A 57671-nucleotide genomic window follows, 5' to 3' on the forward strand; every position below is an offset into this window, starting at 1 on the left:
GTCCGGTTTCTTGCTGGCCTCCGCGAACTTCTCCAGGCGTTCTGCAACCCGGCGATTGAAGCTGTTCTCAGGGAACTCGCCATTACTGTCCGGTTCTCCGGGCTCAAGACCGGTTAGCAGCTCAATTGCCTCATTGATGTCTGAAATCGGATAGATCCGGAACCGGTCTTCAGCGATCGCCTGCCTCACATCGGCTCTCAGCATGAGGTGCTCAACATTGCTTGCAGGCAGCAGAACGCCCTGCCCGCGAACGTCGCCGGCTTCCTTGCAGACATCGAAAAAGCCTTCGATCTTTTCATTTACGCCGCCCACGGCCTGCACTTCGCCATGCTGGTTCATGGAGCCTGTCACTGCGAAGGATTGCTTCAATGGCACCCGGGAAATAGCTGAAAGCAGTACACAGGTTTCTGCAACCGAGGCGGAATCACCCTCAACACCACCGTAGGATTGCTCGAAGGCCAGACTTGCGGACAGGGAAAGTTCGCCATCACCGGCGTACCGGCTCGCCAGGAAGCGGGAAAGAATCATCACGGCCTTGCTGTGAATAGGGCCGCCGAGTTTGGCCTCCCGCTCGATATCCACCACCTGCCCCTTGCCGGGACGGGCCGTGGCGGTAATCCGGGTAGGCTGCCCAAACATCGACGCCCCAAGCCTGAGCACCGAAAGGCCATTTACCTGAGCCACTTCCTCGCCAGTGGTGGCTATCATCACCACACCCCGGCTGATTTGCTCACGGCTTCGTTCCCGGACCCGGCTGGCCCGGTATTCCCGTTCATCAATAGCCAGCTGGAGATGGCCGGCTTCAACCGTATCGGCCCCGGCCTGCCCCGCCCAGTGATCGGCCTCGCTCAGGATGTCGCGGAGCACCCGGTCGTGGGCGGTCAGTTTGCGTTGGTCTGCTGCCAACCGGCTCGCATGTTCGATCAGCCGGGCCACGGCGCCCCGCTCCAACGGTCGCATTTTCAGGCCCCGGGCCATGGTGGCGATCATTCGCGCGTAGAGTTCATAGCATTCTTCGTTGCGGTCCAGGTCGTCCTCGAAATCCGCTTCTACTTTGAACAGGTCCAGAAAGTCCGGATCATAGTGGGACAGCAGGTAATAGAGCATCCGGTCCCCGAGCAGAACCACCTTGACCGACACCGGAATGGGCTCCGGCTGCAGGCTGACGGTACTCACCAACCCGTAAAGCCGCTCCAGTGACTCGATTCGAACCTCACCGGAGGACAGGATCCGCTTCAGGCTTTCCCACGCCATCGGCTGTGTCAGTACCCTGCGCGCATCAATGATCAGATAGCCGCCACTGGCCCGGTGCATGGAACCGCCACGAATCAGCGTGAAATCGGTATAAAGATTACCCTGCCGGGCCCGATGTTCAATCTGCCCCGCCAGATGCTGATGGTTGGGCAGGTCCTCGTAGATAACGGGCGCGCCGGCCGTCTCGGCATTATCGACCAGCAAATTGACCTTGTACCTTGCCAACAGGCCCGCCGGAGGCCCGTTGTCAGTATCCTGAAAAGCCTCGGCGTGCTCGACCACATCCTCGCGAACGGCATCCAGGTACTCGACGATATCCTGCAGGTGGGACCATTTTTCCCTCAACTCCCCAATCGGGCCGCCCAGGGTCAGCTGCACCATTTCTTCATTCAGGGCATGGACTCTTTCCCTGACCTCCTTCCGCATCCTGGGTATCTGCTGGATGGTTTGCTGAAGCTTTTTCTGAAGCTCCTCAACCTTGGATTCGACCAGCGCTTTCTCCTCGTCCGAGAAGTTCTTGTATTCCTCCGGGTCGATCACCTCGCCCTTGCGCATCGGGGCAAAGGTAAAGCCGGCCGGCGTGGTGATCATGGCAATGTTGTTCCGGTTCGCCTCTTCCTGGATATCAAACAGGCCCTGATGCTGACGCTTGGCCATTTCTTCCTGGAGTTCCTGCAACCTGGCCTGGTATTCCTCGCTTTCAAAGGCAGCAGGGATTGCTGTTCGGAGCTCCTCCGCCAGTTCATTCATGTGTTTCTTGAATCGCCGCCCTTCACCGGCCGGCAGTCGAATAGCGCGTGGCCGCTCTGAAAACTGGAAGTTGTAGACATGGCACCAATCCGGCGGGACCGGCTGGCTTGCCGCATGCAGGCAAAGAAAGCGTTCGACCAGCTCGTTCTTGCCGGCACCGGAAGGTCCGAGAACAAAGAGGTTGAAACCGTCTGCCTGAATACCGGCACCAAATTCCAGCGCCCGCAGTACCCGGTCCTGACCATACGGACGCTCGAGGTCCTGCAGGTCTTCGGTGGTTTGGAAATCCAGCTTGTCTTCCGGGCAACCGTGATAGACCTGGTTTTCGGTCAATGGCGCGGGTCGTGACATTACATCCTCCTGATTGTGTCGGCATTACCTGGGCACAACTATTCGAGACGCTTCTTGAACCTGAGTGACGCAACGAGCAGGCCGCCAAGGGTGAACAGCGCCAGCCAGTAGACATCCGACGCCATATTCGTTACCTCAACGTCCCTCAGAACCACTCCGCGAACCAGATGCATGAAATGCGTCGCGGGCAGTGCCTCTGCAATATACTGGGCTGCGACAGGCATGCCCTCATAGGGAAATACGAACCCCGACAACAGAATCGAGGGCATCAGAACAAACACCGTCATCTGCATTGACTGTAGCTGGTTCCGGGCAATCGTTGAAATGACCAGCCCAAGCGTCAGGCTTGCGGTGATGAACAGGAAGGTGACGCCTGCGAGCTGGGCCAACCCGCCTTCTACCGGAACATGGAACAACACCCGGCCCAGCCCCAGGATGATGCTGACCTGAATCACGCCAATAAAAATGTACGGAATGATCTTCCCGATCATCAGTTCAATCGGTCGGACCGGCGTCGATATCAACATTTCCATGTTGCCCCTCTCCCGCTCGCGGACGATTGCGGCAGAGGTAAACATGATCATGGTCATGGTCAGAATGATCGCGACCAGACCCGGCACAATATTGACGACTGTGCGTTGCTCGGGGTTATAGAGCAGCGTCACTTCAAAGGTGGGTGTAACGCGATTGACAGGACGGTCCAGCAATTCGGCCAGCGGCATGCCACGCAGACTCTTGATAGCAGAGGCAATGATCGTATCGGAGCCATCCGCAATCCATTGGGCGATGGGTTGGCTGGTTTCTTCATCGGTGGCAGGGGGCGAACCAAAGCCCAATGATTGGTGCCGCGCCAAGCGGTTATCAACATCTTCAGGGATAATGAGGACGGCCCTGACTTCGGCACTGGCAATGGCCGCCTGCGCTTTCTCTACGCTCTCGAAGTAGGATCTGATCTCAACCACTTGCGTGGCTTTCACAATCTGCACGATCTCCCGACTCAGGCCGCTCTGGCTGAAATCGACAATGCCTACCGGGATATGGCGGATGTTCGTATTGATGGCATAGCCGAATAGCAACAGCTGGAGCAGCGGGATCATAACGATCATGCCGAACGTCATCCGGTCCCGCCGGAGCTGAATCAATTCCTTGCCAAAAATGGCTCGGATGCGTCGGAGGCTGTTCATTGTCGGCCTCTTCCCGTACTGGTTACGAAAACATCCTCCAGGCTTGGGCGCACCTCGGTAAGACTGTCCCCTGTTCCGATAAAAGGTTGCCCCGTCAGATACGCAACCGGACTGCTAACCCGGTTCTTCACCAGCACTCGAAGCCGCGCGCCAAGTTGCGCTGCGGATATCACGTCTGGCAACTCAAGAAGCCGATGCTTTAACACGCGGAGATTTTCAGAACTGACCTCAACAACCCTGGCGCCCATGTTCTTCATCAACTCATCCGGTGCACCGTCGGCTCGCTTGATCCCCGTCTCGAGAATGGCCAATTTGTGGCAACGCTCTGCCTCGTCCATGTAATGGGTTGAGACCATGATCGTCGTTCCGGCATCACTGAGATCAAACAACTGCTCCCAGAAGTCCCGGCGACTCTGGGGATCCACCGCCGAGGTGGGTTCATCCAGGAACAGCAGATCTGGCTTGTGCAGTGTTGCCGCAGCAAGGCTGAGGCGTTGTCGCTGCCCGCCGCTCATACTTCCTGCCAACTGATGCCGGCTGTCACGCAGCCCATAGATAACAAGCAGATCCTCAACCCTTGAGCGCAGCTGGTTCGCAGACAGGCTGTAAATGGAGGCGATAAACCGGAGATTTTCCTGAACGGTCAGATCATCGTACAGGGAGAATTTCTGGGTCATGTACCCGATCCGCCGCCTGAGTTTCTCGGCACCGGCTGGCAAGCCATAACCAAGCACCTCCGCCGTTCCGGAGCTTGGCTTCAACAGACCGATCAACATTCGGATGGCCGTGGTCTTGCCACTGCCATTTGGCCCCAGAAAACCATAAATGCGGCCTCGCTCGACCTCCAGATCCAGCGACTGCACAGCCCTGGTATCGCCGAAATTCCGGCTAAGCCCTTCCGCGCGGATGACACATTCACTCATGGCAACTCAACCTGGGCCGGCACTCCGTTCGGTAAAGCAGCCTCTGCCTCTGGAAGCTGGACCTCTGCCCGGTACATCAACCGCGCACGTTCTTCCTGATTAAGCGCAAAGTACGGCGTGAATGCAGGCTCCGTGGCAATCCAACGCAAACGGCCCTTTATGGTTCGGCCAAGACCATCCACACGCACAGTCAGCTCGTCACCAATCGCCAGCTTTACCCGATAGGGCTCTGGCACATAAACCCTCGCAAACGGCGCCTTGCCGGCCAGAACAATCGCCAGAGGGCTGCCTGCGGTCACTCGCTCCCCCAGATTCCAGGGAAGGTTGTCGAGAATACCGTCCCGTGTCGCGACAACGGTCAGATCGGCGAGGTGTTTCTTTTCACGGGCGAGCATCGCTCTTGCCGCATCCACTCTGGACTCGGCCGCTCTCAGATCCTCTTCACGAGCGCCATTGGTTAATTCCAGCAAGGCTTCCTGCGCATTGAGCAGCTTCGCATGATTGGCGTCGCGCAAGGCGACCGCCTTGTCCAGGTCAGCCTGACTGGCCAGATTCTGTTTCCTGAGGTTGAGGATGCGTGAATAATTGGCTTCACTCTCGATGAGTTCCGCCCGGGCGCCGGCCACATTCGCTCTTGCTGCTGCCACTTCCTCCGGCCGGGCTCCGTGTCGGAGTTTTTCAAGATTGGCGACTGCCTCTGACAACTGGGCTGAGGCCCGGTCAACTTCCGCCCGCTGCAGCGTATCGTCGAGCCTTACCAGCACACTCCCTTTTTCAACCGTTGAGCCGGGCGAGACAGGGAGCTCAACAACAACTTCACTGGCGGTTGCGGTATGGGCAATTCGATCCCGCTCAAGCGTCCCCAGAGCCAGATTGACTGAACTCCCATCGCAGGCTGCCAGAGCCAGAAAAGACAGAACCAATGCAAGGCGTATCACGTTACTTACCCTCTTTTGCGATTGGCGAGTCATCGCAGCGGCTCACGGCTTCGATCCGGCATGGCGATGAGCGCCAGCACAGCGAGGCAGCAAACTCTCTGATGCAGAGAATTATAGGCGAGGGATAAAAACCAGAGATGATCTGGGGCAAGTACCCGGCTCATCAATCACCGGGTAGATGCCATCAGGTCTACCAAACGAGGGTCTTCGGCTCCTGTGAGTGTTCGCAGAACAAATGCCCCACATCCGGCACGGCAAAGCAGCGGTCACCCCGCTGGGGTTGGCGGGCGTTGAACTCGGTGTGGCTGATACCAACTTCCCACAGCTCCTCGCTCTCCCAACCATCGGGCTTGAGTTCGATGCGTACTTCCGCACCGATCAGGTTGATGGCCTCGATCCGGAAAGGCAGATGGGCCTCATCGCTTGCGGCGTGGGTCAGTCGCACTTCGTGGGGCCTCAGGTAGAGCTGCGCGTCATCGTTTTCGCAGCCTTCGGGCAGTCGCATCCAGGCGTCACCCTGGCGCATGACACCATCGCGGATCTTGCCAGAAAGCACATTCACCTGCCCCAGAAATTCAAACACAAACCGGCTGTCCGGGCGGCCATAGAGTTCCAGAGGTGTATCAACCTGCTCAATCCGGCCGTTGCTCATCACAACCACCTGATCTGAGAGCTCCAGGGCCTCTTCCTGATCGTGGGTCACGAACACGCTGGTGAAGTGCAGCTCGTCGTGGAGGCTGCGCAGCCAGCGGCGCAGGTCTTTTCGCACCTTGGCATCAAGCGCTCCGAAGGGCTCATCCAGAAGAAGGATCTCCGGACGCATGGCCATGGCCCGTGCCAGGGCGATGCGTTGCTTCTGACCGCCGGAAAGCTGCGCCGGGTAACGGTCCGCAAGGTGTTCCAGCTGAACCATTTCCAGCAGGTCTTTTACCCGCTTGCGGATCTCGGGCTTGCCGGGGCGCTCCTTGCGCGGAAGCACATTGAGGCCAAAGGCCACGTTCTCGGCCACCGTCATGTGGCGGAACAACGCATAGTGCTGGAACACAAACCCCACACGCCGGTCCCGCACATGCAGATCGGTCACATCCTTGCCGCTGAACCGGATTCTGCCCTCTTCCGGGGTTTCCAGGCCGGCGATAATCCGCAGCAGCGTAGTCTTTCCCGAACCGGAAGGGCCCAGCAACGCCGTAAGCTGGCCGTCCGGAATGGTCAGATTGATGTCATGCAGGGCCTGGAACTTGTCGAAAAACTTGTTGATACCCTGTATCTCGATGCTCATTGGAAACCCTTAGTTACGACTCTGACGCCATTCAACGATGGCCTTTACGACAAGCGTGATCAGCGCAATGCCTGCAAGCAGCGAAGAAGCTGCAAACGCGCCCACAGTGTTGTAATCCTGGTAAAGCAGCTCTACCTGCAACGGCAGCGTATTGGTCTCGCCCCGGATGTTGCCGGAGACCACCGAAACGGCACCGAACTCACCCACCGCCCGGGCGTTGGTGAGGATAACGCCGTAAAGAAGCGCCCAGCGGATATTTGGCAGGGTCACGCGTCGGAACAGCTGCCAGCCGGACGCGCCCAGCACCACACCGGCTTCTTCCTCTTCCCGACCCTGCTGCTGCATCAGCGGAATCAGCTCCCTGGCCACGAACGGACAGGTCACAAACACTGTCACCATCACGATGCCAGGCCAGGAGAACATCAACTGGATGTCGTACTCACCGAGCCACTGCCCGACCCAACCATTACTGCCGTAAAGCAGGAGAAACAGCAGGCCAGCCACTACCGGGGAAACCGCGAACGGAATATCAATCAGGGTGGTCAACAGCTTGCGCCCGGGGAACCGGAAACGGGTGACCAGCCAGGCCAGGAATACGCCGAACACCATGTTTAAGGGCACGGTGAGCAGAGCGACAAACAGCGTCAGGCCGATGGCATGAAGCGTATACTCATTGAGAATATTGCTGACGTAACCAGCCCAGCCTTCGGCAAACGCTTGCACGAAGATGAGCACCAGCGGCATGAACAATAACAACAAGGTGAGAGCCACAGCGAAACCGATCAGGGTGCGGCGAACTAACGGGCTGTCGCCAACGCGGCGATGTTTGCGTGCAGCCATGCCCTAACCTCCGTGTAGACGCTTGAGATAGCGCCCCTGCCAGACATTGATCACCAGCAGCAGCAACAGCGACACGGTCATGACCACCGCGGCGATAGCACTGGCCGCCGGGAAGTCGTATTCCTCCAGGCGAACAAAGATCATCAGACTGATCACTTCGCTGATGTACGGCGAGTTGCCGGCAATGAAGATAACCGCACCATACTCCCCAAGGCTTCGGGCGAACGAAAGCGCACCGCCGGTTACGACAGCCGGCCAAAGCGTCGGGAACAGGATCTTCCGAAAGACAGTCATATCCGAAGCACCGAGACTCATGGCCGCTTCTTCGTCCTCCGGCGCCATTTCCTCCAACACCGGCTGTACCGTGCGCACCACAAAAGGCACGCTGGTAAACGCCATCGCCACCACGATACCAAGCGGCGTGAATGCCACTTCGATGCCCAAATTGGCGAGATACTGCCCGTACCAGCCATTCTCGGAAAACAGGGTCGCAAGCGTGATGCCGGCCACTGCGGTTGGCAGAGCAAACGGCAGATCCATGATCGCATCCAGCAGTCGCTTGCCGGGGAACTCGTAACGCACCAGTACCCAGGCCATCAGCAGGCCGAACACACAGTTGAACAGGGATGCCGCAAGGGCAGCCAGAGCGGTGACTTTATAGGACGCAACCACCCGCGGATCGGTGATCACAAACCAGAACTGCTCCCATCCCATGCCGGCGGCCCGGATAAACAGGCCGCTGATGGGCAGAAGCAGCACCAGGCTGATAAAGAAAAGCGAAATGCCGAGGCTCAGTCCGAACCCCGGCAATACGCGTTTGGTGGCGGGAGCGCTCAGCCGCTTTGCCGGGCGCTCCGAAACGTCAGTGGTGGCCATGGATCAGATGCGCGTCCCTTAGCGGCGACGCTGCAACTGGTCAAGTTTGCCGCCACTGGCAAAGTGGGTCTCCATGGCCTTTTCCCAGCTGCCGGCGATGTCCTGAATCGGCATCAGCTTCAGTTCCGGAAACTTGTCAGCCACTTCCGCTTTCACGGTTTCGTTGTGCACCCGATAGTTGAAGCCAGCCAGCATGCGCTGGGCTTCTTCGGAGTAAAGATGCTTCAAGTAGGCCTGGGCCAGTTCTTCGGTGCCCTTCTTCTCGATGTTCTTGTCGATCCAGGTCACCGGGAACTCAGCCAGGAAACTCACTTTCGGAACCACAACCTGGAAATTCTTGTCCGGGTTAAGCACCGGGATGTTGTTCACTTCGGATTCGAAGGTCAGCAGCACATCGCCCAGGCCACGCTCAACAAACGTGGTGGTGGCGCCACGGCCGCCAGAGTCGAATACCTTAACCTGGCCCAGCAGGTCGCTGAGGAAGGCATCAATCTTCTCCTGGTCGTCACCGAACTTGTCCTGGGCAAAACCCAGCGCCGCCAGGTAGGTGTAGCGGCCGTTACCAGAGGTTTTCGGGTTCGGCATGATCAGCTCGACGTCTTCGCGGATCAGGTCATCCCAGTTCTGAATATTCTTGGGGTTACCCTCACGCACCAGGAACGCCATGGTGGAATAGTATGGAGAGCTGTTATTTGGCAGGCGTGATGCCCAGTCCTCGGGAATCAGATTGCCGCGCTCGGCCAGAATGTTTACGTCGGTGACCTGGTTGTAGGTAACCACATCCGCGCCCAGGCCCTGCAGGATGGCGCGCGCTTGCTTGGAAGAGCCAGCGTGTGATTGCTGGATATCGACGGTTTCGCCGGTTTTTTCTTTCCAGTAGTCCTGGAACAGAACGTTGTATTCCGCGAACAATTCACGGGCAATATCGTAGGAGGAGTTCAGCATCTCCCGCTCCTGGGCAGAAGCCGGCCCGCTCAGCGAGAACGCCAGTGCCAGCGCGCTGAACCACAGGCCCCTACGGGCTTTGGAACCAGAAAAAATCGAATTCGGCATAGTCGGCAGAGCTCCCAGTTAACTCGGAATCTTGATATACGCCAGAGGAATAGGACGGCGTTTTCTTAGAACGCAAAGATAAGGTAGAGAACTGGGAACAACAATGCCCTGACTAGATAATTTCCGACTGGTTTAAAAGCGTTTGGTTATAACGCCGGAGAGTGATCCTCCTTGAATTGAAAAATGACGACCGCAGGTAATAGATAGAACACTTTTGAGGATGTATGAACCGGAGCAGACACAGATGACGCAAACAGTAGCTTTTATCGGACTTGGCATCATGGGTTCGCGTATGGCAGCGAACCTTCTGGACAAGGGCGACGTCAACCTGATCGTCTTCAACCGCTCGACTGAAGCCGCAAAGCCGCTGAAAGACAAAGGCGCAAAACTCACCGATTCGGCGGCCGACGCCGTTCGGCAGGCGGATGTGGTCTTCTCAATGCTTGCCTCTCCTCCCGTTGTCGAGGATATGGCCCTCGGCGAGGATGGATTTGTCAGCGCCATGGCAGAGAATGCCCTCTGGGTGGATTGCTCCACTGTGAACCCATCGTTCACCGAGCACGCCGCAGAAGTCGCCAGAGCTCTGGGCATTCGGTTCATGGATGCCCCGGTTGCCGGTACCCGTGAGCCGGCTGCAAGCGGCGAACTGACCTTCCTCGTTGGCGGCAGCGACGAGGACTATCAATCGATTGAGCCGCTCCTTCAGACCATGGGCAAGAAAATCGTGCACGTAGGCCAGGTCGGTCGCGGCACCGCCTTCAAAATGCTGGTGAACGCCATGCTGGCGCAGTCCATGCTCGCCTTTGCCGAGACCACTCTGCTGGGAGAGAAACTGGGGTTCTCAAGAGATTTCCTGATGGACACCCTGCCAAACTTACCTGTGACTCCGCCCTTTATCGGGGGCAAGGCCGAGCTGATCCGCAATGGGGACTTTGACGCCCAGTTCCCTCTGGAGCTGATGCACAAAGACCTGCACCTGTTGGAGCAAACGGCCTACGAAGTCGGCCAGCCGCTGTATCTGGCCAACCTGGCCAAAGAAGTCTATGGCAGTGCCAGCAGCAGTGGCTGGGGGCGAAAGGATTTTGCGTCGGTTTTTGAGTTTCTCAACCGGCACTGACTCGGCAATTAACGTTGGCGCATATCTTCCACTACTATCAAGATAAGTGGGTGCGAGGATGACGTTGACGTGGGACTGTCGATCAAGACAACAGAGTTTGCGCCGGAAGACTTTGAACGTTTTGCTGCCAAGGTCAGGACAGATCTCAAAGCACTCAATCGTCTTCTGAACCGGCCCGGCTTTGGCGAAGGCGCAAGCTCCATCGGAGCCGAGGTGGAGTTCTACATCGTAAACTCGGACCTGCGCGTTCAACCCATCAACACCGAAATCGCCGCCCGCGTTCAGGACCCTCAACTGACGGTTGAACTTAACCGCTTCAATCTCGAATACAACCTCAGCCCCCAGGCTTTCAAAGGCTCTCCCTTCGCCAGAACAGAGCAGGAGTTGCTCTCTGCGATCCAACGGATCAACCAGCACGCCGCGTCACTGGATGGGGAGCTTGTGCCCATCGGCATTTTGCCCACACTTCGCCAGTCCGATATGGGCGCGAAGGCAATGACAGACGAGCCCCGCTATCATGCGTTATCCAAGGCGCTGATCCAGCAACGGGGCGAGCCATTCAGCATTCATATTGGTGGCAACGACGCTATCAATCTGGAAGCGGACGACGTCTACATGGAAGGAGCAAACACCTCCTTCCAGCTTCACTGGCGGGTGCCCGCACACCGTTTTGCCGATTACTTCAATGCGGTCCAACTGGTCACGCCGGTTGTCCTCGCTCTGGCCAGCAATTCACCCAGCCTGTTTGGCCACCACCTGTGGGACGAAACCCGCATTGCCCTGTTCAAGCAATCCATTGACAGCCGATCGCCCAACCATAAAACCTGGCGCCATCCGCCACGGGTTTACTACGGCAACGGCTGGACACGCAGCGCCTGGGAACTCTTTGCCGCCTCGGCATCGCTCTATCCGCCCATTATTCCACTGATGTCAGAGGAAGACCCGATGGCGGTGGTTGATCGCGGTGAAGTGCCAAAACTGGCCGAACTGCGACTGCACCAGGGAACCACCTGGCCCTGGAACCGGGCCATCTACGACCATACCGAAGGCGGCCACCTGCGAATTGAGATTCGCTCAATGCCCGCAGGTCCCACGGCTGTTGATATGTGTGCGAACGGGCTGTTCATAATTGGCGCTGCGCTGGCAGTCCTTGATGATATTCATCATCTGACGTCGATACTTCCCTTCCACTACACGGAACACAACTTCTACCGCGCCGCGAAATATGGCGTTGGCGCAGAAATCATATGGCCACACAAGGATCAGGTTCAGTTGCAGGATACGCCCCTGTTAACCGTGGCCCGGGAGCTGCTACCCCGCGCCCGGGACGCACTGGCACAAACAGCCGTGGACGGGTCAGAAATTCACCGCCTGTTGGGAATCATCGAAGGCCGCATTGAAACCGCCATGTCTGGCGCCCGGTGGCAACGCCACATCACCGAATCTCTGTTCAAATCCCTGAGCCCAGATGAGGCCTTCCAGACCATGCTCTCTCTGTACATGGCCAACCAGAAGAAAAATACGCCGCTCCATGAATGGACATTGTCGCCGTGAGTAACTCGAACGTCCTCGATTATCTGAATGACCCATCGCCCCGGACCCTGGGCCGCTCCCCTCTTGAGTGGCTGGATCAGCTACAAAAGCCCACGATTATTCGTGTTGCCGGTCGTGATCGCTCCCGGACCCGAGCCATGGCAACGCTGCTTCACGGCAATGAGCCTTCGGGCCTGCTTGCGCTTCATCGATGGCTGCTCGAGCAGCACACCCCGGCAGTTAACTTGCTGTTTCTTCTGGGCGGCATCTACCCTGCGAAGATTCCTCCCACACTGTCATGGCGACAGCTTCCAGACGGACGTGACCTAAACCGATGTTTCAAAGAACCGTTCGAGGGAGAAGAAGGGGCAATTGCCAGGGCCATGCTGGCAGAGCTCCATAACGCGAAGCCCGAATGCCTGCTGGATGTTCACAACACCTCAGGTTCAGGCCCTGCGTTTGCCGTATCCATCACCAATGATGCGGCGCATCAGGCACTGACATCGCTCTTTACCGACCGCCTGATCATGACGGATCTACGCCTTGGGGCGCTGATGGAATATTCCGAGCAGGAGGTGCCCACGGTAACCATCGAGTGTGGTGGTTCCCAGGACGACCAGGCGCATGAATTGGCCTATGAGGGACTCGTCCGATATTGCTCAAGGCCAGATGTGTTGTCACTGGAGAAAGCGGACTGGGACGTTACTGTGCTGCGTAATCCGATCCGGGTGGAACTGGCGCCTGAAGCAACCATAGAATACCGCCGCGAACCCACCGGCCACGCCGACTTGACGTTTCCGCCCGACATCGAACATCGTAATTTCGGAATCGTGTCCCCCGATGAGCCTCTGGGATGGGTTGGCAAAAAAGGCCTCGGCATACTTACCGCGATTGGTCACAACCGAAAGGAGAACATGGAGCAGGTGCTGCAGGTCAGGGATGGGCAGATCTACCCCGCCCAGGCCCTCAGACCCTTTATGATTACCACGAACCCGGTTATTGCGAAGAGTGACTGCCTGTTTTATGCGGTCAAGGCGACGGGGGAGCCTATTTTTTAACAACGAAGGCAGCGGCTCGTTATACGCGTCCTCTGGCCTGACGTGTTAATTAACGACACTGATAATACCGGCTACATGCCACCCAATTCTGTTTAAGCACTAGGTAATATTGTCAGTTAAGTATTTGAGATGCTTGCCATCAGTACCACAACAACCACCAAGTATTTTGAGCCCGAGATCCCTGTTTAGTTGGATCATTAGCCTGCCCCATTCCGATACGGATTCCGATTTAAGCTCTTCTGAACCCTCTAGCTCAGCATGACTAAGAGATGATGCGTTTGCCTGTATGCCAATTAGCCTGCCAGATAACTTTTCAGTCAGTGTTTCTGGATTCAAAAATGATGGGTAGGAGCAATTAATAAAGTAGCCGAGGGGATGATCCGTGGTTCTGGCATCCACATAGTCAATTGCCGCATTAATTTCTGTTCCATCGAGGACCTTACCATCTGAACCAATAACGAAACTTATGATGTAAGGCAACCCTGTCTTTTCCATTGCTCGAGCAATTCCAGCTGCTTCTTCTACGGAAGGCAGCGTGACAGCAATGAGAAAATCCACTGCCGCGCTTGCAAGCTCATTGATCTGCCATTCGTGGAAGTTTCTAGCCTCATCAAATGACAATCCTTCCTCAGGAAGATAACAGTCATTCTTACACCCAATCAGACCCCCGATTTTAGCCGTCACTGTCTTGGTTTCGTTGGCAACCAGTTCTTTCATGAACCTAGCAGCCTCAACGTTGATGTCCTGGCGCTGCATTGAGGCCTCCACTCTCTCCTTGTTTGCCCGCCAAGTAGGAGTACATAGAAGTATCGGTAGATCGGCAGCCGCAGCGATGCCCAAATACTCCTGATACAAGTCACGCAACGCTGCTCTACCTTCCTCACAGTGAATCAAGGAGGTGTGAACCAAATTTTCATCTAAATCTATCTTGTCATTACGGCGGAGCCTTTCTATGACTGCGGCTTCAGCGAGAATAAATTTATGCTTTCCCAGGAGGTCTTTCATCTAAAGCTCTCAGACAATTTTGTTAATTAACGCGAAGCTTAGTGGCGACCTTGCAATGGAGGCAAAGCCGCAATGAAAAGGGCGTCCGGGGGCCATCGGCCGCGAACTGCTGCGCCTTGCTATAAGCTCTATACTACTGAATTGAATCAATAATTTTATTTCTCACAAGCTCAACCGAATCCCTGTTGTAGCCAGCAACCGCAACCATGAGTTTGCTTTGGTTAGGTGATATTTCTATACATTTAACTACAACACGGTTCGACTTTACGTTCCCGTATATTCCGTACTCATTCTCAACCTGATTTTCTAACCCCAAGACTTGCAGGGCATATGAACTTTGTATCTCGCAAGCCTCTTTGGATTTGCTCAAGTCTTTAAACCATGACCAAAGCTCAGGCGGTTTTTCCTCAGCGAGAGCTGATCCTGATAATAAAAACAAAAGAATTAAAACTGCCTTGTTGATCATGCGGATTTCCCTAATTCTTACAACGCCAGGCTCACGCGCCGGTTTGGAGCTGCGAAGCAGCGGAAAACAGGTCGCTGTGCAGCCGATTGTTAAAGCCTGCCCAGCCAGTACTGCGGACGCCGCCGGTCATGGGCAACAGCCAGAACCTGAAAGCCATCAGGTCTTTCTCGGTAAACGATAGACAAGGGAAATCTGTGAAGGGGCGCTCTACGAATATCTGGCGGCAACTCGACTTGCCATGCTTTTGGTGACTCGCCAACCAAATTGGCCAAGGCCTCAAATTCCTCTAGGAAAGCACCACCCAATCCCGGAACTTCTGATTCGTAATAACCAACTGACTCCAGGAACTCGGCTTCCGCTGCCGGGTGAAAAGCATAGTTCATTTGATCAGTGCTCTAGCCTTCCTCATGACATCCTCACCAGACACAGCCTGAACTGTGCCATTGTCGAGCTCTTCGCCTCTGCGGCGGGCCTCAAGCAACCAATCGGATCTGAGCTCCTCTTCCGACGGAGACTCCAGACTCAATACCAGTCGCTGGATCAATTGGGCTCGCTCTTCCTTAGGAAGGTGGAGCGCCTCGTCTTCAATTTTCTGGAGATTCATGAAAAAACCTCTCGTTCACGTATCGCTCAATTTTGACACGGATGGGTATCAGGTGCCACGGCTCGGATTTTTCGCTTTAACGCCTGGGCTAAGCTGCCTGATCTTGCACCACTTTGGTGGACACTTTAGGCACTGAGCTTTTCATAATCCTCCGGGGATTGGTAGCCCAGGCTCGAGTGCAATCGCTCGCTGTTATAGAACATCATGTAGCGAATGATTTCCGAGACCGCCTGCACTTTTGTGTCGAACAGACGCTTGTGGACCAGCTCCGCTTTCAGGGTGTGGAAGTAGGACTCCATGACCGCGTTGTCCAATGGATTGCCTTTGCGGCTCATGCTGCGAACCATCCCGGCCTTCTCCAGCAGTTCCCGGTATTCGTGCGCGGCGTATTCGATTCCTTGATCAGAATGGAACAGGCAACCCTGTTCTGGCATTTCGTTCAGCAACGCCATGCGCAACGCACTCTTGGTCAGTTCACTATTGCGGCGACTGCTGAACGACCAGCCCACCACTTTGCGACTGAACAGATCAATGATGGCTGCGTGGTACAGCCAGCCAGTGCGGGTTTTCAGATAAGTGAAATCCCCAGCCCACTGCTGACCGCAGCCGCTCGGTGCTTCACTGCCTTTGAGTTGATTGCCGGCGGAGCTGTAAAACGCGTGCTGCCCGGGCCGCCAAGCATACAGTCCAGTTGTAGAGGCTTTAATCTCTAGCGTCCTCATCAACCGATTTACCCGTCGACGACTGCAAGGGAGGCCCTGCTGGCGCAACGCCTGATGCACTCTTGGTGCGCCATAGGCCCGGCGATATCCCTGGTGCAATTCGATAATGGCGCCCTTGAGGACCTCATCCTGCTGTCGATGAAGGCTGACAGGGCGAGTGAGCCAGGCATAAAAGCCGCTGCGAGACACACCGAAAAACAGGCAGAGGCGCTTGATACTGAACTGATCCCGGTTCTTCTCGATAAACGCAAAAATCAGTGACGGTTTTTCTCGAAGAACCGGCGCGCCTTTTTTAGGAGGTCTATTTCCTCCTGGCGGGCATTCAGCTGTTTTTCCAGATCCTTGATGCGCTTCTTCGCCTTTGCCAGCTCGTCTTCCGCGGCGGCTTCAGAATCCGGTGGAGGGTTCACCCGTTTCGGAGAGGGCTTCTGCTTTTTCATGTGTTTGTTTTCAACCAGCGTCCCGTTGCGATGCTCCATACACCAGCGGTAAAGCATCACCGGGTGTATACCTAGCCCCTCCGCAATATCCTTGGTTTTAACGTTAGGGTGATTAGCCAGTTTAACGGCCCGCAGCTTGAACGCCAGGGTGTAACGGTCGTAGTTTCTTTTGTGGGTCTGCCCCATGATGGGCCCCTCTTAGTGTTCGGTAAAAGACCGTCCACTAAAGAGGTGCAAGATCAGCGCCCTTGTGATGGAGGCGCAGCCGCAATGAAAAGGACGTCCGGCGGCCATCGGCCGCGTACTGATGCGCCTTGTTAAAGCATTCTCGGGCTGGCAAGAAGTAGCCTGCCCTCCGAAGTTCGTGGATGCGATATTTGCCAAGGTAGACCACGCTCGGAATTACGACCAAAGCCCAAGCCACCAGCACCGCAGCCAAGTAAAAGTTTGACGACTGAATCCCGGACCTAAACTGGCCCAGCATGTAAAAAAGCGGAGCAACCATCAAAACCGAATACAGAATATAGACCGGCATTGCGATCAAGAATTTGAAAGCGCCAGAGAAATGCTTCGCTATTCTAAGAAGCGCACCTACGTAGCCCAATGTCGCCAAGAAAGCTCCAGGGACACCAACTACAACGACTAATAAAATTTGCCAGATCATAGAAGCTTTAACGCCTAGCTCTGCCGCTTGTCGGCAGCAGCGCCTTGTTAAGTGCCTGCTTTGCCATAGCTAACTCGCAGTTCATTTGAAATGGCATCTTGATATTTGCCGGTTAAGAACTGCCCCCAAGTTCTACCTTCTCTAAAACTTCGATCTCCTGGGTCGACAAGGAACACGCTCTGGATGATTGCCCATTGATTGTCTACTTTCGCCACGAAATCTACCGGATCTTGTTCTAGAGATTTAATACCGGGACAGACCACCACAACCTGCAAGCCCAACCCCCAAAACAAAGGAAAGAAGCCGACCCGAAATGCCACACTAGTTCTCAACCCTTTAAGATAAGTCCTCATATCTTTGGGGAGCACATTCAGTTCGACCACACATATAGCGCGATTTGTATTCCATGTTTGCTTCTTTAAAAGTGACACACACTCTGGAATTCTCTTGCCATAGCCGGAAACGCTTTTAAAACCATGCTCAGATAATGAATTCAGCACTGATACCCCTAAAGCACTTAACGCTGAGCACAGCGGCGACCTTGGAATGGCGACGAAGGAGCCATGGAAAGGGCGTCCGGCGGCCGTAGGCCGCGTACTGCTGCGACTTGTTAAAAACTCCCGAAGACATCTTGGTACCAGAACTTGTCTTCGTCTTTGAACCAAGACTCATTCTCTGGAGTACAAAGTGCTGCGAGTGGCTTTGCTGACAACCTGTAGCGATCCAAGATAGCCAACAGATCCCTCATAGCTTGCTCGTCTACCTCTGATTCTTGAATATGCAGATAGCCGCGGTCGATGCTTTTTATACATGGGATTTCCTGCGCCCAGGTAAAGAAGTGATCCTCGTCGAGCTGTGAATAATAGACCACTGGCTGCGTATCAATTTTGAGCACGGTTCCCTCCGATTTTTAACAGCTAATTATACGAACGCGTACGTATATCACCCGTTCGCAAAACTCCATTCAAACATGCTCAAGAAAAAACGAGCTTCTTCAGTAAAAACAATATCTTGAGCAACAATCACCACGGCTACCGCCGGAGTTATACGCCCTCTCCTGAGCCACTCCTGCTCCCGCCATAGGCGTATAACTCCGCCATTCCTTTTCTAACTTCTCAACCCTATCAGATAGTTACCGTCATTTCTCATGTGATTTTTGGGGTTTTGCGAACACGTTCGTATAACTCCACCAACATCACTCTCTTGACTTCAACCCAAACCGAAGTACTGTATATAAAAACAGCATTCAAGGATGAATGGATATGGATATCCCCACCCCGTTACCTGCACAACCGACCCGTTTTTTAGACAAAGTTCGAGGCTTTATACGCCTGCGAGGCTTGGCATATAAAACAGAGAAAACCTATCTGTTCTGGATTAAACGTTTCATCCGTTTCCACGGCCTCCAGCACCCTGAAGCCATGGGCTCTGGAGAAGTCGAATCGTTTCTCTCACATCTGGTTTTGCAGGCAAATGCAAGCGCCTCTACCCAGAGAGTCGCGCTGAACGCATTGGTGTTTTTATACCGTGAATTCCTTGGCAAACCTTTGGACGACCTGAAGTTCGAACAGTCCAGAAAGCCGGCAAAGCTCCCAACGGTATTCAGTAAGGAAGAAGCCAGCTCTGTAATTCGCAACCTGAGCGGAGATTACAAGCTTGTTGCCATGCTCCTCTATGGTTCTGGTCTGCGTATCAACGAAGCCCTGCGTCTAAGAGTCAAAGATGTTGATATTGATATGCAACAGTTGATTGTTCGAGGCGGCAAAGGCTCTAAAGATCGAATTACACTGCTACCGGATCGCCTCGTCGAACCGTTAAAGCAACAGATCGATTCCGCGCTGTATTTACATCAGGCGGATCTCTTGAAGGGGTTCGGCTCGGTTTATCTTCCAGCAGGCTTGGACCGCAAATATCCAAGCGCCAGCCAAGAGCCCGCCTGGCAGTATATCTTTCCAGCGCAGGAGCTTTCGCGAGATCCTCGCTCTGGCATTCGCCGGCGGCATCACTTGCTCGACCGAACTGTTCAGAAGCATTTTCGCCGGGCTATTCAGGCGGCAGGTATCCGCAAACTCGCGGGTAGTCATACCTTTCGTCACAGTTTTGCCACACGTTTGCTTGAGGCAGGCTATGACCTCCGCACTATCCAAAAGCTACTCGGCCACTCGGATCTGCGCACCACAGAGATCTACACCCATGTCGTTCGCAAGGGCGGTTTTGGCGTTCGCAGCCCGGTTGACGAAGGCTTCTAACTCTCCCAGTTACTGGCTGGAATTCGCTTAACGTGGATGTGGCTGATAAGCCGGATGGTGGGGCGGATCAGGAACTGGAAGCTGCCAATGATAAACAGCCAGATGGCCGCTTTCTCGTATTCCGGGAACAGAAACAGGATGCTCCCCACCAGAAACCAGATGGCGATGAAAAAGTCGTTGATGATGCTGACCACTTCGTAGCGGCGCCGGATGATGAGCTCTTCCCTGCCGAGCTTCAGGGTCAGGGGGTTATCGGTGCGGTTTTCAACCATTCGCTTGGTGGTCTCCGGTCTGGAAGGCGCGCGACGGAAACCGGGTTCCGCCGCGATTGGGATTATTGCATGTCGTTGAAAGCAGCGTCGGTTCTAGCTGCCAGGATAAAGTCGTTCTTGTGCAGGCCGCCGATTTCGTGGCTCCACCAGCTCACTGCGACTTTGCCGTACTCCAGAACAACCACCGGGTGGTGATCTTCTTCTTCGGCAAGTTCGCCAATCTTGTTGGTGAGCTCCAGGGCCTTCACAAAGTTTTTAAGTTTGTAGACCTTATGAAGCTGTTCTTCCCCGTCAATTTCCAGAACTTCCCAGTCTGGAACCTCTTTATGCAGCTGCTGCTTTTCTTCCTCAGTCGCTTTGGCTGCGTTCGGGCTGCAGGCTTCACAGCTTTGTGTTCTCAGGTCACTCATTTCAACCTCCATGGTTGATGGCTGTACTACAAGCGTGGGTCGTGCCCTTCGCTTTATCAACCCTTCTCTTGAAATCCGGTGACTTTCCGAATACTGTATATTTAAACAGTATTTCGAGAGTTTTCATCATGAGCGAGCTTCTGAACACGCTGATGCAGGATGCCCGTGTCTGGCAGGGGCACCGCCATACCCAGACCACACAGCCTGCGGAATCAACCGGTTACCAAGTGCTGGATAACCAGCTCGGTGGCCTGGGCTGGCCCCGAGGCGCCCTGAGCGAGTGCCTTCTGGATGCCCCGGGTATTGGTGAGCTGCATTTGCTTCTGCCGCTTATGCAACGGGTGTGCGAAGAGGGCAGAAGCGTGTTCTGGCTGAACCCGCCGCACACGCCCTATGCCCCTGCCCTGGCCCGGGAAGGCGTGAATCTGGACCAGGTGGTGCTGATCCATACAGAGGATGAGGGCGACTTTCTGTGGACCCTTGAGAACTGCCTGCGTTCACCGGTCACCGGGCTGGTGATGGCCTGGCCGGGAAAGCTGGCCTCACGGGAAGTCCGCCGCCTGCAACTGGCGGCCGAAGCTGGTAGCAATGTGTGTGTACTGTTCCGGGAACGGCGCTACGCCGAGCAGAATTCTCCCGCTGCCCTGCGGCTGGAACTGGAACCGGGGGAGCAGCAGGATCTCAAGGTGAATGTGCTCAAGCGCCGGGGTAGCTGGCCCGGGCAGCGCTGTTCACTGGCCATGGCCCAGCGGGCCGATCTCTCCTTCCGTGAAACCACCCGGGTTGTCCGGGGCCCATGGTCGGGTTCAACCGGGTAATAACGCTCCATGCTCTGGCTGTATCTGCATTTCCCGCACCTGGTGCTGGACCATATTCGGCGCACCCGTGAAGATGAGGGCGCCCTGGTGGTGGTTGAAGGCTCTGGCCAGAAGGTGATCCAGGCCTGCCCCGAAGCCAGGAGCCAAGGCATTCGCAGCGGCATGCGCCTGAAAACCGCCATCAGCCTGGCGCCGGATCTGGGCATGGTGCGGGCCGATGAAACCCAGGAGGCCAGGATTCTGGAAGATCAGGCTCGCTGGCTATACCGCTATGCTGCCCATATTGTGCTGGTGCCGCCCGATGGTCTACTGGCCGAGATTGGCAGCCTTCAAAAACTGTATGGCGGGCTGCCCGCCGTTTGGCAAACCGTGGAACAAGGGCTGAATGAGCGCCAGCTGAATGCCTGGATCGGTATTGGCTATACCCCTCTGGCCGCCCGGTTGATTGCCCGCGCCGGCAAGGGGGAATGCACGGCAGACAAGGGCCACATTCTTCGAAGCCTGAGCCAGATGCCGCTGTTGGCAGCGGAATTCAACGAGAAGGCCAGCACCCGTCTGCAGCGCCTGGGGCTGAACACGCTGGGGGAGGTGTTTGATTTACCGCCCGGTGAACTGGCGCGGCGCCTGTCTCCGGAGTTGCTGGCTTACATCCAGAGAATCCAGGGTACCCGGCCAGATCCCCGCACGCCCTGGCAGCCACCCCACTCGTTCCGGCAACGGGCGGATTTTGTGCAGGAAATAGAACATACCCAGGGGCTGCTTTTTCCGCTCCAGCGCATGCTTGCCGAACTGGAAGAGGATCTGTGCTGGCGCCAGCAGGATACCGACAGCCTGCGGCTGGTTCTGAAGCACCGGCACGCGGAACCAACCCGGCTGCAGATTCGCACATCCGGGCCGGAGCACCGGGCCGATCATTTCCTGAACCTGGTTCGCCTGCGGCTGGAGCAACATTCCCTGAGCGCCCCGGTTATCTCCATGGTTTTGCTGGTGAAATGTTTCCTGTCACGGGAAGCACCCTCCGGGCAGGATCTGCTGGGTGAAACCCAGGATCTGAATGAAGCCTGGCATACGCTGATCAGCCGGCTGCAGGCGCGTCTGGGCGATCAGGCTCTCAGGCAGCTCTCGCCACAGGCGGATCATCGTCCCGAACGGGCCTGGTCGGCCTCGGAAGTTCTGCGTAAAACCGGAACGCCGCTAGTACCGGCAGCAGAGCTGCCCAGACGGCCGCTCTGGTTGTTGAAAGGCCCGCAACCGCTGACCGAGGCGCCCGTTACCTGGTTTTCCGGGCCTGAGCGCATCAGCGGTGGCTGGTGGGATGGCCAGCGCGTGCACCGGGATTATTACATTGCCCAGTTGAGCAGCGGCCAGTTGGCCTGGGTCTTCCGGGATGCCCGGGAAGGCTGGTTTGTGCATGGGTGGTTTGGCTGATGTCCGGGCAAAAGTATGCAGAGCTGTTTTGCTTCAGCAATTTCACCTTCCTGACCGGGGCCTCTCATCCTCACGAGTTGGCTGAGCGGGCGCACGAGTTGGGTTACACCGCTCTGGCCATCACCGATGCCTGCTCCGTTGCCGGCATCCCCCGGGCCTGGGCGGCGCTGGCAGAAAGCCCGGTAAAACTCATTACCGGCAGCTGGTTTGAGTTGTCGGATTCGCCCGCCGGTGCCACTCAGCCTCGCTTTATCCTTCTGGCCCGCACGCGCAAAGGCTATGGCCAGCTTTGCCAGTTGATCACTACCGGCCGTCGCCGGGCTGAGAAAGGCCATTACCAGCTGTTTTACCGGGACATTGAAACCCACACCCTGGATGATTGCCTGTGCCTGTGGCTGCCCCCATCGCCTACCGAGGCGGATTCCGATCAGGTGCTGGCCTGCGGCGAGTGGCTGGCCCGCCTGTTTGACCCCCGGATCTGGATTGCCGCAGCCCGTACCCTGGAATCCGGCGAGGAGCAACGGCTGGCGCGGATACATTGGCTGGCCGATCAATTGCGCATTCCCGTTGCTGCCGTGGGCGAGGTGCACATGCACAGCCGGGAACGCCAGCCCCTGCAGGATGTGCTCGCCGCCCTGCGCAACCACACCAATCTGGAAAATGCCGGCCACTGCCTGTTCCAGAATGGCGAGCGATACCTGCGCCCCCTGCCCGTTCTGCAACGGCTGTTTCCGGAAGCCTGGCTGCATGAAACCCTGGCCATTGCCAGCCAGTGCACCTTCGAGCCCGGTAGCCTGCGCTATGAATACCCGCCAGATCTGGTGCCGGAGGGAAAGACTCCGGCTGGCTACCTGAAACGGCTGACCCGCGAAGGCGAGCGCCGGCGTTACCCGGATGGCACACCACTGCAGGTTCAGAGCCTGATCCGCAAGGAGCTGGGCCTGATCTCGGAGATGAAGTACGAGCATTACTTCCTCACCATCCACGATATTGTCGACTTTGCCCGCAGCCGTGGGATTCTCTGCCAGGGCCGGGGTTCGGCGGCCAACTCTGCGGTTTGTTATTGCCTGGGCATCACCGAGGTGAACCCGGCCCGGGTGGAACTGCTGTTCGAGCGGTTTATTTCCAAAGACCGGAACGAACCGCCCGATATCGATGTGGATTTCGAGCACGAGCGGCGCGAAGAAGTTATCCAGTATATCTACCGGCGTTACACCCGTGAGCGCGCCGCCCTGGCTGCCACGGTGATCCGTTACCGGCCCAAGAGCGCCATTCGGGATGTCGGCAAGGCCCTGGGGTTTGATCCGGCCCTGGTGGAACAGCTGCTGGAAGGCATCGACTGGCGGGACAAGGCCACCAACTGGCGCCAGCAGATTCTCGACAAGAAAATTACCCGCAACCCACAGGTGGCGGACCAGTTCTTTACCCTGGTTAATACCCTGCTGGGCTTCCCACGGCATCTGTCCCAGCACGTGGGCGGTTTCGTGATCAGCGCCGGGCCACTGGCCGAACTGGTGCCGGTGGAAAATGCCGCCATGGCCGACCGCACCGTGATCCAGTGGGACAAGGACGATCTTGAAAGTCTGGGCTTGATGAAGGTGGATGTGCTGGCCCTGGGCATGCTCTCCGCCATTCGAAAAGCGCTGGAATTGATCAGCGAAGAGAAAGGCCAGCCTTTCCGGATACAGGACATTCCCCAGGAAGACCGTGACACCTACGCCATGCTTCAGACAGGCGACAGCATCGGCGTTTTTCAGGTGGAATCCCGGGCCCAGATCAACATGTTGCCCCGCCTGAAGCCGGAAACCTATTACGACCTGGTGATCGAGGTGGCCATCGTGCGGCCCGGCCCCATCCAGGGTGACATGGTGCACCCGTACCTGCGCCGCAAGCACGGCCTGGAGCCGGTGGACTACCCGAACGATGCTGTGCGCAAGGTGCTGGAGCGCACGCTTGGCGTGCCCATCTTCCAGGAACAGGTGATCAAACTGGCCATGGTGGCGGCCGGCTTCTCCGCCGGCGAAGCCGACCAGTTGCGCCGGGCCATGGCGGCCTGGAAATCCCACGGCGACCTGACCCCGTTCCGGGAAAAGCTGGTCACCGGTATGCTCGAGCGTGGTCACGATGCCGATTTCGCCGAGCGGCTGTACCAGCAGATCTGCGGCTTCGGTGGCTATGGTTTCCCCGAATCCCACGCCGCCAGCTTTGCCCTGCTGGTGTATGTCTCCGCCTGGATCAAGCGGCACTATCCGGCGGCTTTCTACTGCGCCCTGCTCAACAGCCAGCCCATGGGATTTTATTCCCCTTCACAACTGGTGCAGGACGCCCGGCGCCACAATGTCACCGTACTGCCACCGGATGTGAATGCCAGCCAGTGGGACCACACCCTGCAAGGCGAAGACCGCCATCTGCGCCTGGGCCTGAGAATCATCCAGGGCCTGTCCGTGAGTGGCGCCGAGCGCATCCACCAGAACCGACCAGCAGGCGGCTACCGCTCTGCCAGCGAACTTCGCCGCCTGGCCACCCTGAACCAACGGGATATGGAACTGCTCGCCGGCGCCAACGCCATGCCAGCATTCACCGCAAATCGCCACCAGGCCTATTGGCAGCTGCTCGACCACGAACAGCCCACCGAACTGTTCGCCGAAGAGGCCGCTGTCGACTATCAGCCGGAATATTGCCAGCAACTGCCGGAACCCTCCGAAGGCCAGAACGTGCTGGCAGACTACGCCAGCCAAGGCCTCACCCTGCAACGTCACCCCCTGGCGTTACTGCGGGAACAGGGCCATCTGAAGTTTTGCCTCAGTGCCGAACAACTGAAAGCCACCAAAGCCGGCATCCCTGTCCAGGTCGCCGGCCTTGTCACCGGCCGCCAACGCCCTGGCTCCGCCTCCGGCGTTACCTTCGTCACCCTGGAAGACGAAACCGGGAACGTAAATGTGGTGGTATGGCTGGAAACGGCACGGCGGCAGCGGAAGCCGTTACTGACTGCCCGATTACTGCATGTAAAGGGAGTGCTGGAGCGGCAGGGGGACATTGTCCATGTGATGGCGGGACGACTTTCGGACCTCAGCCACCTGATTAAGTCGTTGCCCGTTCATTCCAGGAATTTCCATTAGCCACAAAAAAACCCCGCCCAAAGGCGGGGTTTTCGGTACTGCGGCAAGAGGATCAGCTCAGGAGCTTGATCATCACACCAGCAGCAACCGCAGAGCCGATAACGCCGGCCACGTTCGGGCCCATGGCGTGCATCAGCAGGAAGTTCTGCGGATTGGCTTCCAGGCCCACCTTGTTGGAGACCCGCGCTGCCATCGGCACCGCAGATACACCGGCAGAACCGATCAGCGGGTTGATCTGTTCTTTGCTCAGCTTGTTCATCAGCTTCGCCATCAGAACACCCGAGGCGGTACCCACACCGAAGGCCACGATACCCAGGCCCAGGATGCCCAGGGTCTGGGCGTCCAGGAACTTGTCTGCCATCAGTTTTGAACCAACGGACAGGCCAAGGAAAATGGTCACGATGTTGATCAGAGCGTTCTGGGCAGTGTCGCTCAGGCGCTCCACCACGCCACACTCGCGCATCAGGTTACCGAAACAGAACATACCAAGCAGCGGTGCCGCATCCGGCAGGAACAGAACGACCGCAATCAGAACCACCAGCGGGAAGACGATCTTCTCTTTCTTGCTGACCGGACGCAGCTGCGTCATCTTGATCTTGCGCTCTTCAGGAGAGGTCAGCGCCTTCATGATCGGCGGCTGAATCATCGGCACCATCGCCATATAGGCATAGGCAGAGACAGCAATCGCACCCAGCAGATGCGGCGCCAGAACGCTGGCAACATAGATGGAGGTTGGGCCGTCAGCACCACCGATGATACCGATAGCGGCCGCTTCCAGAATGTTGAAATCCAGAACACCGGTCCAGTCCAGCAGCGCAGCACCGATAACGGTACCAAAGATACCGAACTGGGCTGCAGCACCCAGAAGCATCGTCTTGGGGTTAGCCAGCAACGGACCGAAATCGGTCATCGCACCCACACCCATGAAGATCAACAGCGGGCCAACGGTACTGCCGATAACTACGGAGTAGAAGTTATACAGCATGCCATTGCCGTAACCGAAATCCTGGGCCAGGGAGTTGGCCATCGCCATTTCGGAGTAGCTGGCTTCTTTTACAGCCACCTTGAAGGCTTCTTTCAGCTCGGGTGTTACTGCCTGGCCGGCCTGGTAGGCCACATCCAGAGGTGCTGCAAGGGCAGCCAGTATCTGGCCCGCCTCATTCTTCAGGGCAAAGTGGATGGCATTTTCCGCCGCAGTCAGGGCGAGGCCTGCCTCCGGAATATTCGCCAGAATGCCGCCGAACCCGATGGGTACCAGAAGCAATGGCTCAAATCCCTTGCGAATGGCAAGGAACAGAAGAAGAAGGCCGATGGCGATCATGATCACCTGGCCGATCTCAATGTTGAACAGGCCACTGCCTGTCCAGAGCGTCATTAATTTATCCATGGAATGCTGGCCCTTATGCGATTGTCAGCATTTCATCATCAGGGGAGACGGCATCACCGACCTTGATGAAGACTTCGCCGATAGTGCCGGCTTTCGGCGCGCGAACCTCGGTTTCCATTTTCATGGCTTCGAGGATAATCATCACATCGCCCTCTTCCACGGTGTCACCCGGAGAAACCAGGACCTTGAAGATGTTGCCGCCCAACGGTGCAACCACAGGCTCGCCTTCACCCGCTGCGGGTGCCGGAGCAGAGGAAGCAGCCGGCGTTGAAGCCGCACCGCCCTCACCCTGGATCTGGCTGATCTCGCCACCTTCGGAAACGGCAACCACAAACTTCTTGCCATTCACTTCAACGGTGTAGGTCTCGGGGCCTTCAGACTTCGCGGCCGGAGCAGCGCTTTCAGCGGTCGGAACCGGCTCGAACGCATCCGGATTGTTACGGTTTTCCAGGAACTTCAGGCCGATCTGCGGGAACAGCGCGTAGGTGAGCACGTCGTCTTCGACGTTGTCGGCCAGCTTGATGCCCTTCTCGTCGGCCAGCTTCTTGAGTTCGTCAGTCAGCTTGTCCATTTCCGGCTCAAGCAGATCCGCCGGACGACAGGTCACAGGCTCTTTGCCATCCAGAACACGCTCCTGCAGTTCCTTGTTCATCGGCGCCGGTGCAGCACCGTACTCGCCTTTCAGGATCGCGGAGGTTTCTTTGGAGATGGACTTGTAGCGCTCGCCGGTCAGAACGTTCAGTACCGCCTGGGTACCGACGATCTGGGAAGTCGGGGTTACCAGCGGTATGAAGCCCAGGTCTTCGCGAACCTTGGGAATCTCGTCCAGAACCTGGTCGAACTTATCGCTGGCGTTCTGCTCACGCAGCTGGTTTTCCATGTTGGTGAGCATGCCACCCGGTACCTGGGCAATCAGGATGCGGGAATCGGTGCCACGCAGGCTGCCTTCGAATTTCGCGTACTTCTTGCGCACCTGGCGGAAATAGCTGGCGATTTCTTCGAGAAGGTTCAGGTCCAGGCCGGTATCACGGTCAGTCCCTTCCAGAATGGCAACCACGGCTTCAGTGGGCGAGTGACCGTAGGTCATGCTCATGGAGGAGATCGCGGTGTCCACGTTATCGATACCGGCTTCCGCTGCCTTGATGGCGGTAGCGGTCGACATGCCAGTGGTGGCGTGGCACTGCATGTGGATCGGAATATCCAGCTCTTTCTTCAGACGGCTGACCAGATCATAGGCCACGTACGGCTTGAGAATACCGGCCATGTCCTTGATCGCAATGGAGTCTGCACCCATGTCGGCAACTTCTTTCGCCAGCTCTACCCACATCTCGATGGTGTGCACCGGGCTGGTGGTGTAGGCAATGGTGCCCTGGGCATGCTTGCCGGTCTTGCGAACGGCTTTAATGGCACGATCCAGGTTACGGGGATCGTTCATCGCATCGAAAATACGGAATACGTCAACGCCATTTTCAGCGGCACGTTCACAGAAACGGTCCACCACATCATCCGCATAATGACGATAGCCCAGCAGGTTCTGGCCACGCAGCAGCATTTGCTGCTGGGTGTTGGGCATGGCTTTTTTCAGCTCGCGGATGCGCTCCCAGGGATCTTCGCCCAGGTAGCGGATGCAGGAATCAAAGGTAGCGCCGCCCCAGGATTCCAGGGACCAGAAACCGACCTTGTCGAGTTTCTCGGCAATCGGCAGCATGTCATCCAGCCGCATACGGGTGGCAAGCAGGGACTGGTGGGCGTCACGCAGGATAACGTCCGTAATCCCCAGCGGTTTCTTTGTGTCAGTCATCGTGTCAGCCTTCTGTTTAAAGGTTCTAGTCTTTTACCGGTTCACTTCTTGTGGCGGGACCGGAATTGTGCAATCGCCTTCTTGATGGCCTCGGCGGTGTCAGGGTCAACCGACGCGGGCGCCTTCGGCTTGGCACGTGGCGTTTTGGCCGGGGTTGCCGGCTCTGGCGGCGCAAACCGTCCTATGAGCTTGGACATGAGGAGTGTCGCGAACACCAGAATAATGAGGAACACGAACACAAACCCCATTCCGGCAATCATCAGATCGACGGCTTGTGACATCAGGTCATTCATATCGAACAGCTACCTGTATTGATTTATATTTCTCCCGATCTGTGCCCGGACTGACCAGTTAGACTAAGGTCTAACACGCTTCCGCGACAATTCGGGGGGCAAAATCCTGCGTAATTTACCGTTTTCAGGGTGCCCGAGCAACCTGAATGCAAAAATCTATACGGGGTTTCCGAGCGTCACGGCCCGAAAAGACACGCATTTATACAGACGAAGCAATTCTCATTCAGGCATATCGAACGCGAATTTTCCGACCCTTGACCTTGCCACTTTCGAGCCTGGCCAATGCCTTACCTGCAAGCGACTTCTCAACCGCCACAAAACACTGATGGTCAAACAGATCGATCTTGCCAACAGCCTTGCCGGGCAGGCCTGCTTCGCCGGTCAGGGCACCCAGGACATCGCCTGGACGGACCTTGTCTTTGCGACCACCGGCAATGCACAAGGTCTTCATGGCGGGCACGACCGGTTTCAGCGGCGTCGCCAAGAGTTTCTCCGTGTCTCCCCATGTCACGCTGCGGCCTCTTTCGGACTCAATGCGGGTAATCTTGTGCCCCTGGGCCGGCGTGCAGAAGGTAACGGCATGACCCTGCTCCCCTGCCCGGCCGGTGCGCCCGATCCGATGGGTATGAACTTCGGGATCCCGCGCAGGCTCGGCGTTGATCACCAGAGGCAGAGACTTTATGTCGAGGCCACGGGCAGCCACGTCGGTGGCAACCAGGATGGAGCAGCTCTGATTGCCAAAGCGCACGAGCACGCTATCTCGATCCCGTTGCTCCAGATCGCCATGCAAAGGCAGCGCAGAGAAACCCCGCTCACCGAGTTCCGCCGCCATGTCGTCGCACTGCTGCTTAGTGGTGCAGAAAACGATGCAGGACTCGGGCTGACGCTCGGAAAGCAGCGCCACGATGGCATCCGATTTGGACTGTGGCGACACTTCGTAGAACAGCTCTTCAATGTCCGGGTTGTCACCGGTGTCCTCGGCCCGAACGTCCACCGGGCTTTTCTGGTACTGCTTGCTCAATTCACGGATGGGCGCCGGCCAGGTCGCCGAAAACATCATGGTCTGGCGTGATGGCGGAGTCTGGGACAGGATGTCTTCCATCGCTTCCTGAAAACCCATATCCAGCATTCGGTCCGCCTCATCAAGCACCACGGTTTTAAGCCGCGCCAGCGAGAGGGTCTGCTTGCGCAGGTGATCCTGAATCCTGCCCGGGGTACCCACCACAATATGGGCGCCGTGGCTCAAGGACCCGATCTGGGGACCGATGGCAACACCGCCGCATAAAGTCAGCACCTTGATATTGTCCCGGGCCCGCGCCAGCTCACGGATAGCTTTGGCGACCTGGTCTGCCAGCTCACGGGTCGGGCACAGCACGAGCGCCTGAACCGCAAACAGCCGGGGATTGAGCCGTTCAACCAGGCTGATGCCAAACGCCGCCGTTTTTCCGCTTCCGGTTTTGGCCATGGCAATGATGTCTTTTCCCGCCAGCCCCGGGGCAAGGGCCTTCGCCTGAATCTCTGTGGGTTGGGCAAACCCCAGCTGGTTGAGGTTCGAGCACATGGCGGTAGACAGGCCAAAGTCGTTAAAAGAAGACATAGAAGAAAATCCCGGATTCAGCGGAAGCTGGTTATGAAGGCGATAATGAGGGCGTATACTAGGCCGAAATGATACCAGAATATGCAACGAAAGAACGGAGTTACTGATGGCATCCCTGCAGGATCAATTGCTGAAGGCCGGCCTTGCCGACGAGAAAAAAGCCAAGGCCATTCGCAGCGAAAAACGGAAGAAAAGAAAGCAGCAACCCAAGGGCGCTGTCGAGGTTAACGAGGCCGAGATCCGGGCGCGCGAGGCTCGGGAAGAAAAAGCCGAACGGGATCGGCAGCTGAATCTGGAGCGCCAGCGCGCTGCCGAGAAAAAAGCCATCCACGCCCAGATCCGTCAGTTGGTGGAGACCAATCGACTGGATCGCAGCCGGGGTGAAACCTCCTACCAATTTGTCCATGACAAGAAGATCAAGAAGCTTTTTGTGGACGACACCATGGTCGATCAGCTATCCCGCGGCCGCCTGGCGATTGTTTTCGTGAACGACAATTACGAGATTGTGGCTGAAGGCGTTGCCCGAAAAATCATGGAGCGAGATGAGAGCGCCGTGGTGGTACTTCATGATCGCAAACAGGACGATGCGGGTGAGGATGATCCTTACGCAGGCTACGAAATCCCTGATGATCTGATGTGGTAACGCACTTCTCAACCGCAGACTCACCCTTTTGACACTACATGCAGCCGGGAAATGCATAGGTACTACTCATAACCCCAAAACTTCTGACTTGGCCTATAATTTAGTTATATCCATAGAACAAAGGGGATTAACCATGAGAGTGAAAAATTCATTGAGCTTGATTGCTGGCGCCACGTTACTGGCGTCTTTGGCCAGTATGCCGGTTGCCGCCCAATCGGAAGACCAGGTTTTCGGACGGGAACTGATGACCCAGCAAGAGCTGCAGGAACACCGCACAACCATGCGCAACCTCAATACCGACGCCGAACGTGCGCAGTACCGCCAGCTTCACCATGAGCGGATGATGGAACGAGCCAGAGAGCGTGGCGTGGAACTCAGGAACGGGATGGGACAGGGTTCCGGGCAAGGCATGGGGAAAGGCCAGGGCATGGGTCAGAAGAACGGCCAAGGTATGGGCCAGCAAAATGGACAGGGCGCCGGGGGTGACGGTAAAGGCAATAATCAGCAGTATAAGATGAAAGGCTCGAACAGCCAGTAGTCGGAAGTTTCTGTTCCGGAACACAAAAAAGCGGGGCTGATTTTCAGCCCCGCTTTTTATTTGCGCCTTTTAACGGCAGGATATTCAGGCATTGCTTAGACGCTTGCGCGCCCACAAGCCGCCCAACGCCATCAGAACCAAGCCTGGCAGAACTGGATCGAACGGAGCACCCGGTTTGCCTGCGGTGCAACCGAAGATGGTACCGCCGCCACTACTGGGCGCTGCAGCGGGCTCTTCCGGTTCGGGTACAACCGGCGTTACCGGTATGGTCGGCTCATCCACTGCATCGTTCAAGCCAGTTACACGCAGTGTGAAGGTACAGTTGGTTACGTTACCGTCACCGGAACAGGTTGGCCAAGATGAAGCATCGGCCACACTGATGGTGGTGTTGATGTTAACGTTGGCCAGATCCTCTATCGGACCCTGTACGTAACCCGCTACACGCTCATAGTCAGCAGGTGCCGAGATAATCAGCGCGTTTACCTCTTCCAGGGTAACGAGTGTCCCGTCTGCTAACTCGTACATCCCCTCTTCACCCTCATCTGCAATCCACGTAGCGTAAAGAGAATCGTCGCCAGCGTTCAGTACTTTAGGAGGATTGCTCGCCCAGTCTGCAAACTGTGCAACCTCTACTGCCTCACCATCGACAAGAATCTTGAAGCCCGCCCCCGTACCGTTGAAATCAGCCACATAGAGCGCAGAAGCATCCAACTGTGTAAGAGTGATGGCATCATCAGTCGCGCCCGCCGGATCGCCCTCATCCAGGGTGTCGACAAGCGGCTTCACATCACTCACATCAATGATTTGAAGTTCGCTGGCCTCATTAGTCACGGTGGCGAAAAAGTCACCATTTGGATCGTAATTCTGGGCGTTAATCTCGATCTCAGCCGTCAGCGGATCACCATCAAGATCCCGAGTGTCTACAATGACATTTTGAAAATCCTTACGAAATGTCTTCCAATCCTCCGCATCTGTCGCAGGATCATCGTAGGCCAGAAGGATGGAGTCATTCGCAGGATTACCATCGTGATCAATAAACCACCCTGTCGGAACGTTGGCCAAAGCCAGCCAGTTTCCTCCGGACAGCCCAGCATATTGAGTAGGTATGTCGCCACTGGTTTCCAATACATCTTCATTAGCGACAGTTGCGCCTTCAGTAAACGCTGCGACGCTGGTACTGAAGAACGGCAGTCCTTCCACTCTGCTGCCGCCGAAGAGACCGCCAGGATATTTGCCAATAGGCCCGATAGAAAGCTTGCCAGAGTCGTCTGCCAGGAATCCGAATGCCAAACCATCGTCCGCTACGGAGCTGGTGAAATCATTACCAACACCAAAACCGGTTTCAAAGCGGAAAGCTTTGAGGCCACCATCAACCGAATTGGTTATATCAGTCAGGTTTGAAAACTTCCCGATCACCCGATAGAGCTTCGTTTCCTCATCAGGGGTCACATCAAACACGAGGTCAATGGGCCCGTTGGTTTCAACTGTCTTCAGTTTGAAACGCTTTCCGGAGTCACCAGGTGCTTGGCAGTTAACTGCAAGGTCAGGCTGCGCCATGATACAGCCGGCAAAGGCATACACATCCGGGCCGACGGTTCCGTTGAAGGTCTCATTATATACAGCCAGACCCAACCCGATCTCACCACTATCATTAACCGGATCAAACCAGCCAAACGTTGCGGTACCCTCTGTATCGGTATAAACCAGCGTCTTTCCCTCAATCGGCGAAACCGAGAGGTTATCGGTATTTACGTTCTCCACAGTTGCTGAAAGCGCTGCTTGCGACAACCCTACGATTGAACACATCACCGCCATGGCAAGCGGTTTCCTCGCAAATTGTTTTTTTGTAGCTATCATGAATTTTCCCTGTATGTACCCTGAAACCAATCCAAAACCTCCAAAGCTTTGGACTATCCATCTTCGAATCTAAAGCACTCTTAGGAATATAGAAATATGGTTTCGACATAAGAACACACACCTTTAATTACTTTTGACCTCCCCACTGATGGATGGCTGTATAAAGGGAACTACCGGCACCCATTCACCGCATCTAATTCAATGAGTTAGAACCACTTCTCACCTCATTGATCTGGCATTCATGTTAGCCATCAGACCTCACTGACCGCGCTTGACCCACAAAACTGCGACAATCTGTCACACCCGCCCTGACCGCCAAAGACTCAGATACCTCTCTCATGGAAGACATGGGGGCGTCAGAACATTGCGAGTAAAGGTTTGTGATAGCTTTTTTCTCACGATCTATTAGCTTTTCGTGTCATAAAGTAAGCAAATGGCAAACATCTGTTACCGTAATCCCCTGGAATATTGAAGTAAAAACAGACCTAATAGGCCGAGAATAAAAATACCGAATATTCCAATGGCGTATCAGAAATTTTTCTTCCAAAGAACGGCCCAGACTGAAAGCCACTGATATCGTTCACGCGATCTTTCAAGGACACCCATGGCATTTTCAAGCTTTCTCACTAACATGACCATTCGAACCAGGTTGGCAGGAGGATTTGCCATCCTACTGCTTCTGACCATTCTGGTAGGCCTGGTCGGCGACCGCGCACTGGACAGTTACGGCCAACGTTCGAACATCGTTGCCATGCTCGGACAGGTAAACACCAACCTGACCGAAGCCCGGGTTGAAGAGAAAAACTTCTTGCTGACTGGTGAGGCGCAGGCTGTCGCTCAGACTCAGGCCCAGGGCGATCGGGTTCTGGAGCTGACCAATGACATCAAGCCGCTGCTCGCAGTACCCAAGGATATTGAAACCTTGGGCCTGATTCAGGCGGACGTAAAAAAATACCAGCGGCTCATGGGCGAGGTTGAAACAAACATTGGTGAACGGGAGGCAGCGCTCGAGCGCCTTGAAACCAGTGCCCGCATTTTCGGATCTTCCCTGAAAGCTCACAGTTCCCTGTTTTTTGCCTCCGCCATTTTTGAAGATATGCGCCGCTCGGAACGCAAATTCCTCATCGAACAGGACGATGCGAGTTTGAAGGCGTATCTCGAGGACGCGAAAAGAGTCCAGGGCCCTCTGAAATCCGCGGCCATTACTGACGACGAGAAAAAGCAGATCAATACAGCGCTCGACACTTACGTCAGCGAATTTCGAGCGGTTGTTGATCTGACCAACACGGGGGAGCAGCTCTCTGATGATATGGTCAGCACTGCGAGGAACGCCATCGAGCGGGCTAATGACCTCCGGGCGCTTCAGGCCCAGAAAATGGAGGCTGATCGTGAGCAGGCTTCCTGGTTTATCTTCGGCGCGACCGGTATCGCACTTATTCTCGGCATCCTGATGGCCTTCCTCATTACCCGCGCCATCGTCTCCCCTGTCAATCAGGCGGTGAATATTGCGTCCGAAGTTGCCTCTGGCAATCTGACCGTAGACATCAAGGCAAGCGGTACCAACGAAATTGGCCGTCTGATGGCCGCTCTGGCGACCATGGTAACCAGCCTCCGGGAATTGGTAAGAAGTATTGAGTCGGGGGCGTCCAATATTGCCGCCTCGGCAGAAGAACTCTCGACCGTTACCAGCCAGACCAGCGATGGCATCAATCGCCAGAAACAGGAAACCGATCAGGTTGCCACGGCCATGAATGAAATGACCGCAACCGTTGGCGAGATCGCTCGCAGCGCCGAGCAGGCCTTTTCGGTGGCAACCGATGCAGCGAGTCAGGCAGTTGATGGTGAGCGGGAAGTTCGCGAAACCGTGGATCAGGTCAACAACCTGGCGCGGGAAGTCAGCCAAAGCATGGAAACCATCCAGGGACTCCAGAGAGAAACCGCCAACATCGGCACCGTGCTGGACGTCATCAAATCCGTCGCCGAACAGACCAATCTCCTGGCACTGAACGCTGCCATTGAAGCAGCACGGGCTGGCGAGCAGGGTCGCGGTTTTGCCGTGGTGGCTGACGAAGTACGCTCCCTCGCGCAGCGGACCCAATCATCCGCCCAGGAAATCGAGTCGCTGGTAACGTCTCTTCAGAGCAGTGCCGGCAACTCGGTATCTGCCATGGAGTCGAGCACTACCATGGCCTCGAACACCCTTGAGCGTGCCACGGCAACCGGAGCGACCATCGAGCGCATTGCCCGGGCCGTCGAGGACATCAAACAATACAACAGCCAGATTGCCACAGCCTCCGAGCAACAGACTTCGGTGGCCGAGGAAATCAATCAGAACATCACAAGCATCCGGGATGTTACCGATCAGTCCGCCGCCTCATCGAACCAGACCGCCAGCTCCAGTAGCGAACTGGCCAGACTCGGCAGCGATTTGCAGAATCTGGTCGCGCGATTCCGACTATAAGCTTTTCAAAACATTCACGTTTACGAGCATCGTCGAGGTTGGTCGCAAAATACTGATCTACCTCGACTCGGCCCATTGCCAATTCCGTATCTCGAGCAAGTCCTGCCCTTCTCTCTCAATGAATTGCTTGTGCTCCGACAACCGATCCTGCATGTGTTGCTTCAGATACGCCCCTCTCTGCATGAGACTCGGCACACGATCAACTACGTCCATGACAAGATGAAATCGATCAAGGTCGTTCAGGACAGCCATATCGAAAGGCGTTGTAGTAGTGCCCTCCTCTTTATACCCACGGACATGAAGATTTTTGTGATTGGTTCTCCGATACGCCAGCCGGTGAATCAGCCATGGGTATCCGTGGAAAGCAAAGATGATTGGCTTGTCGTTGGTGAATAAGGTGTCGAAGTCACGTGACGAGAGGCCAACGGGGTGCTCCTCTTTTGGTTGCAGGGTCATGAGATCAACGACATTTACCACCCGCACCTTTAGATCCGGTACATGCTCACGCAGGAGTTTGACGGCTGCCAGGGTTTCAAGGGTGGGCACATCACCGGCACATGCCATAACCACATCCGGTTCCCCATCGTGACCGTTACTCGCCCACTCCCAGATCCCGATGCCCGAATGACAATGTTTGATTGCCGACTCCATGCCCAGCCACTGGGGACTCGGCTGTTTACCCGCCACAATGACATTCACCTTATCCCGACTTCCCAGGCATTTGTCGGCAACGCACAGAAGCGTATTGGCATCCGGTGGCAGGTATACCCTCACGATGCTGGCTTTCTTGTTTACGACATGATCGATAAATCCCGGATCCTGATGGGAGAAACCGTTGTGATCCTGACGCCAAACGTGAGATGTCAGCAGTATGTTGAGCGAGGCCACTGGTCTGCGCCAGGGAATACCCTGACTTACCTTGAGCCATTTCGCATGCTGATTGAACATCGAATCAATAATGTGGATGAACGCTTCGTAGCAGGAGAAGAATCCGTGACGGCCCGTTAACAAATAACCCTCAAGCCACCCCTGACAGGTGTGTTCGGAGAGGATCTCCATTACCCGGCCATCCGCTGACAAATGATCATCGTAATCCATGCGCGCTGCCTGCCAGGTTCGATCCGTTACCTCCAGCAGAGCGCCAAGTCGATTGGACACCGTCTCATCCGGGCCCATCACCCTAAAATTCCGGTTTTCTCTATTCAGCGCCATGACATCGCGGAGGTATTCGCCCAGACGTCGCGTCGCTTCCCCCAGCACTGCGCCCGGTTCCGGGACATCAACTGCGTAGTGGCCAAAATCGGGAAGTCGCAGATCCCTGAGCAACAGACCTCCGTTGGCGTGGGGATTGGCTCCCATCCTGTATAAACCCTGCGGGGCCAACGCTGCGAGTTCAGACCTGAGCGATCCTTTGTCGTCGAACAACTCCTCGGGCCGGTAGCTTTTCATCCAGTTTTCCAGCACACGCAGGTGCTCTGGTTTACTGGCCAACTCGGCAAAAGGTACCTGATGGGCACGCCAGTAGCCCTCAACCCTTAAACCTTCAACTTCTTTGGGGCAGGTCCAGCCCTTTGGTGTTCGCAGAATGACCATTGGCCAACGGGGACAGCCTGCGCCCCTGCCATTTCTGGCCAGAGACTGGATCGAGCGGATCTCGTCCAGAACCTCATCCATAACCGACGCCATCCTCTGATGCACCGCCAGAGGATCATTGCCTTCAACAAGGTAGGGTTTGTAACCGTAACCGGAAAACAGGTCCTCAAGTTCTTCCGGGTTTATTCTTGCCAATATGGTGGGGTTGGCGATCTTGTAGCCGTTTAAATGAAGGACCGGCAACACTGCACCATCGGTAACGGGATTCAGAAACTTGTTGGAATGCCAGGCGGTTGCGGCCGGGCCGGTCTCTGCCTCGCCATCGCCAACCACGCAGGTCACAATCAGATCGGGATTGTCGAAAGCGGCACCAAAGGCATGGCTGAGCGAGTACCCAAGCTCGCCGCCTTCATGAATCGAGCCAGGCGTTTCCGGTGCGGTGTGGCTCGGGATTCCGCCTGGAAAGGAGAACTGGCGAAACAACGTTTTCATCCCCTCCTCGTCACGACTCACACTGGGGTAGACTTCGGAATAGGTGCCCTCCAGATAGGTGTTGGCGACAATGCCCGGCGCGCCGTGACCTGGCCCCGTGACGTACATGATGTTCAGATCCCGCTCGCGAATCACCCGATTAAGGTGCGCATAAACCAGGTTGAGCCCGGGCACCGTACCCCAATGTCCCAGCAGCCTCGGTTTTATATGCTCAAGTTTCAGGGGCTGCCGCAACAGTGGGTTATCCTGAAGATAGATCTGACCAACGGAAAGGTAATTGGCCGCTCTCCAATAGGCGTGAATGCCTTGCAGCTCATCGGGAGTAAGCGGGCCTTCATAGTGACTGGCAGTCTCGTTACTATCCATGAACTTAGCCTCCCTGCCCTATGGCAATGGCTAGCAAACTAAAGAGAATACTCCTCGTGTAGGCCTGGCATGATGACCTCCGTGTTACTCAACTGCGAAGCAAACGATTCCATCGTATCTTGCTCACCATGGACGAGGAATGTTCGACCCGGACTCCCGGTCCGACGGTGCCAGGCCAACAGCTCATCCCGATCTGCATGGGCAGAAAATCCACCTATGGTATGAATGTTGGCTCGCACCGGAATCTCCTCGCCAAACAATCGAACCTCTTTGGCGCCATCCACGATCAGCCTCGCCAACGTGCCTCCGGCGGCAAAGCCCACGAACACGATACTGGAGTCCTTGCGCCACAAGTGATGTTTGAGGTGGTGACGAACCCTGCCGCCAGTGCACATCCCGGAACCTGCCATTATGACGGCCCCGCCTCCCAGCCGATTCAGAGCCATCGACTCGGACGTCTGACGCACGAAATGGAGGCCAGGGAAATTAAAAGGATCCTGTCCTTCACTGAAAAGTTCACAGGCGTCTTTGTCATAGCACTCCGGGTGACGTCGAAAGATCTCTGTCGCAGAGATTGCCATCGGGGAATCCAGGAACACCTGAATTGATCCAGAGAGGCTTCCAGCCTTGATACCCTCCCGAAGGTAATAAAGAATTTCCTGGGCTCGCTCCAGGGCAAAGGTAGGGATGATGACATTTCCGCCAGCTGCGAACGTGCTGTTGATTGCCTCATAGAGCTCTTCAACGGATGGCTTCAGCGACTTGTGCAGACGATCGCCGTAGGTTGTTTCCATCACGACCACATCCACATCTGAAGGCGGATTCGGATCCCGCAGTATAGCGCGCCCCTGGTAGCCAAGATCCCCGGAAAACAACACCCGCTTCTTTCTTCCTTCGTCTTCAAGTTCCAGTAAAACAGATGCGGAACCCAGAATATGCCCGGCATCAGAAAAAGTCGCCTGAACGCCCTTTCCCAGGGCTATAACCTCCCCATACTTCGCTGTGCGGCCAAAATGATCGAGACTGTTGAGCGCATCAAGCGTTGTGTATAGCGGGCCGATCAGCTCTTCTTTGTTGTGCCCGTGTCGAGCATGTCTTCGGGCCTGTCTCTCAGCCTCTTCTTCCTGAAGTCCCGCCGCATCCAGCATAACCAGCTTGGCCAACTCTCTGCTCGCTGCGGTTGTGATGATTTCGCCACGAAAGCCTCGATTCACCAGAAGCGGTATTCTTCCGCAGTGATCGAGGTGGGCGTGAGTGAGCAAAAGGTAATCTATATCAGCCGGATCAAAACCAAGCGGCGCCCGATTTTCTTCGTTCAGTTCGTGCCCTCCCTGGTAAAGGCCGCAATCGATCAATATCTTCTGGCCGCCGCATTGGACCAGATGACATGATCCGGTTACGCCCAGATCGGCTCCGTGAAATGAAATTTCCATCAGCCTGTTTCCCTTAATTGTTGTCAGGCAGCGGGCTGCCAATGGCCCGATGCCAGTGTCGGATTCCGTCCCATATTTCCTCAGCGGTTTCCGCATACCAGAACAGTTCACGATCCTCTTCGTCGATCACACCCTCAGCAACAAGGAAATCGACATTTACTGCCTTGCGCCAAAACGATTCACCGACCAGAACGATCGGTAACGGCGCAATGGTTCGGGTCTGCACGAGCGTCAGAGTTTCGAACAGCTCATCCAGCGTGCCATAGCCCCCTGGAAAGGCAACGAGTGCTTTCGCCCGCTTCAAAAAGTGGAGTTTACGCATGGCAAAATAGTGAAACCGGAAACACAGGTCCGGGGTTATGTAGGGATTTGGAAACTGCTCGTGGGGCAACGTAATATTTAGACCAACAGATTTGGCTCCCACGTCAAAGGCGCCTCGGTTTGCCGCCTCCATGATACCCGGCCCACCGCCCGTAACCATTGTCACGCGAGAGTCCTCGGGGCCCGCCCCGCATTCCGCGACCAGCCTTCCCAATCTCCTCGCTTCCTCGTAGTAACGGCTTTTCGATTCAATCGATTTTGCCACTTGCAGACGACGCCGGAGATCCTTGTTTTCAGGGCTGCCGGCCAATGCCTCCTCGAGAGCTGCGACTTTACGGCGTGCTGCTTCGGGTTGATGCAGGCGAGTGCTACCAAACACCACGATGGTGTGCTCGATTCCATGCTTCTTCAGCAACAGTTCGGGCTTCAGGTAGTCAATCTGCAGGCGTACACCACGGGTGTCTTCCTCGTTGAGAAACTCAACATCGCGGTCCGCCTGACGATAACCCGGGCTCGCAATCAATGCCTGAACCCGCTCGAGTGCTTCCGGGTCGTCCTCCGCCGCTTTTGGCGTTTGCCAGGGCAAAGGTTCCTTTCGTTCAACTCGATGAACGGGGGGCGGTACGGACTTGTGGGGATCCCAATCTTTGGACATAAACCCAGTCAGCCAATCAAGGACGCATTGAGTCAGAACCCGCTCAAATGGCCTCTCAAGATGCAAACGCCGAGAGGTTGATGGGCAAGGAGGCTTTACTAAATAAAAGTAGTCAGGCGGGGTTATGCTGTCCATGGGTCAGCAGAAGATGCAAATAAAAAACCCCGCACATGGCGGGGTTCTTTATTTGATATGGCGCGGCTGGGAGGATTCGAACCTCCGACCGCCTGGTTCGTAGCCAGGTACTCTATCCAGCTGAGCTACAGCCGCTTAAAACTTGTGGCAGGTTGATCGATGGCGCGGCTGGGAGGATTCGAACCTCCGACCGCCTGGTTCGTAGCCAGGTACTCTATCCAGCTGAGCTACAGCCGCACATTGATCACTTGCCGTGGTTGAATGCTACTTCAACCTGTCTCTCTTTCCCCGAAAGGGAAATGGCGGAGAGGGAGGGATTCGAACCCTCGGTACGATTGCTCGTACGGTTCCTTAGCAGGGAACTGGTTTCAGCCACTCACCCACCTCTCCTTGAGAACGGGGCGTATACTACCATAATTTTTCTGTTTTCATAGGGTTGACACGAGATTTTTCGGGCCCGTTTCCCCACACCATCAAAAAAGCCGTTCAGGTTTCCCTTGAACGGCTTTCTGTCTCTCAGCTGTTGCCGGGCTCGGGCTCTTCAGAGCCTTTTTCCGACTGAATCCGCTGGTAGATTTCTTCACGGTGTACCGCGACTTCTTTCGGGGCATTGACGCCAATGCGCACCTGATTGCCTTTTACTCCCAGGACGGTGACGGTGATATCGTCGCCGACCATCAGAGTTTCGCCCACGCGGCGAGTCAAAATCAACATATCCCTTACTCCCTATCCAGAGCTACCTGTTCCGATAAATGGTTTTTTTGATCTATTTATTGCTTTTATAGTGGGATCACTTACTGATCAATAGACGCACATTCCCTTATACGGTGCACGTTTGTCATAGGCTCAGTATATGATGCCCTTTTTTCGGAGGCCCCGCAGACCGACCTTTTATCTGCGGTTTTCAGGCCTCTTCCGATACCGCGGGCTTGTCGAGTTCAAATGCACTGTGAAGCGCGCGAACCGCAAGCTCAAGGTATTTCTCGTCGATCACCACGGAAATCTTGATTTCTGATGTGGAGATCATCTGGATATTGATTCCCTCGTTGGACAGCGCCTCGAACATCTGAGTTGCCACACCAGCGTGAGAACGCATACCGACACCCACGATGCTGACTTTGGCAATCTTGCTGTCGCCGGCTACTTCACGAGCGCCCAGTTCGTCAGCAACACGCTGAAGCACCTCTTTCGCTCGCTTGAAATCATTGCGATGGACGGTAAACGTGAAGGCAGTGCGGTTATCCTCACCCACGTTCTGCACGATCATATCCACTTCGATATTGGCGTCACTCACCGGCTTCAGAATGCGCAGCGCGCTGCCCGGGGTGTCCGGTACGCCGGCAATGGTCAGTTTGGCTTCATCACGGTTAAAAGCGATGCCGGAAACAACCGGTTGTTCCATGGCGTTTTCATCCTCAAGAGTAATCAGGGTGCCTTCGCCTTCCTGGAAGCTGGAAAGAACCCTTAATGGAACGTTGTATTTACCTGCAAATTCTACCGAGCGGATCTGGAGCACTTTCGAACCCAGACTCGCCATTTCAAGCATTTCCTCGAACGTAATCCGTTCAAGCCTGCGCGCAGTGTCGACAACCCTCGGGTCGGTTGTGTAGACACCGTCAACGTCAGTGTAGATCTGGCATTCGTCTGCCCTGAGCGCTGCCGCCAGAGCCACCGCCGTGGTATCCGATCCGCCCCGCCCAAGCGTGGTGATGTTTCCACTTTCGTCGATTCCCTGGAATCCGGCAACCACCACCACTCGGCCCGAATCCAGATCTTCGCGCATGCGCTGCTCATCGATCTGTTTGATCCGCGCCTTGGTGTGGCTGCTGTCCGTGAGAATTCGGACCTGGGAGCCAGTGTAAGAACGCGCTTCACAGCCACGCTTCTGCAACGCCATGGACAGGAGCGCGATGGTTACCTGCTCACCGGTGGAGACCAGCACATCCATCTCACGCGGTGTCGGCTCCTCCATGATGTTGTTGGCCAGGGCGATCAGTCGGTTGGTTTCACCGCTCATGGCGGAAACCACGACAACAACATCATGACCTTCCTTCCGAAAACGGCTCACCTTCTCGGCTACCGCTTCAATACGCTCGGTTGTTCCAACCGATGTGCCACCAAATTTCTGAACCAACAGAGCCATTATTTTCCCAATATCCGAAACGGGGACTCACAGCGGAGTGATGCTCCGCCACTTAGAAGAAACGGGCGGGATTATAAACCTCAGCCCGCCCACAAAAACAGTTGCTTAAGCGATATTTTTCTCGACCCAGCCGGCAACACCCGCCAGGGCATCCTCCAGTTTGGATGGATCGTTGCCACCGCCCTGAGCCATATCGGGTCGCCCCCCGCCTTTGCCGTCGACCTGGGCGGCCAGATGCTTCATGAGGTCCCCGGCCTTGATCCGGCCCGTGGCCGATTTTGTAACACCGGCAACCAGAGTCACCTTGCCATCTTCCACGCTGGCAAGAACCACGACGCCCTCGCCCAGCTTGTTCTTCAGCTGATCGGCCGTCTCCATCAGGGCCTTGCGGTCAGCACCTTCCAACTCGGAAGCCACCACCTTGAGCCCGCCGACGTCGACAGCGGTGCTGGCCAGATCGGTACCGGCCGAGGAAGCAAGTTTTGCCTTCAGGGCATCCACTTCCTTCTCAAGCAGACGGTTGCGGTCAATCGTCTGCTGGACCTTTTCAATGACCGACTCGCGGGAGCCTTTCACCAGGCGGGCCGCCTCGCGAAGGGTACGCTCGGTGCCGTCGATCCAGTCCAGTGCGCCCATGCCGGTAACGGCTTCGATACGACGGACGCCGGATGAGATGCCACTTTCAGAGGTAATACGGAAAAGACCAATGTCACCGGTACGCGAAACGTGCGTACCACCGCAAAGTTCAACGGAGTAATTGTCGGTACCCATGCTGAGCACCCGAACTACATCCCCGTATTTTTCCCCGAACAGCGCCATGGCACCCTTTTCCTGAGCCTTTTCCATGTCGGTAATTTCAGTCTGGACCGGGCTGTTCTCCAGGATCTGCTCGTTCACCTGGCGCTCAATTTCGCGAAGCTGCTCCGGAGTAACGGCCTCAAAATGGGAGAAATCGAAACGCAGTTTATCCGGGTCCACCAGTGAACCTTTCTGGCTAACGTGCTCACCCAGCACCTTGCGCAGGGCCGCGTGCAGCAAGTGGGTAGCGGAGTGGTTACGCTTGGTCCGCTCGCGACGGGCGTGATCGATCCGCGCGTCAACTTCCAGACCCGGGAACAGCTCGCCCTCGATCAGGGTGCCGAGGTGCAGGTGATTATCACCTTCCTTGCGCGTATCCGTTACCTTGAAGCGACCGCCGCTCCAGGTCAGCAGGCCGGTATCGCCGACCTGGCCACCAGACTCGGCGTAGAACGGCGTGCGCTCAAGCACTATAACGGCCTCATCACCGGCTTCAGCGGTCTTTTCCTCGCCGTTGACGATGACCGCACGGATTTTCTCATGACCGTCAATGTGCTCGTAACCGGTAAACTCGGTTTTGCCCTCAAGCTGCAGTCCGGCTGCGTTGTAGTCGATACCGAATTTGCTGGCTGCCCGGGCGCGCTCTCGCTGACCCTCCATGGCTTTTTCATAGCCTTCGTAATCCAGCGTCAGGCCTCGCTCGCGGGCGATGTCGTTGGTCAGGTCAACCGGGAAGCCAAAGGTGTCGTAAAGGGTGAAGATGGTCTCGCCCGGAATCTCGGTACCCTTGAGCTCGGCAATGTCCTGCTCAAGCAGGCGCAGGCCCTTGTCCAGAGTCTTGGCAAACTGCTCCTCTTCCTGCAGCAGAACCTTTTCAATCTGTTTGCGGCTGCTGACCAGTTGCGGGAATGCTTCGCCCATCAGCTCACACAGGGCGCCCGTGAGCTTGTAAAAGAACGGCCCGGTTGCACCCAGCTTGTTACCGTGACGCGCGGCACGGCGGATGATCCGGCGCAGCACAAATCCCCGACCTTCGTTTGAAGGCATCACGCCGTCCGCGATCAGGAAAGCACAGGAGCGGATGTGGTCGGCAACAACACGCAGCGATGCCTCGGTGGTGGCAGCGCCCCCAAGAATGGTAGAAGCGGCCGCCAGCAAATCCTGGAACAGATCAATTTCATAGTTGCTGTGAACACCCTGCAGAACCGCCGTGATGCGCTCCAGCCCCATGCCCGTGTCGACAGACGGCTTGGGCAGCTTCAGCATCTCACCGTCAGCCGTGCGGTTGTACTGCATGAACACCACGTTCCAGATTTCGATGTAACGGTCGCCGTCCTCTTCCGGTGATCCGGGGGGGCCACCGGCGACATCCGGGCCGTGATCGTAGAAGATTTCGGTGCAGGGACCGCAGGGACCCGTGTCCCCCATCTGCCAGAAGTTGTCAGATGCGTAACGGCCGCCTTTGTTATCGCCGATACGGACGATACGGTCTGCCGGCACGCCGATTTCCTTGTTCCAGATGTCGAAGGCTTCGTCATCTTCCGCGTAAACGGTAACCCAGAGTTTTTCCTGGGGCAGCTTCAGCCAGTTCTCGCCCGTCAGGAATGTCCAGGCGTAGTTGATGGCTTCCCGCTTGAAGTAATCACCGAAACTGAAGTTGCCCAGCATCTCGAAGAAGGTGTGATGACGGGCGGTGTAACCGACGTTTTCGAGGTCGTTGTGCTTGCCGCCAGCGCGGACACATTTCTGGGACGAGGTTGCCCGGGTGTAGTCGCGCTCTTCACGCCCCAGGAACAGGTCCTTGAACTGGTTCATTCCCGCATTCGTAAACAACAATGTGGGGTCGTCCGCAGGTACCAGCGAACTACTTGGAACAATGGTGTGGCCTTGCTGCTTGAAATAATCGAGGAATGCCTGTCGCAACTCTGCGGTTTTCATAGCCCTTTGATACCTTTCCAGAAACCCGGCGGAAACGCCGCCCGGTCCGCGATTGAATACGGATACTTACATGCTTGTGCAAATCCGCTACTCTAGCACACGCCGAGAACAGGAAAAACGTGAAACATCACAGGAGATTCCATGCCCCGACGCTTCCATGACGCCGAGGAACTATTCCCACCAGCCACCGCCCTCAAACGTGCCCTTGCCATTATTTACGACGGTTTGATCAGCATTGCCGTGCTGCTTGTCGCTACCTGGGGATACACCATGGTGGCCGGCTGGATCACCGGCTGGGACAGGTACGAACAGATGGCCGAGGCAGGCCAGCTCTCCGGGGACCCGGGGCTGACGTTCGCGCTGTTCCTGATTCTTTACCTGTTCTTTGCCTATTTCTGGACGCGCATTGGCCAGACCCTGGGGATGCAGGTTTGGAGGATTCGCATTGAAAACATTGATGGCACTTCTGTGAGCTGGAGCAAGGCGCTCAGGCGTTACGTGACGGCGGCTGCTGTGATCTTCCTGACGCTTCTGGGCAGTTACTATCTCGGTGCAGCCACTCTGTTTTTGAGCATTCCTGCTATTGTTGCGCTGTTCTATCCGATCAATGGCCTATCCATTACCGACCGCCTCTCTGACAGCGTGGTTGTATCCATACCCAAAGAAGCGACCAAAAAGTAATGGTTTAGCCGGCGGGATAGCAGGGCTGGTCAACCAGCCCGCCGCATCAGGATGCCACCAGCCACGGCGCTTACCGCGATGGGCACCAGCACCGCAAGCATTGGGTTGAACCCGTATACAAGGCTCATTGGCCCAAGAAAATCCTGCATATATTTGAACAGAAGCCCCACCAACAGCCCGGTAAAAACCCGGAACCCCATGGTGACCGAGCGCAGTGGCCCGAAGATGAAGGATATTGCGACCAGCACCATGACCGCCGTTCCCAGAGGCATCAGCGCCTTCTTCCAGAAGGCCAGCCAATAGCGGGAAGCGCTCAGGCTTTGCTCGCCAAGATAGGTGGCGTATGTGTAAAGTCCGGTCATCGAGAGATTCTCGGGCTTGACGATCAACACGCTGAGAACGCCGGGCGAGAGGCCGGTTTCCCAGCGCAGGGTCCTGTCGTCAACCCGGGCCGTTCGATCATCCTCGAAACGAGTGGTGCGAACATTTTCCAGCAACCAGTGGTCGCCCTGATAAATCGCTCGCTCCGCAAAACTTGCGGCCAGCAGCTGCCGATCATCATCAAACTGGAAACGCGACACCCCATGCAGGACGCCATTCGGTTGCACGGCATTCAGATGGATGTATGAATCCCCTTCCTTGTGCCAGACCCCCGATGCCGACGCCACGTTGCTACCAGCGCCCAACGCCACAGCCTTGTAACTCTGGGCCACCCGTTCAGCAGGCGGGGCCAGATACTCGCCAATCAATACACCCAGAACCACGATAACCAGCGCCGGCTTCATCGCTGACCAGACAATACGCTTGAGCGATACACCCGCAGCCCGTACAACCGTCAACTCCGAGGAACTGGCCATAGAACCCAGGCCCACCAAGCAACCCATGAAGGCGCCCAGCGGCAAATAGTCGTAGATTCGTCTTGGCAGGGTCAGGAATACATACCAGAGTGCGTCCAGGATCTGGTAATTGTTGCGGATGTCATCCAGTTCGGCGATGAACGCAAAAATGAGGTCAAGGGACAAAACCACCATCATCACGAGGAACATCGCGCCGCCAACCGAGCGCATTACATACCCGTCAATCTTGCGCACGAGCACCCCCATCCCGAATCAGGCGGCGCCGGTATAACCAGGCCGGGCCGAACTGAAGCCATAGCCCAAAGCCGAGGAACAACGCGTGGACCCAGAGCATACCCAGCCATTCCGGGACCTTGCCGGCGGCCAGCCAATCCCGGGCTACAATAAGCAGGCCAAGATAAGTAATGTAGACAAGCATTGCCGGCAACAGATGAAAGAACCGGCCCTGGCGTGGATTCACGCGGCTCAGCCTCACTGCCAGCAACGTTACGATTGGCACGATGAGCGGCAGCGAAAACCGCCAGTGCAGCAACGCACGATCTTCCAGGCGGTCTGATTGCATCAGGCTCCAGGTGCTGGCGCCCTCTTCCCGCTGCTTGGTGCCAGCCTCGCCGCCCTCAATCTTCAAACCGTAGGCCTCGAAATCGATCACATTGTAATTCAGCTGGCCCGCAGCGCCCTCAAAGCGACCGCCGTTTTCCAGTATGAGAAAACGGCTGCCGGTTTCCGGATCTATCAACTGGGAGCCGGAATCTGCGGTTATGATCGTCAACCCCCGCCCGTCCGGTGCGTACTCGGCGATAAAAACGCCCTGCAACTGGCGCTTGTCTTCACTCAAAGCCTCGGTATAGGTCACCCGCCCACCGGAGGAAAAGTCCTGGAATCGTCCGGGTGCAAGCATTTCAAATTCTGTTGCCTTACGCTGTTCGTTCAGGATGTCCTGAACCTGGTTCATACCCCAGGGCGACACGTAAAGACTCATAGCACCAACAATGATCATCACTGGCAGACTGCCCAGAAGCGTTTTTCCCAACAAGGCCTTATCACTAACCCCACAGGCGGACAAGACCGTCATTTCGCTTTCGAGATACATGCGCCCATAGGCGAGCAGGATGCCTATGAACAGCCCGAGGGGCAGTATCAGCTCTAGAAAACCCGGAAACCGGAAGGCCATGATCTCCAGCAGCACACCGGCCGAAATGCTGCCCTGGGCTGCACTGTCGAGATATTTCAGGAAACGGCCGCTCATGAACACCAGCAGCAGGATGCCCGAAACGGCAACCATGCTGATCATGATCTGGCGTATGAGGTAACGGAAAATAATGCTCAAATCGGTCTCTCTGGCCGTATCCGCTGAAACGTGGAGGTCGCTGGGAACTGCGCGTATTCTATTTAACCTTGGTGCCGAATGACAGAGTAGCGGTATTACACCGGCATGAAGGCACGGACAGGCATGGAAGCCGCGCCAATCGCTTGATAATTGCGCGGCAAGCCCCAATGCTAGACTAGATCACAATCAAGAACGATTCCCGCCGCCGGCGGGAGCCTCGTGAACAATCAACAGGAGTTGCCATGAATTTCAGCCTGAGCAGTAAAGCCATCGCCAGCACCAAAGCAGACTGTCTCGTAGTTGGCTTGCCTGAGAAAGGCACCTGGCCCGATTCGACGAATCAGGCCGATGAGGCTCTGGGCGGGATGATCAAGACACTCCAGAAGGCCGGTGACCTGTCCGGCAAAAATGCCACGACGCTGACCATTCCCCTGACCGATCAGCCCTGGACTCGCCTGCTTGTGGTTGGCACTGGCAAGGATGAAGATCGCAGCCCTGCCAACTACCGTAAAGCGTTGATCGCGATGATGACCGCGCTCAAGGACGGTCCGTCCAAAAGCGTCGCGATCGCCCTCGCAGATACCCCTGTAACCGGCGAAGAAGCTGTGAGTTCTGAAGCAGCCCGTCTCAGCCTGATTGGCCGGACCCTTGAAGATCAGCTTTACACCTTCAGCGACTTCAAGAGCGAAAAACCCGCCGCCCGGAAGCTCAACAAAGCTATTGTGCATGCCTCCAGTGCCGGCAAGGCCCTCAAGGATGCCTTCAACCTCGGTCTGGCCACCGGCCGTGGTATGAATCTCACCCGGGATCTGGGCAACACGCCGCCCAACATCTGCCACCCGGAATGGCTGGCTCAGCAAGCCAAGAAGCTGGCCAAGGATTACGACTGCATCAAGACCGAAGTGCTTGACGAAAAGCAGATGGAAAAGATGGGCATGAACACCATCCTGGCCGTGGGCAAAGGCAGCACCCAACCGCCGCGACTGATCGTGATGGAATACCGTGGTGGCAAGGCCAAGGACAAACCCCATGTACTTGTGGGCAAAGGTATCACCTTCGACACCGGCGGTATCAGCCTCAAGCCCGGCGAGGGCATGGATGAAATGAAGTACGACATGGGCGGCTCCGCCAGTGTCTTCGGCGCCATGAAAGTGCTCGCCGAAACCCAACCCAAGATCAACGTGGTGGCGGTGATTGCCGCAGCAGAGAACATGCCGGATGGCGGCGCTTCCCGCCCTGGCGACATCGTGACCACGCTCTCCGGCATGACTGTTGAAATCCTCAACACCGACGCCGAGGGGCGCCTGGTATTGTGCGATGCCCTCACCTACGTGAAGAAGTTTGACCCGGCCGCCGTCATCGATCTGGCAACCCTGACCGGCGCCTGCATCATTGCCCTTGGCAATCACGCCACCGGACTGCTGGCCAACAACGATGAGCTGGCCAATGAGCTCCTTGCCGCCGGCGAGCGTGCCGGTGACCGGGCATGGCGCCTGCCGCTCTGGGACGACTACCAGAGCCAGCTCGACAGCAACTTTGCCGACATGGCCAACATCGGTGGCCGCCCTGCAGGGACCATAACAGCGGCCTGTTTCCTTTCCCGCTTTGCCAAGGACTATCGCTGGGCGCACCTGGACATCGCCGGCACCGCCTGGCACTCCGGCAAAGCCAAGGGTTCCTCCGGTCGCCCGGTGCCCATGCTGGTCGACTACCTGATGTCCCATGCAGGAAAATAACCCGGCGCCTTCTCCGGAACCCGGCAGCGTTGCTGCCGGAGCTTCCGGCCAAGAGGACCGGAACCAACGCTACTGGTTCCATATCCTCGCCCAGAACACCCCCGCCGCCCGCAATCTCCACGCTGCCAAACTCGTGGACAAAGCCTGGCAGCAGGGTGACCGCGTGTGCGTCGTGTGCGATACCATGCAACACGCAGAAGAGCTGGACGACCTGCTCTGGAACTTCAGCCCCGACGCGTTCATCCCTCACAGCGTTGTCCCCGATTCTGCGACGACCTGCTCCGATCCCGTCGGCATCCTGCTCCACCCGCCCGCTCCCGAGGATTGGGATACGGTGATCATTCTCTCGGCAACGTTGCCGGCGGATGCGAACCGTTTTAAGCGGCTTGCGCTGGTTGCCCATAACGATCCGAATGTGCTGAATCAGGCCCGGTCGCATTTCAAGCAATTGCGGGCTCTCGGGATTGAACCCAGGGTTCATGATCAGCGGAAGCGGGGGTAGATTTTGTCGGGTTACGCTGCGCTAACCCGACCTACGCGCTGAATCAAGAAGCCACCCCAAGGGTTCGCCGCATCACCGGCGACCATGTATAATCGGGCGTCTCAATTTTCCCTTGTGAATCAACCAACGGTCACTGCAGAACCCCATGGAAAAAACCTACCAGCCAGAAAACATCGAGCGCCAGTGGTACGAAAACTGGGAATCCAAAGGGTACTTCCGCCCCAGCGGTGAAGGCCAGTCCTACAGCATCGCGATCCCGCCGCCCAACGTAACCGGCAGCCTGCACATGGGCCATGCTTTTCAGCATACCATCATGGACACCCTCACCCGCTTCAAGCGCATGCAGGGCCGTAACGCACTGTGGACTGTCGGTACCGACCACGCCGGCATCGCCACCCAGATGGTGGTTGAACGCAAAGTCGCTGCGGAAGAGGACAAGACCCGCCACGACCTGGGCCGGGAAGAGTTCATCAAGCGTATCTGGGACTGGAAAGAACACTCCGGTGGCACAATCACCCGCCAGATTCGCCGCCTCGGAAACTCCGTGGACTGGGACAACGAGCGCTTCACCATGGACGACGGCTTCTACAAAGCCGTGCAGGAAGTGTTCATCCGGCTATACGACGAAGGCCTGGTGTACCGTGGTAAGCGACTGGTCAACTGGGACCCGAAACTGCACACCGCCATCTCCGATCTGGAAGTGGAAAACAAGGAAGAAAAGGGCTTTTTCTGGCACCTGCGTTACCCGCTGGCTGACGGCGCGAAAACCCAGGATGGCAAGGATTACCTGGTGGTGGCCACAACCCGGCCGGAAACCATGCTCGGTGACACGGCCGTGGCCGTGCATCCGGAAGACGAGCGTTATCAGCACCTGATTGGCAAGCACGTGGTGCTGCCGCTGGTGAACCGCCGTATCCCCATCGTTGCCGACCATCACGCCGATCCGGAGAAAGGCTCCGGTTGCGTGAAAATCACGCCGGCCCACGACTTCAACGACTATGCCGTGGGCAAGCGCAACAACCTGCCGATGATTAACGTCATGACCCAGGACGCCAACATCCGGGACGTGGCCGAGGTGTTCAATGCCGACGGCACCGAAAACACCGAACTCGACGGCACCATGCCGGGCGCCTACGCTGGCCTGACCCGCGAAGCGGCGCGCAAGCAGATTGTTGCCGATATGGAAGCCGAGGGGCTGGTTGAGAACATTGAGGATCACGTACTCAGCGTCCCACGCGGTGACCGGTCGGGCCTGATTATCGAGCCCATGCTCACCGACCAGTGGTTTGCCGATGCCAAGACCCTGGCCAAGCCGGCCATTGAAGCGGTGGAAGACGGTCGTATCCAGTTCGTACCCAAGCAGTACGAGAACATGTACTTCGCCTGGATGCGCGATATCCAGGATTGGTGTATCTCGCGCCAGCTCTGGTGGGGCCACCGTATTCCGGCCTGGTACGACGCCGACGGCAATATCTACGTGGGCCGCAGCGAAGACGAAGTGCGCCAGAAGCACGACCTGGATGCCGATGTCGCCCTCGAGCAGGATGAAGACGTTCTTGATACCTGGTTCAGCTCTGCCCTGTGGACCTTCGGCACCCTGGGCTGGCCAGAGATCACCGAGCGCCTGAAAACCTTCCATCCAACCGATGTGCTGGTCACCGGCTTCGACATCATTTTCTTCTGGGTTGCCCGGATGATCATGATGACCATGCACTTCATGAAGAACGAAGACGGCACACCCCAGGTGCCCTTCCATACCGTGTATGTCACCGGGCTGATCCGGGACGAACACGGCGACAAGATGTCCAAGTCCAAGGGCAACGTAATCGACCCGCTGGACATGATCGACGGCATAAGCCTGGATGACCTGCTGGAGAAGCGCACGGGCAACCTGATGCAGCCCAAGCTGGCCGAGAAAATCGGCAAGCGCACCCAGAAGGAATTCCCGGAGGGCATCACCGCTCACGGCACCGATGCCCTGCGCTTCACCCTCGCAGCCATGGCCACGACCGGCCGTGACATCAACTGGGATATGAAACGCCTGGAAGGCTACCGCAACTTCTGTAACAAGCTCTGGAACGCCGCCCGCTACGTGTTGATGAACACCGAGGGCGAAGACTGTGGTGTGAATGACGAGCCCGTGGAACTGTCTCTGGCAGACCGCTGGATCGTCAGCGAGCTGCAGAGCTGCGAGCAGGATGTGATCCGCCACCTTGACCAGTACCGCTTCGATCTGGCGGCCTACGCGCTGTATGAGTTCATCTGGAACGAATACTGCGACTGGTATCTGGAGCTGTCCAAGCCAGTGCTCAGTGATGAATACGCCAGTGCCGAAGCCAAACGTGGCACCCGTCGCACCCTGGTGCGCGTACTGGAAGCCGTTCTGCGCCTGGCGCACCCGATGATGCCGTTTATCACCGAGGAAATCTGGCAGCGGATCGCCCCCCTGGCCGGCAAGACCGGCGACAGCATCATGCTGCAGGCTTACCCGCAGCCGGATGCCACCAAGCAGGATTCAGCGGTTGCGGCTGATATTGAATGGCTCAAGGGCGTGATCGTTGCCGTGCGGAACATCCGGGGCGAAATGAACATCTCGCCGGCGAAGAAGATTCCCGTATTGCTGCGCGGCAAAGACGCAGAGGATCAGCGTCGCATGAATGACAATCGCCAGTTCCTGAGTTCCCTGGCCAAGCTGGAGAGCCTGGACTGGTTTGAGGGTGACAAAGCCCCCATGTCTGCCACCCAACTGGTGGGAGACATGGAAGTACTGGTTCCCATGGCCGGCCTGATTGACAAGGATGCCGAACTCAAGCGTCTGGATAAAGAGCTGGAGCGCCTGCAGAAAGAGATCGGTCGCCTGGAGGGTAAACTGGGTAACGAGAAGTTCACGGCCAAGGCTCCGGCCGAAGTGGTCGAGAAGGAACAGGAAAAACTCCGGGACGCCCAAAGCAGCCAGGCCCGCCTGAGCCAGCAAAGGGCCGATATCGAGGCCATGTAACCGGCATGATCGGTATTCTCGGTGCAGGCTCTCTGGGCAGGCTCTGGGGCGCAATGCTACCCAGCGGTTGCGTTGCCTTCATGGCCAGACCGGGCGAGCCCGGCGACTCCAGCGTCGACTACCGTTTCCGGCCCTTTGAGGGGCCGGAATCCTCCATACAGATTCCCTTCCTCAGGACCGGTGACACGCCGGACCTGATGCTGGTGACAACCAAGGCCGGTGATACCCTGAGCGCCGTGGCAGGCGTGATCGACCAATTACCCGTTGAAACCCCCATCCTGCTTTTCCAGAACGGACTGGGCAGCCAGCAAGCTGTCGCCGAGCGGTGGCCGGAGCGCCCGATCCTGGCCGCAAGCACCACCGAGGGCGCAAATCGACCTGAGCCGGGGCTGCTCGCCCATGCCGGTACCGGCGATACCTGGGTAGGTCCGCTGACGGAGCAGGCCAGGTTCTCGGTGGACCGCGCGGTCGCCATGCTGGAAGACTCCGGCCTGGCCATTCATCCCGAGCCGGCCATCCTCCAGCGACTCTGGCAGAAACTGATCATCAATGCGGGCATCAATCCCTACACCGCGATCCTGAACTGCCCCAATGGCGACATCCTGTCTGCAGGGCTATATCAGGACACCATCGACGAGCTTTGCGCGGAACTGTCAGAGCTGATGAGCGCCGCCGTCCAGATTACGGAAACACCGGATTCCCTGCGCCAACGCATTGAAAAGGTCGCTCAAAACACCGCCGGCAACACATCGTCGATGCGTGCCGATGTTCTCCGGAAACGCCAAACCGAGATAGACTTTATCAACGGGTATCTGGCAAAACTCGGAAAAGAACTCGGTATCGACACGCCGGTGAACCAAATGCTGACTGAACGGGTACAACAACTGTCGTCACATTAACAGGAGCAGACTGATGGGCAACCGCCTTTCCAAGATTTACACCCGCACCGGAGACGATGGCTCCACGGGTCTGGCCGATGGCAACCGGATTGCCAAGAATGCCCAGCGAGTTGAAGCCATGGGCACCGCCGATGAACTCAATTGCCATATCGGGTTGCTAATCGAAACCCTGGACAGCGACGACGAACTGGTGGAGAGCCTGCGCCGCATTCAGCACCATCTGTTTGACCTGGGAGGCGAATTTGCCATCCCCGGCAGCCGTGTGATCGGTGACGAACACATCGAATGGCTGGAAGGCACCCTGGACCGACACAACGAAGGCCTGCCACCGCTTAAGAATTTTGTCCTGCCCGGCGGCAGCCCCGGCGCCGCCCAATGTCACCTTGCCCGGGCGGTCTGCCGTCGTACAGAGCGGGTTGTCGTGGCCCTCGGCCATGAAGACTCCATCAACACTGCTTCCCGGCACTATCTGAACCGTCTCTCAGATCTGTTGTTTGTCATCGCCCGCGTACTGGCCCGGCGCGAGGGTGGCGAAGAAATTCTCTGGGAACAAAAAAAATCTGGCCTCTGAGGGCCGGATTTTTTTATGCGCCTGATCGCGCGCAAAGGTCGCGCCGGTCAGACCTTGAAGGCTTCCACCAGACGCTGAAGCGACGCTGTCAGTTGCGACATTTCTCGGGAAGAACCCAGGGTTTCTTCAGCATTGGCGGCAGTTTTATGGCCCAGCTCGCCAATCTGCTCAACGTTCGAGTTCACGTTTTTCGCGACGGCAGACTGCTCTTCGGCTGCCTGGGCGATCTGGTGACTCATATCCACGATCACGGAGATGCCCTTGGCGATTCTGTCCAGGGCCTCTGTCACCTCTCCAGACTTCTGCACCGTTGCCTCAGTCACGTCCCGGCTGTTGGTCATGGCCGACACCGCGTCTTTGACGCCGCTCTGGAGACGGGAAATCATGCCTTCGATTTCTTCCGTCGATTTGTGTGTGCGCTGTGACAGCGAGCGAACCTCATCGGCAACCACCGCGAATCCACGCCCTTGCTCCCCGGCTCGGGCCGCCTCGATCGCGGCGTTCAGTGCCAGCAGGTTGGTCTGCTCGGCGATGGCCTTGATCTCGACCAGCACCTGACTGATGTTGTCACTGTCCTTGCTGACCCGGTTGATCACTTCCACCGCACCAGAGATTTCACCCGCCAGCTTGTTGATGGTTTCAACCGTGTCGGCCACCACGCCCCGGCCGGTTTCTGTGTCCTGTTCGGCGTTGCTCGCGCTGTCCGCAACGCGGTGCGCGCTTTCGGTGACTTCATGAACCGCCTCAACCATCTGGTTCATGGCTTCATTGATCTGGCCGCTTTCTTCCATCTGACGCGCCACAGCTTCGCTGTTGGCCGCTGCGGTGTCATTGACCCGGGTTGCCTGCTGGTCGACGTCCGCCGTGGTCCGGCTGACAGAGCGGATCAGCTCGGCGATCCGGTCGGTCATGTTATTGAATTCCGTCGTCAACTCGCCCAGCTCATCGCGGTTGCGCAAACTGATGTGCGTGGTCATGTCGCCGGCGGCAACGTTCCGCGCGGCTTCGCTGAAGCGGTTGATGGCGGTACGTACGGACATGAAGAAGCCGATGTAGAGATAGACAACCACAAGCAATACGGCGATCAGGGCAACCACGATCAGGCGACGCTGGTTGATCTCACTCTCGAGCCTTGAGCGCAGGTTCGAATCGACCACGCTGAAGGCAGCCGTCTTGACGTCGTCGTAGTGGGCCAACTGCCCGGACATCAGATCGTCGTATTCGATCCAGGGCATTTCCAGACGCATGGGCGTTATCACGTTCAGATCCAGATGATCCCGAACCACCATCAAACTCTCGTCAACCCGTTGAATGGCGTTGCCTGCCTGATTGGCAAGGGCCGGCGATGCTTCAGAAGCAAGAGCCAAGGCCGGTGAAAGCAAGGAGGTGCGATTGGTCAACTGGTCATAGATTTCGTTCAGGGTTTCGCTCAGGGCGTAACCGACCTGCCCCTCGACCAGTGCAAAGATTCCGTAGGATTTTGCCCGACCAATCACGGTGCGTGCAGCCGGGAGAGAGTCCTGGACCAGGCCCAGAATCAACTGGTTTTCTCTTGAGGCCCCCTGCCCCAAACCAGAGATTTCAATGGTGGCCGAAAGCAGCGCCTGTGCCTTCTGGACGAACTCCTGATAATACTTGAACTGAGGATCGAAGCTGCCCTGATAATTGTCATCGGCCCGCAATGCTTCCCACTCCTGGCGAAGGCCTTCAACCTGATCGGCCCAGGAGCCAGTCGTATCGAACGAGCGCTTTTCTGCGGTCAGAGCTGCCAGCAGGCTATCAATCTCACTGGCGGCTTCTTCGGAAACTGCGGTAATGGCACTCTCATCCTTGATGATCGCCGGTGAGCGATAGTCTCGATAATCCATCGCAGCATCCACCAGCCGATCCACTTGCTGGAGTTGCTCCAGCCCCTCGACGCCCCGGGTCATGGTCTGAACCGAGCGATTCAGCTCGGAAATAGCAAGCCAGGACAGTCCACCAATCGGTAAAAGGAACAGAATGCTGATGAGACTGAACTTGTAAACCATCGGCAGCCGGTTCATCAAGGCAATGGCAGGATTAATGAGTTGCTTCACAGGGACCCTCGTGCTGGCGAATAACCACTGAACGTTAATTCTTTTCTTCTATTGTCGCCTAAAGTCTTAAAAACTTAAGCTTTATTTGTTGTTGAACTGTAATGTTTTATAAAATCCGGGCTAAACGACGCCGGAAATAACCAGCAGGGCGAGTATGCATATCCATACCAACATGCTTCTGTTCAGCAGATCCCTTACCGCTCGCAGACTCCTTC

At 56.6% G+C, this 57671-nt stretch carries 50 protein-coding genes and 3 tRNA genes (2 of these 53 cut by a window edge); 16 read left to right on the forward strand and 37 right to left on the reverse strand.

Translation table 11 applies throughout. The annotated features are described in order from the left end of the window. The 8 genes from J3362_RS08550 to cysP all read right to left on the reverse strand — a co-directional run. Nucleotides 1-2355, reverse strand: the 5' portion of a protein-coding gene (locus J3362_RS08550; RefSeq protein ID WP_349519128.1) for a Lon protease family protein. Its footprint begins 45 nt before the window's first position; the window shows 2355 of its 2400 coding nt (coding positions 1-2355); its start codon is at nucleotides 2353-2355; its stop codon lies beyond the left edge, outside the window. A gap of 38 nt (nucleotides 2356-2393) precedes the next feature. Further along, on the reverse strand, nucleotides 2394-3539 hold the full coding sequence (locus J3362_RS08555; protein ID WP_014576780.1) for an ABC transporter permease: 1146 nt from the start codon (nucleotides 3537-3539) through the stop codon (nucleotides 2394-2396). After that, nucleotides 3536-4462: an ABC transporter ATP-binding protein gene (locus J3362_RS08560; protein ID WP_349519130.1), complete on the reverse strand. Its 927-nt coding sequence runs from the start codon at nucleotides 4460-4462 to the stop codon at nucleotides 3536-3538. Before J3362_RS08560 ends, J3362_RS08555 begins: the two co-directional genes overlap by 4 nt. Continuing rightward, nucleotides 4459-5400 (reverse strand): HlyD family secretion protein, encoded by a 942-nt coding sequence (locus J3362_RS08565; RefSeq protein WP_349519131.1) that lies wholly within the window; start codon nucleotides 5398-5400, stop codon nucleotides 4459-4461. Before J3362_RS08565 ends, J3362_RS08560 begins: the two co-directional genes overlap by 4 nt. Before the next feature lie 190 nt (nucleotides 5401-5590). Next, nucleotides 5591-6679 (reverse strand): sulfate/molybdate ABC transporter ATP-binding protein, encoded by a 1089-nt coding sequence (locus J3362_RS08570; RefSeq protein ID WP_349519132.1) that lies wholly within the window; start codon nucleotides 6677-6679, stop codon nucleotides 5591-5593. 9 nt (nucleotides 6680-6688) lie between these two features. After that, entirely contained in the window at nucleotides 6689-7519 is an 831-nt protein-coding gene (gene cysW, locus J3362_RS08575; protein ID WP_349519133.1) for a sulfate ABC transporter permease subunit CysW, read from the reverse strand. Nucleotides 7520-7522: 3 nt separating this feature from the next. Continuing rightward, nucleotides 7523-8395 carry a sulfate/thiosulfate ABC transporter permease CysT gene (gene cysT, locus J3362_RS08580; protein ID WP_349519134.1) on the reverse strand — a complete coding sequence of 291 codons (873 nt, stop codon included), beginning with the start codon at nucleotides 8393-8395 and terminating at the stop codon, nucleotides 7523-7525. Between the two features lie 18 nt (nucleotides 8396-8413). Next, nucleotides 8414-9448: a thiosulfate ABC transporter substrate-binding protein CysP gene (gene cysP, locus J3362_RS08585; RefSeq protein WP_349519136.1), complete on the reverse strand. Its 1035-nt coding sequence runs from the start codon at nucleotides 9446-9448 to the stop codon at nucleotides 8414-8416. Nucleotides 9449-9692: 244 nt separating this feature from the next. Between cysP and J3362_RS08590 the strand changes: the two genes are divergently transcribed. From J3362_RS08590 to J3362_RS08600, 3 genes are all read left to right on the forward strand, one after another. Further along, complete coding sequence (locus tag J3362_RS08590) at nucleotides 9693-10565, forward strand: NAD(P)-dependent oxidoreductase (RefSeq protein WP_349519137.1); 873 nt, start codon at nucleotides 9693-9695, stop codon at nucleotides 10563-10565. 69 nt (nucleotides 10566-10634) lie between these two features. Beyond that, nucleotides 10635-12119: a glutamate-cysteine ligase family protein gene (locus J3362_RS08595; RefSeq protein WP_349519138.1), complete on the forward strand. Its 1485-nt coding sequence runs from the start codon at nucleotides 10635-10637 to the stop codon at nucleotides 12117-12119. Continuing rightward, nucleotides 12116-13156 carry a M14 family metallopeptidase gene (locus J3362_RS08600; protein WP_349519140.1) on the forward strand — a complete coding sequence of 347 codons (1041 nt, stop codon included), beginning with the start codon at nucleotides 12116-12118 and terminating at the stop codon, nucleotides 13154-13156. Before J3362_RS08595 ends, J3362_RS08600 begins: the two co-directional genes overlap by 4 nt. Nucleotides 13157-13255: 99 nt before the next feature. On the opposite strand, the gene J3362_RS08605 is transcribed toward J3362_RS08600, so the two are convergent. The 9 genes from J3362_RS08605 to J3362_RS08645 form a co-directional block, all read right to left on the reverse strand. After that, entirely contained in the window at nucleotides 13256-14161 is a 906-nt protein-coding gene (locus J3362_RS08605) for a homocysteine S-methyltransferase family protein (protein WP_349519141.1), read from the reverse strand. Between the two features lie 133 nt (nucleotides 14162-14294). Beyond that, complete coding sequence (locus J3362_RS08610) at nucleotides 14295-14627, reverse strand: hypothetical protein (RefSeq protein ID WP_219122646.1); 333 nt, start codon at nucleotides 14625-14627, stop codon at nucleotides 14295-14297. Between the two features lie 31 nt (nucleotides 14628-14658). Continuing rightward, nucleotides 14659-14784, reverse strand: coding sequence for a hypothetical protein (locus tag J3362_RS08615; protein ID WP_349519142.1), 126 nt, complete (start codon nucleotides 14782-14784; stop codon nucleotides 14659-14661). 222 nt (nucleotides 14785-15006) lie between these two features. Next, nucleotides 15007-15231, reverse strand: coding sequence for an addiction module protein (locus J3362_RS08620; RefSeq protein WP_091853959.1), 225 nt, complete (start codon nucleotides 15229-15231; stop codon nucleotides 15007-15009). 125 nt (nucleotides 15232-15356) lie between these two features. Further along, a complete protein-coding gene (locus J3362_RS08625) occupies nucleotides 15357-16211 on the reverse strand; it encodes an IS3 family transposase (RefSeq protein ID WP_349519269.1) in 855 nt (284 codons plus the stop codon). Beyond that, nucleotides 16208-16579: a transposase gene (locus J3362_RS08630; protein ID WP_141067886.1), complete on the reverse strand. Its 372-nt coding sequence runs from the start codon at nucleotides 16577-16579 to the stop codon at nucleotides 16208-16210. The genes J3362_RS08625 and J3362_RS08630 overlap by 4 nt, the downstream gene beginning before the upstream one ends. Before the next feature lie 37 nt (nucleotides 16580-16616). After that, a complete protein-coding gene (locus tag J3362_RS08635) occupies nucleotides 16617-17057 on the reverse strand; it encodes a hypothetical protein (protein ID WP_349519143.1) in 441 nt (146 codons plus the stop codon). 47 nt (nucleotides 17058-17104) lie between these two features. Next, nucleotides 17105-17557: a hypothetical protein gene (locus J3362_RS08640; RefSeq protein WP_349519144.1), complete on the reverse strand. Its 453-nt coding sequence runs from the start codon at nucleotides 17555-17557 to the stop codon at nucleotides 17105-17107. A 110-nt stretch (nucleotides 17558-17667) separates the two neighbouring features. Further along, nucleotides 17668-17952 carry a hypothetical protein gene (locus J3362_RS08645; protein ID WP_349519145.1) on the reverse strand — a complete coding sequence of 95 codons (285 nt, stop codon included), beginning with the start codon at nucleotides 17950-17952 and terminating at the stop codon, nucleotides 17668-17670. A 367-nt stretch (nucleotides 17953-18319) separates the two neighbouring features. Here J3362_RS08645 and J3362_RS08650 point away from each other — a divergent pair, with 367 nt between their 5' ends. Further along, entirely contained in the window at nucleotides 18320-19306 is a 987-nt protein-coding gene (locus tag J3362_RS08650) for an integron integrase (RefSeq protein ID WP_349519146.1), read from the forward strand. Here J3362_RS08650 and J3362_RS08655 read toward each other — a convergent pair. Continuing rightward, the gene (locus J3362_RS08655) at nucleotides 19303-19578 is read right to left on the reverse strand and encodes a YrhK family protein (protein WP_014576767.1); all 276 of its coding nucleotides are present in this window, start codon (nucleotides 19576-19578) and stop codon (nucleotides 19303-19305) included. The two genes, J3362_RS08650 and J3362_RS08655, sit on opposite strands and share 4 nt — an antisense overlap. 62 nt (nucleotides 19579-19640) lie before the next feature. Then, nucleotides 19641-19988, reverse strand: a complete 348-nt coding sequence (locus tag J3362_RS08660; protein ID WP_349519147.1) for a 4a-hydroxytetrahydrobiopterin dehydratase — start codon at nucleotides 19986-19988, stop codon at nucleotides 19641-19643. Between the two features lie 128 nt (nucleotides 19989-20116). Between J3362_RS08660 and imuA the strand changes: the two genes are divergently transcribed. From imuA to J3362_RS08675, 3 genes are read left to right on the forward strand one after another with little or no spacing between them, the layout of a single operon-like run. Next, entirely contained in the window at nucleotides 20117-20806 is a 690-nt protein-coding gene (gene imuA / locus J3362_RS08665; protein ID WP_349519148.1) for a translesion DNA synthesis-associated protein ImuA, read from the forward strand. A 9-nt stretch (nucleotides 20807-20815) separates the two neighbouring features. Beyond that, nucleotides 20816-22234, forward strand: a complete 1419-nt coding sequence (locus J3362_RS08670; protein ID WP_349519149.1) for a Y-family DNA polymerase — start codon at nucleotides 20816-20818, stop codon at nucleotides 22232-22234. After that, nucleotides 22234-25353 carry an error-prone DNA polymerase gene (locus tag J3362_RS08675; protein ID WP_349519150.1) on the forward strand — a complete coding sequence of 1040 codons (3120 nt, stop codon included), beginning with the start codon at nucleotides 22234-22236 and terminating at the stop codon, nucleotides 25351-25353. The genes J3362_RS08670 and J3362_RS08675 overlap by 1 nt, the downstream gene beginning before the upstream one ends. Nucleotides 25354-25405: 52 nt before the next feature. On the opposite strand, the gene J3362_RS08680 is transcribed toward J3362_RS08675, so the two are convergent. The 4 genes from J3362_RS08680 to dbpA all read right to left on the reverse strand — a co-directional run bounded on the left by J3362_RS08680 (nucleotide 25406) and on the right by dbpA (nucleotide 30431). Continuing rightward, nucleotides 25406-26740, reverse strand: coding sequence for a sodium ion-translocating decarboxylase subunit beta (locus tag J3362_RS08680; RefSeq protein WP_081449825.1), 1335 nt, complete (start codon nucleotides 26738-26740; stop codon nucleotides 25406-25408). Between the two features lie 13 nt (nucleotides 26741-26753). Then, nucleotides 26754-28541 (reverse strand): sodium-extruding oxaloacetate decarboxylase subunit alpha, encoded by a 1788-nt coding sequence (gene oadA / locus J3362_RS08685; RefSeq protein ID WP_349519151.1) that lies wholly within the window; start codon nucleotides 28539-28541, stop codon nucleotides 26754-26756. A 41-nt stretch (nucleotides 28542-28582) separates the two neighbouring features. Beyond that, on the reverse strand, nucleotides 28583-28834 hold the full coding sequence (locus J3362_RS08690) for an OadG family protein (protein WP_008172126.1): 252 nt from the start codon (nucleotides 28832-28834) through the stop codon (nucleotides 28583-28585). Between the two features lie 223 nt (nucleotides 28835-29057). After that, nucleotides 29058-30431, reverse strand: a complete 1374-nt coding sequence (dbpA, locus tag J3362_RS08695) for an ATP-dependent RNA helicase DbpA (protein ID WP_349519152.1) — start codon at nucleotides 30429-30431, stop codon at nucleotides 29058-29060. A 106-nt stretch (nucleotides 30432-30537) separates the two neighbouring features. Between dbpA and J3362_RS08700 the strand changes: the two genes are divergently transcribed. Both J3362_RS08700 and J3362_RS08705 read left to right on the forward strand, forming a co-directional pair. Beyond that, nucleotides 30538-31074, forward strand: coding sequence for a DUF2058 domain-containing protein (locus tag J3362_RS08700; RefSeq protein ID WP_349519153.1), 537 nt, complete (start codon nucleotides 30538-30540; stop codon nucleotides 31072-31074). 133 nt (nucleotides 31075-31207) lie between these two features. Next, entirely contained in the window at nucleotides 31208-31612 is a 405-nt protein-coding gene (locus tag J3362_RS08705; protein WP_349519154.1) for a hypothetical protein, read from the forward strand. A gap of 84 nt (nucleotides 31613-31696) precedes the next feature. On the opposite strand, the gene J3362_RS08710 is transcribed toward J3362_RS08705, so the two are convergent. Next, the gene (locus tag J3362_RS08710) at nucleotides 31697-33469 is read right to left on the reverse strand and encodes a choice-of-anchor F family protein (RefSeq protein ID WP_349519155.1); all 1773 of its coding nucleotides are present in this window, start codon (nucleotides 33467-33469) and stop codon (nucleotides 31697-31699) included. 604 nt (nucleotides 33470-34073) lie between these two features. Here J3362_RS08710 and J3362_RS08715 point away from each other — a divergent pair. Next, the gene (locus tag J3362_RS08715) at nucleotides 34074-35930 is read left to right on the forward strand and encodes a methyl-accepting chemotaxis protein (RefSeq protein ID WP_349519156.1); all 1857 of its coding nucleotides are present in this window, start codon (nucleotides 34074-34076) and stop codon (nucleotides 35928-35930) included. Nucleotides 35931-35987: 57 nt separating this feature from the next. Here the strand turns inward: J3362_RS08715 and J3362_RS08720 are convergent, their stop codons facing one another. From J3362_RS08720 to alaS, 9 genes are all read right to left on the reverse strand, one after another. Further along, nucleotides 35988-38381 (reverse strand): phosphoketolase family protein, encoded by a 2394-nt coding sequence (locus tag J3362_RS08720; RefSeq protein WP_349519157.1) that lies wholly within the window; start codon nucleotides 38379-38381, stop codon nucleotides 35988-35990. 38 nt (nucleotides 38382-38419) lie between these two features. Continuing rightward, complete coding sequence (locus tag J3362_RS08725) at nucleotides 38420-39814, reverse strand: MBL fold metallo-hydrolase RNA specificity domain-containing protein (protein ID WP_349519158.1); 1395 nt, start codon at nucleotides 39812-39814, stop codon at nucleotides 38420-38422. 13 nt (nucleotides 39815-39827) lie between these two features. Next, on the reverse strand, nucleotides 39828-40790 hold the full coding sequence (locus J3362_RS08730; protein ID WP_349519159.1) for an LOG family protein: 963 nt from the start codon (nucleotides 40788-40790) through the stop codon (nucleotides 39828-39830). A 193-nt stretch (nucleotides 40791-40983) separates the two neighbouring features. Further along, nucleotides 40984-41060: transfer RNA gene (locus J3362_RS08735), tRNA-Arg, on the reverse strand. A gap of 25 nt (nucleotides 41061-41085) precedes the next feature. Then, nucleotides 41086-41162 (reverse strand) — tRNA-Arg (locus tag J3362_RS08740). 63 nt (nucleotides 41163-41225) lie between these two features. Further along, a tRNA-Ser gene (locus J3362_RS08745) sits at nucleotides 41226-41315 on the reverse strand. A 126-nt stretch (nucleotides 41316-41441) separates the two neighbouring features. Next, nucleotides 41442-41639: a carbon storage regulator CsrA gene (gene csrA, locus J3362_RS08750; protein ID WP_008172808.1), complete on the reverse strand. Its 198-nt coding sequence runs from the start codon at nucleotides 41637-41639 to the stop codon at nucleotides 41442-41444. A gap of 190 nt (nucleotides 41640-41829) precedes the next feature. After that, nucleotides 41830-43068 carry an aspartate kinase gene (locus J3362_RS08755; protein ID WP_349519160.1) on the reverse strand — a complete coding sequence of 413 codons (1239 nt, stop codon included), beginning with the start codon at nucleotides 43066-43068 and terminating at the stop codon, nucleotides 41830-41832. A 105-nt stretch (nucleotides 43069-43173) separates the two neighbouring features. Next, nucleotides 43174-45804: an alanine--tRNA ligase gene (gene alaS / locus J3362_RS08760; RefSeq protein WP_349519161.1), complete on the reverse strand. Its 2631-nt coding sequence runs from the start codon at nucleotides 45802-45804 to the stop codon at nucleotides 43174-43176. 141 nt (nucleotides 45805-45945) lie between these two features. Here alaS and J3362_RS08765 point away from each other — a divergent pair, with 141 nt between their 5' ends. Further along, complete coding sequence (locus tag J3362_RS08765) at nucleotides 45946-46485, forward strand: RDD family protein (protein ID WP_349519162.1); 540 nt, start codon at nucleotides 45946-45948, stop codon at nucleotides 46483-46485. Nucleotides 46486-46514: 29 nt separating this feature from the next. Here the strand turns inward: J3362_RS08765 and lptG are convergent, their stop codons facing one another. Together lptG and lptF are read right to left on the reverse strand one after the other, a co-directional pair. Then, nucleotides 46515-47576, reverse strand: a complete 1062-nt coding sequence (gene lptG, locus J3362_RS08770) for an LPS export ABC transporter permease LptG (protein ID WP_349519163.1) — start codon at nucleotides 47574-47576, stop codon at nucleotides 46515-46517. Next, the gene (gene lptF / locus J3362_RS08775) at nucleotides 47563-48672 is read right to left on the reverse strand and encodes an LPS export ABC transporter permease LptF (protein WP_349519164.1); all 1110 of its coding nucleotides are present in this window, start codon (nucleotides 48670-48672) and stop codon (nucleotides 47563-47565) included. Before lptF ends, lptG begins: the two co-directional genes overlap by 14 nt. Before the next feature lie 242 nt (nucleotides 48673-48914). On the opposite strand from lptF, the gene J3362_RS08780 reads away from it, so the two are divergent. The 5 genes from J3362_RS08780 to J3362_RS08800 all read left to right on the forward strand — a co-directional run bounded on the left by J3362_RS08780 (nucleotide 48915) and on the right by J3362_RS08800 (nucleotide 55378). Further along, the gene (locus J3362_RS08780) at nucleotides 48915-50408 is read left to right on the forward strand and encodes a leucyl aminopeptidase (RefSeq protein WP_349519165.1); all 1494 of its coding nucleotides are present in this window, start codon (nucleotides 48915-48917) and stop codon (nucleotides 50406-50408) included. Then, nucleotides 50395-50910, forward strand: coding sequence for a DNA polymerase III subunit chi (locus tag J3362_RS08785; protein WP_349519166.1), 516 nt, complete (start codon nucleotides 50395-50397; stop codon nucleotides 50908-50910). The genes J3362_RS08780 and J3362_RS08785 overlap by 14 nt, the downstream gene beginning before the upstream one ends. A 145-nt stretch (nucleotides 50911-51055) precedes the next feature. Then, complete coding sequence (locus J3362_RS08790; RefSeq protein WP_349519167.1) at nucleotides 51056-53908, forward strand: valine--tRNA ligase; 2853 nt, start codon at nucleotides 51056-51058, stop codon at nucleotides 53906-53908. Between the two features lie 5 nt (nucleotides 53909-53913). Continuing rightward, on the forward strand, nucleotides 53914-54807 hold the full coding sequence (locus J3362_RS08795; protein ID WP_349519168.1) for a ketopantoate reductase family protein: 894 nt from the start codon (nucleotides 53914-53916) through the stop codon (nucleotides 54805-54807). A gap of 13 nt (nucleotides 54808-54820) precedes the next feature. After that, nucleotides 54821-55378, forward strand: coding sequence for a cob(I)yrinic acid a,c-diamide adenosyltransferase (locus J3362_RS08800; RefSeq protein WP_349519169.1), 558 nt, complete (start codon nucleotides 54821-54823; stop codon nucleotides 55376-55378). Nucleotides 55379-55425: 47 nt separating this feature from the next. On the opposite strand, the gene J3362_RS08805 is transcribed toward J3362_RS08800, so the two are convergent. Continuing rightward, a complete protein-coding gene (locus J3362_RS08805) occupies nucleotides 55426-57456 on the reverse strand; it encodes a methyl-accepting chemotaxis protein (protein WP_349519170.1) in 2031 nt (676 codons plus the stop codon). Nucleotides 57457-57576: 120 nt separating this feature from the next. Next, nucleotides 57577-57671: the final stretch of a histidine kinase gene (locus tag J3362_RS08810; RefSeq protein ID WP_349519171.1), read on the reverse strand. The gene runs 793 nt beyond the window's last position; 95 of the gene's 888 nt are visible here — the last part of the coding sequence; its start codon lies off the right edge, out of view — the gene reads right to left on this strand; the stop codon is at nucleotides 57577-57579.

The sequence above is a fragment of the Marinobacter sp. NFXS11 genome, assembly GCF_040148675.1.
Classification (GTDB): domain Bacteria; phylum Pseudomonadota; class Gammaproteobacteria; order Pseudomonadales; family Oleiphilaceae; genus Marinobacter.

Coding starts and splice junctions, on each gene's coding strand:
- J3362_RS08555 (WP_014576780.1), bottom strand. CDS start 3,539: ATGAACAGCCTCCGACGCATCCGAGCCATTTTTGGCAAGGAATTGATT.
- J3362_RS08560 (WP_349519130.1), bottom strand. CDS start 4,462: ATGAGTGAATGTGTCATCCGCGCGGAAGGGCTTAGCCGGAATTTCGGC.
- J3362_RS08570 (WP_349519132.1), bottom strand. CDS start 6,679: ATGAGCATCGAGATACAGGGTATCAACAAGTTTTTCGACAAGTTCCAG.
- cysW (WP_349519133.1), bottom strand. CDS start 7,519: ATGGCTGCACGCAAACATCGCCGCGTTGGCGACAGCCCGTTAGTTCGC.
- cysT (WP_349519134.1), bottom strand. CDS start 8,395: ATGGCCACCACTGACGTTTCGGAGCGCCCGGCAAAGCGGCTGAGCGCT.
- cysP (WP_349519136.1), bottom strand. CDS start 9,448: ATGCCGAATTCGATTTTTTCTGGTTCCAAAGCCCGTAGGGGCCTGTGG.
- J3362_RS08590 (WP_349519137.1), top strand. CDS start 9,693: ATGACGCAAACAGTAGCTTTTATCGGACTTGGCATCATGGGTTCGCGT.
- J3362_RS08605 (WP_349519141.1), bottom strand. CDS start 14,161: ATGAAAGACCTCCTGGGAAAGCATAAATTTATTCTCGCTGAAGCCGCA.
- J3362_RS08610 (WP_219122646.1), bottom strand. CDS start 14,627: ATGATCAACAAGGCAGTTTTAATTCTTTTGTTTTTATTATCAGGATCA.
- J3362_RS08615 (WP_349519142.1), bottom strand. CDS start 14,784: ATGGCTTTCAGGTTCTGGCTGTTGCCCATGACCGGCGGCGTCCGCAGT.
- J3362_RS08620 (WP_091853959.1), bottom strand. CDS start 15,231: ATGAATCTCCAGAAAATTGAAGACGAGGCGCTCCACCTTCCTAAGGAA.
- J3362_RS08630 (WP_141067886.1), bottom strand. CDS start 16,579: ATGGGGCAGACCCACAAAAGAAACTACGACCGTTACACCCTGGCGTTC.
- J3362_RS08635 (WP_349519143.1), bottom strand. CDS start 17,057: ATGATCTGGCAAATTTTATTAGTCGTTGTAGTTGGTGTCCCTGGAGCT.
- J3362_RS08650 (WP_349519146.1), top strand. CDS start 18,320: ATGGATATCCCCACCCCGTTACCTGCACAACCGACCCGTTTTTTAGAC.
- J3362_RS08655 (WP_014576767.1), bottom strand. CDS start 19,578: ATGGTTGAAAACCGCACCGATAACCCCCTGACCCTGAAGCTCGGCAGG.
- J3362_RS08660 (WP_349519147.1), bottom strand. CDS start 19,988: ATGAGTGACCTGAGAACACAAAGCTGTGAAGCCTGCAGCCCGAACGCA.
- imuA (WP_349519148.1), top strand. CDS start 20,117: ATGAGCGAGCTTCTGAACACGCTGATGCAGGATGCCCGTGTCTGGCAG.
- J3362_RS08670 (WP_349519149.1), top strand. CDS start 20,816: ATGCTCTGGCTGTATCTGCATTTCCCGCACCTGGTGCTGGACCATATT.
- J3362_RS08675 (WP_349519150.1), top strand. CDS start 22,234: ATGTCCGGGCAAAAGTATGCAGAGCTGTTTTGCTTCAGCAATTTCACC.
- J3362_RS08680 (WP_081449825.1), bottom strand. CDS start 26,740: ATGGATAAATTAATGACGCTCTGGACAGGCAGTGGCCTGTTCAACATT.
- oadA (WP_349519151.1), bottom strand. CDS start 28,541: ATGACTGACACAAAGAAACCGCTGGGGATTACGGACGTTATCCTGCGT.
- J3362_RS08690 (WP_008172126.1), bottom strand. CDS start 28,834: ATGAATGACCTGATGTCACAAGCCGTCGATCTGATGATTGCCGGAATG.
- dbpA (WP_349519152.1), bottom strand. CDS start 30,431: ATGTCTTCTTTTAACGACTTTGGCCTGTCTACCGCCATGTGCTCGAAC.
- J3362_RS08700 (WP_349519153.1), top strand. CDS start 30,538: ATGGCATCCCTGCAGGATCAATTGCTGAAGGCCGGCCTTGCCGACGAG.
- J3362_RS08705 (WP_349519154.1), top strand. CDS start 31,208: ATGAGAGTGAAAAATTCATTGAGCTTGATTGCTGGCGCCACGTTACTG.
- J3362_RS08710 (WP_349519155.1), bottom strand. CDS start 33,469: ATGATAGCTACAAAAAAACAATTTGCGAGGAAACCGCTTGCCATGGCG.
- J3362_RS08715 (WP_349519156.1), top strand. CDS start 34,074: ATGGCATTTTCAAGCTTTCTCACTAACATGACCATTCGAACCAGGTTG.
- J3362_RS08720 (WP_349519157.1), bottom strand. CDS start 38,381: ATGGATAGTAACGAGACTGCCAGTCACTATGAAGGCCCGCTTACTCCC.
- J3362_RS08725 (WP_349519158.1), bottom strand. CDS start 39,814: ATGGAAATTTCATTTCACGGAGCCGATCTGGGCGTAACCGGATCATGT.
- J3362_RS08730 (WP_349519159.1), bottom strand. CDS start 40,790: ATGTCCAAAGATTGGGATCCCCACAAGTCCGTACCGCCCCCCGTTCAT.
- csrA (WP_008172808.1), bottom strand. CDS start 41,639: ATGTTGATTTTGACTCGCCGCGTGGGCGAAACTCTGATGGTCGGCGAC.
- J3362_RS08755 (WP_349519160.1), bottom strand. CDS start 43,068: ATGGCTCTGTTGGTTCAGAAATTTGGTGGCACATCGGTTGGAACAACC.
- alaS (WP_349519161.1), bottom strand. CDS start 45,804: ATGAAAACCGCAGAGTTGCGACAGGCATTCCTCGATTATTTCAAGCAG.
- J3362_RS08765 (WP_349519162.1), top strand. CDS start 45,946: ATGCCCCGACGCTTCCATGACGCCGAGGAACTATTCCCACCAGCCACC.
- J3362_RS08780 (WP_349519165.1), top strand. CDS start 48,915: ATGAATTTCAGCCTGAGCAGTAAAGCCATCGCCAGCACCAAAGCAGAC.
- J3362_RS08785 (WP_349519166.1), top strand. CDS start 50,395: ATGCAGGAAAATAACCCGGCGCCTTCTCCGGAACCCGGCAGCGTTGCT.
- J3362_RS08790 (WP_349519167.1), top strand. CDS start 51,056: ATGGAAAAAACCTACCAGCCAGAAAACATCGAGCGCCAGTGGTACGAA.
- J3362_RS08795 (WP_349519168.1), top strand. CDS start 53,914: ATGATCGGTATTCTCGGTGCAGGCTCTCTGGGCAGGCTCTGGGGCGCA.
- J3362_RS08800 (WP_349519169.1), top strand. CDS start 54,821: ATGGGCAACCGCCTTTCCAAGATTTACACCCGCACCGGAGACGATGGC.